Genomic DNA, 53,994 nt, shown 5'->3' with positions numbered 1-53,994 from the left:
CGTGGGGGATCGTGCGCTCGATGAGCGCGAGCCCGACGATCGCGTAGGCGACGTGGAACCAGCACGCGATCGCGATCCCGGTGCTGACCGCCAAGCCCGCCTGCCGGCCGTACAGGCAGCTGTTGCGCGACACCATGGCGAAATCGGCGCCGGGGCTCAGCACGGCCAGCCAGACGACGGGAACGATCAGGGCGGCCTGTTCCATGGCGGATTCCTCAAGGCTCGCGAACCCAGGCGCGCGTCGTCGCCGACGCGCCGGTGCGCGGTGTCGCGGGTGTCGGAATGAGACCGCGGCCTTCGGATCGCTGCGGTCCAGCGCATGGAAGCACAGGCGGGCGGACGAAAAAATCGAGTTGCTCTCACCGCGAAGCGTGAGGAAAACTCACTTTATGGATGCGCCGGACCCCATTCGCGAACGCCTGCCGCAGCTCGGCGCGCTGCGGGTGTTCGAATCGGCCGCCCGGCACGGGAGCCTGACCCGGGCCGCGGATGAGCTTCACGTCACCCACGGCGCCGTCAGCAAGCAGATCAAGAACCTCGAAGCGGATCTCGGCGAGGCGCTGTTCGTCCGTAGGAACCGGGGCGTGTTCCTGACGGAGCGGGGCCGTGCCCTGGCCGCCCGGCTCCGGAGCATCTTCGGCGATCTGGAAGACGCCCTCGCCGAGTTCCGCACCCAGGGCTCCGAGCAGCCGCTGGTCGTGTCCTGCGAGCCGACCCTGTGCCTGAAATTCCTGATCCCGAGCCTCGGCGCGTTCCAGCACGCCACCGGGATCGAGGTGCGGGTGCTGGCGGCCGGCGGGCGTATCGATGTCCGGCGCGACCCTGTCGACCTCGCCATCCGCCGGAACGATTTTCCGATCGACAGCACGCTCCATGCCCGGGTGCTCTGCGACGAGGCGATGGGGCCGGTCTGCGCGCCCGAGGCGCTCGCCCGGTTCGAGGCGGAGACGGGCCGATTCCCACTTCCGGCGCTCCACACCCGCAGCCGACCCGATGCCTGGGCGGCCTGGAAACGCCTGAACCGCCCGGCGATCACCTGCACCTCGGACAGGACCTACGAGCATTTCTACCTGGCGATCGAGGCGACCCTGGCCGGGCAGGGCGTCGCCCTGGCATCGATCCACATGGTCGAGCGGGATGTGGCGGCCGGGCGCCTGTGCAGTCCTCACGGCTTCTGGCCGGACGGCACGCAATACGTCGCCCTCTCGGCACAGCCGATCGACCGGGACGAGCGGGCGAGCCGCTTCGTGGACTGGCTCTCGGCGCGCATGAACGCGACGCTTGCGGCGGCGGTACCGGCGGCCGTCGAGACCCGGGCCAGGGACGCGCAGCCGGCAAAGGGGCGCGCAATCCACGGGACGCGGTGAGAATCGGCGGAACTTACGCTGCGCCAGAGCCTTAGAGCGGCGCCACCCTCGTTCGCGGCCCTCCGTCCGAAAGTCCTGACCCGATGCGCACTCCGCTCCTCGCCTCGGCCCTCCTGCTGGCCGGCCTCGCAGCCGCCGCGGCGCAGACTGCCAGCCCGCCGCCGAATGCCCCCGCGGCGCCGGCCCCCGGCCAGCCGGCCACCATGGCCGACAACCTGCGCCCGACCTTCGTAGCCCAGACGCCCGATGACATGGTCGCCAGCAAGCTGATCGGTGCCAGCGTCACCAACGCGGCCAACGACACGATCGGGCAGATCGCCGATTTCGTCCTCGACCAGAAGGGCAGCGTGAAGGCCTGGATCATCGGCGTCGGCGGCTTCCTGGGGATCGGCTCCAAATACGTGGCCGTCGACCCGTCGGTGCTGAAGCTCGACCGGACCGACGACAAGACGCTCCAGGCCCGCATCGACACGACCAAGGATCAGCTCAAGGCCGCGCCGGAATACATCTACCTCGGCAAGGAGCCGCCGAAGGGCGCCGCGTCCGCCCCGCCCGCCGGCGAGCCAGCCGCCAAGCCCTGATTCCCGACCGGGGACAGGCCGGCGACATAGAGCATCATCCCGACAGGCGGCCGCCGGCTTTCGAAAAAAGAAAAGGCTCATCAATGGCCTGGGGCGTCATCCCGGGCCGGATGCTTTGGGCGACGCTCCAGCGCCGACTTGCCTTCGTGCGCGGTTCCATGCTGTGCCAGCCGCTGCACGGAGGTCGGAGTCCGAGAAGATGCGCCGCGCCCTGATCCCACTCCTCGCCTTCTGCCTCGGCCTCGTCGGCCTGACCGGGGCGGCGGTGTTCGCGTTCATGCCGGACCGGGCGCCGGTGGGCGTGCCGGGGGTCGGCGGCCCGTTCACGCTGGTCGACCAGGACGGGCGGACCGTCACCGAGCGCGATTTCGCCGGGGCGCCGCATCTGGTGTTCTTCGGCTTCACCCATTGCCCGGACGTGTGCCCGACGACGCTGCAGCAGGTCTCGGACGTGCTCGCGGCCCTCGGGCCCAAGGCCGCGCGCATGCGGGTCGCCTTCGTCACCGTGGATCCCGAGCGCGACGACCCGGCGAGCCTGAAGACCTATCTGTCGAGCTTCGATCCGCGCATCACCGGCCTCACCGGCAGCCCCGAGCAGGTCGTCGCCACCGAGAAAGCGTACCGGGCCTATGCCCGCAAGGTGCCCGGCAAGGACGGGGACTACACCATGGAGCACACCGCGATCGTCTACGTGATGGACGCGCAGAACCGCTTCCTGGGCGCCCTGGATGTCTCGCGCCCGGCCGAGGAGACCGCGGCCCAGTTGGCGAAGAAGATCTGAGACGCAGCTCGAAGGGGCCTACAACGTCATCCCGGCATGGAAGCGGTCGGGGGAGAGCGGCAGCAGGAACTGCACGCCGAAGCCGCCCTCGAAGTAGCGGACCAGGCGCCCCGGCGTATTGCCCACCGTCACGGCCGCTCCGAGGGGCAGCGTCGCCGAACTGGAGATGGCCACGCCCGACATCGAGATGTCGATCAGCCGGGCCTGGATTTCCCGCCCGCTCTCGACCCGCAGGGTCACCGCCGTCTGGGTCGGCACCAGACGCTCGTGGGAGCGTCCTTCGGGCAGGCCCAGGATCTCGCGGTTGGCGAGCCAGGTCAGCTGGGACGCGATCTTGTCGCGCTTGCGCGGCGTGGCGTTGAGCTGGACCGCGAAGCCACCCTCGCTGTGGCGCGCGATGACGCCCTCGATCCGCCCGATATGCTCCAGGTAGAGCACCACGCGCTCGCCGACCGCGCCCACCACCGCGCAGGTCAGGCGGACGCCGCCCGGCGACATGTCCACGGTCTGGCAGGGATATTCCCGGCGGTCGGCCAGCATGTAGCGGCCGAGTACGGCGACCCGGACGCGCTGGTGACGGCGCTGGTCGGCGGCGTTGCGCCCGCAGCTGACCGCGCGGCTCACATCCGTTCCAGCGGTGGCGTCGACCGCGATCATTCCGAAATGGGCTCCGCGCCGCGACAATCGTTTTCGCAAGCTAGAGCCGGACTGTTACGAAAGCCTTTTTCCCGCTTCAGCAATATCCGCCGCGGCGTAGATTTTTCTTTCGTGTTTGGTCGTCTAGACCCGATTGGACGGTGAATGCATCTATTGGTGTCGATAACACGTGATATTGCCCTACAAAATTTTGGTTGAATATTTCGAATTCAGATTTCGTCTCCCGGTTTCAGGCCCGCCCGCCGGCATGGACGAGAAGGTGCCCCCGGCGCACCGGGCCGGGGAAGCCGGCGGGCCCCCGGATCGCCGGCCGCGCCGGCGGGGCGGCCTCCATCCTGCGGCCGGGCAGGATGCGCAGGGAGGTGGTCTCCGCCTGCACCAGCGGGCGCAGGCCGATCCAATGCGGCGTGCTCCCGAGGCTCAGGGTCCCGAGCGCCCGCACCTGCATGCGCCCGCGATGGCGCAGGGGCAGGAGCAGCAATTCGAGATCCACCGCCTCGCCGGCGGAGTTCTGGCCGCGCAGGCCCGCAACCACGCCCAGAGTGTCGCTCGCCACGATGTCGACGATGCGCCACGGGTCGGGCGCCTCCGAGCCCCACAGGCTGGCGAAGGTCGCGCCCTTCAGCTCCCGGCCGTAGAGGGCGCAGACCCGGGTGCCGGCGAGCCGGACCGTGGCCGAGCGCTCGGCCATGTCGAGCTCTAGGATCAGGCTGTCGGCCAGCAGATGCCGGATCTCGCCCGGCTCGATCTCGGCGCGCTCGGGCGCGGCGCGCTCACCGCGCAGGCGCTCCCAATAGGCATGGAGCATGCGGCTCGTGGGATGTTTCATCGGAGTCCCGGATCGATACGCCTGTTGTCCGTCCCCGGATCGGTTTGGCACATCCGCGGGGGACGGGCCGGAGATCCGGGGCGATCTCGGGCTCAGAGCGCATACGCCGTGCCGCCCGGCGCGGGACGTTTTTGGGATCGAGATTGGCGCGGGTCCGGGTGCCCGGAGCGGTCCTGCCGGTGCCGGGCTCGGAGCGATGTTCAGACACCCTCACAGAGCGGCGGCACCCAAACACCACCTGAAAAAGCTTCAATACGCCGCCGGGACTTGCCCGATCCCCCTTGGCCCCGACATGGTGCCGAGATGGATGCCTCCCCCGAATTCCCGCGCCAGAGCCGCGTGCCCGTGTTCAACATGCCGGGGGTGGTGACGCTCTCGATCGGATTGCTGATGGCGATCCAGGCGGTGCGCGAGTTCCTGCTGCCGGACACCCTCGACATTCAGGTCGTCCTCGACCTCGCCCTGGTGCCGGCCCGCTGGACATTGTGGTTCGATCCCGGGAAGGCCGCCGACGTGATCCAGGCGGCGGCCGGACTCGGCGACCCGGACATGGAGGCCGCCCGCGAGGCGTTCGCCCGATACATCGCCTCAGAGCACGCGCTGCAGCCCTGGACGTTCGGGACCTACGCACTGCTGCACGGCTCCTGGATGCACGTGATCTTCAACAGCGTGTGGCTCGCCGCCTTCGGGTCGCCGGTGGCCCGGCGTTGCGGCGCCTGGCGCTACGGCCTGATCGCGCTGGCCGGGACGGTGGCCGGCGGCGCGCTGCACGTGCTGATCGACCCGTTGAGCGCGGGGCCGCTGGTCGGCGCCTCCGCGGGGATCTCGGCCCTGATGGCGGCGGCCGCGCGGTTCGTGTTCCAGCCGCCCGCCTCCGGCTACACCGGCCCGGCCTGGCAAGTGCCGCCGCACCGCCCCGCCGAGACGATTCCGGAACTTCTGCGCAACCGGACCGCGGTGGCCTTCCTGGCGATCTGGCTCGCGACCAACCTGCTGTTCGGTTTCGTGAGCGTGCCGCTGGTGGGCGAGAACGCCGCCATTGCCTGGGACGCGCATCTCGGGGGTTTCATCGCGGGCTTCCTGTTGTTCCCGCTCCTGGATCGGCGCGAGACGGTGCGGAGCTAGCACCTTGCCAACGCGGCGGTTCGGTCACACACTCGCCATAATGTGAACGAGCCGGGGCCTACCCGGACGACAGCGTAACGAAGGCGCCGCGGCTGACGGCGCACGCACCGCGTCACAGGGAGAGAGCCATGACCGTCGCACGCATCCTCGCCGAGAAGGGCAGCTCCGTCGTCACCGTGAGCCCCGACAAGACCCTCGAGGAGGTGATCCAGATCCTGGCCGAGAAGCGGATCGGCGCGCTCGTGGTCGCCCATCCCGACGGGTCGGTGGCCGGGATCATCTCCGAGCGCGACATCATGCGGGCGCTGGCCCGCCACGGCGGCGCGACCTTCGACGCGCCGGTCTCGGACCACATGACCACCCAGGTCACGACCTGCGGCCGCAGCAGCACCATCGAGGAGGTGATGGGCCTGATGACCGAAGGGCGCTTCCGCCACGTCCCGGTCTGCGAGGACGGCCGCCTCATCGGCCTGATCTCGATCGGCGACGTGGTGGCGCGCCGCATCGCCACCGTGGTGGCCGAGCATCAGGCCCTGCGCGACTACATCACCATGGCGTAGGCCCTGCGCCGGCCGTGTGTCCGGCCGGCGCGCGCGCCCTCACGCCTTCGCGGGGTCGAGGGTGACTTGCCACAGGTCGGTATCGGCCGCGTCCTTGAGGGTCACGGTCATCTGCTCGGTGGCGCCGTCCACCGCGACGTGGCCGAAGAACTGGTAGCCGGCGGCCGGGGACAGGTTCACCTGGCCCTTGTCGGGCGCCTTCACGTAGCGCAGCTGCGGGCCGAACGTGTTGTCGAGTGCGTTGGGCCCGAAGGTGCCCGCATGCAGCGGGCCCGAGACGAACTCCCAGAACGGGTCGAAATCCTGGAACTGCGCCTTGTTGGGGTCGTAGTAGTGGGCGGCCGTGTAGTGCACGTCCGCCGTCAGCCAGACCGTGTTGCGGATCTTGGCCTGCTTGATGAAGCGCAGCAGGTCGGCGATCTCCAGCTCGCGCCCGAGGGGCGGCCCATCGCCCTGCGCCACCGCCTCCGAGCCGAAGTCGCGGTCGACGTCGTAGGTCACCACGAGGCCGAGGGGCATGTCGGCGGCGATCACCTTCCAGGTCGCGCGCGATTCGGTGAGCGCCCGCTTCAGCCAGGCGATCTGCTGCGGCCCGAGGAAATACGCGTCGGGGCCATATTCTTTCTGCCGGTTCTCGCCGTTCGGCCCCCGGTAGGAGCGCATGTCGAGCATGAACACGTCGACCAGGGGGCCGTAGGCGATCTTACGGTAGACCCGGCCGGGCTCGGCCGGCTCGAAGCGCATCGGCATGTATTCGTGAAACGCCCGGGCCGCGCGCAGCTGCAGCGCGAGCACGTTCGGGTCGGCGTATTTCTTCTTCAGGTGCTCGGCCCGGGTGAGCGGCTCGCCCGGCCACCAGTTGTTGGTGACCTCGTGGTCGTCCCATTGGGCCAGGATCGGCACGGCGGCGTTCATCGCCAGCACGTTCCGGTCGGTGAGGTTGTACTTGTGGCGACCGCGGAACTCGGTGAGCGACTCGGCCGGCTTCGAGACCTCCTCGGTGACGCGGTTGCGCCACAGGCTGCCATCCGGGAGCTTCACCTCGGCCTGGATCGGCCCGTCGGCATAGATCGTGTCGCCGGAATGGATGAAGAAGTCCGGCCGGTTCCTGAGGATCGCGGAATAGATCGTCATGCCGCCGCGGGCCTCGTCGATGCCCCAGCCCTGGCCGACCGTGTCGCCTGACCAGCAGAATGAGACCGAGCGCTTGTCCGCCGGCGCGGTGCGGAACCGCCCGACCTGCGCGGGCCCGACGATGGTCGGCGCGGCGACGTCCTGGAGCCGGACCCGGTAGAACACGTCCTGACCCGGTGGCAGCCCGGTCAGCGCCACTTTCACGGTGCCGTCGCTCTCGGGCAGGGCGTCGGCGAAGACGCCGCCGCGGATCTCGGAAAAGCTCTCGGTGGTCGCCCACTCGATGATCGCCCGGGCCGGCCGGTCCGAGCGCGCCCAGACCACCGCCGAATCGGTGCCGACATCGCCGGACTGGAGTCCGTGGCTGAGGAGCGGCCGGTCCGCGGCCCGGCTCAGGCTCGGACGGGCCAGGCCGGTGGCCATCCCGACGAGGCTGGCGCCTCCGGACAGGAGGATCTGGCGGCGGCTCGTGTACATTGGAAGCCCTCTAGGTCGATGAGGGCCCATCGCAACCGGCCGCGACAACCGCGTGACGATCCCGGCACGCAGCCGCTGGCGGCTACGTCTATGCCCGCGCGGCCGCGCCGTTCACGACGGCGCGGATCCGCGGCAGGGCCGCCCGGGCCGCCCGGTAGCCGATATCAATCCCCTCGGCGGCCTTGTGGAAATCGAACAGGCCGAAGCCGGCGACGTCCGGCCCGATGGCGATGTCCGGCGGGTCGCGCTCCAGCCGCGCCCGGGAGATCCGGTCCTGGGTGATGTTGAAGGCGCCGAGCACCACTCGGGCGATGCCCGGGACCGGGATCTCGGGCTCCTGCGGCTCGAAGCCGGGCAGGCGCTCGCGGATCACCTGGAGGAAGCTGCGGCGCGGGGCCGGGGTCGGCACCTCGTGCACCACCGGGCCGCCGGTATCGCCGTTGAGGTTCACGCAGATCACCAGATCGGCTCCCAGCGAACGGGCCAGTGCCACCGGCACCGGGTTGACCAGGGTCCCGTCCATCAGCACGCGCCCCTCGTGGGTCACCGGCGGGAACAGGCCGGGGATCGCGTAGGAGGCCCGCACCGCCTCGACGGTCGGGCCCTCGGTGAGGCTTACCTCCAGGCCGCTGCCGTACTCGGTGGCGACGCAGCCGAAGCGGATCGGCAGGCTCTCGATCCGGCGCGTGCCGAGATCGGCGAACAGACGCTGACGCAGGCGGTTGCCGGCGATCAGCCCGGAGCCCGGAAAGCGCGGATCGATCAGCCGGACTACCCGGCGCCGGGTGAGTTCCCGTGCGAAGCTCTCCAGCCGGTCGAGGCGCCCCGCGGCGTAGCAGGCGCCGACCACGGCGCCGATCGAGCAGCCCGCGACCACGGTGGGATGGATGCCGCCTTCCTCCAGGGCGCGGATCACCCCGATATGGGCCCAGCCCCGGGCCGAGCCGCCGCCCAGCGCCAGGCCGATCCGGGGACCCGCGCTCGGCAGGGGCCGGATCGGCTCGACGGTGCCGGGGAGAAAATACGGGACGGCCGGACACGCTTGCCATTGCAGGGCAAGGGACGCGCTCATGCCCCGGAGGCCTCCAGGGTGACGGCGCCATCCACCCCGCGGACGACGCGGCGGTAGAAGCAGGCCCGGCGGCCGGTGTGGCAGCAGCCGCCGTCGCCGCCGACCTCGACGCGGATCAGCAGCGCGTCCTGGTCGCAATCGACCCGCATCTCGACGACGCGCTGGATCTGCCCGCTGGTCGCGCCCTTGTGCCAGAGTTCCTGCCGGGATCGCGACCAGTACCAGGCCTCCCCGGTGGCGATGGTCCGCGCCAGCGATTCGGCGTTCATGTGGGCCAGCATCAGCACGCGCCCGTCATGGGCGTCGACCGCGATGCAGGCGACCAGCCCGTCCCGGTCGAAGCGCGGGGTCAGGCTCGTGCCTTCCTCGACCTCGGCCCGGGTGCCGGGGGGATCGAAAGCGCTATCGCTTGCGGTCATGGCGGCAGACGTAAGTCCGGTTGAGCTTGAGTCGAGGCTATCGGGTGCAGCCTGATCGATGAAAGTCGCGTGACGGTGCGGCCTGGTCGGGCCATCCCGCCTGCGGCTACTTCGTGCCGCCGCGCACTAGGGTGAGGAAGCGCACCTGCTCGCTGGCGTCGTCCTTGAACACGCCGCGGAACTGGCTGGTGATCGTCGAGACGCCGGCCTTCTGCACGCCGCGCATCGCCATGCAGAGATGCTCGGCCTCCACCATCACGGCGACGCCGCGGGGCTTGAGGATGCTCTCGATCACGTCGGCGACCTGGGCGGTCATGGTTTCCTGCGTCTGCAGGCGGCGCGCGAAGGTATCGACCACCCGGGCGAGCTTCGAGAGCCCGACCACGCCACGGGTCGGATAATAGGCGATGTGGGCGAGCCCCATGAACGGCACCATGTGGTGTTCGCAATGGGAGTAGAACGGGATGTCGCGCACCAGCACGATGTCCGAATAGCCCTCGACCTCCTCGAAGACGCGGGCCAGCAGGGCCTCGGCATCCATCTCGTAGCCGCCGAACAGCTGCCCGAAGGCCTTGGTGACCCGCGCCGGGGTGTCGCGCAGGCCCTCGCGGTTCGGGTCGTCGCCGGCCCAGCGCAGGAGGGTACGCACGGCGGCCTCGGCCTCGGCGCGGCTCGGGCGGCCGGTCTCGATGCCGTCGGGCACGCGGGTGGCGGAGGCGGGCTCCGGCGCGCGTTCGACCGCAGCGGGGCGGCCGTCATCGACCGGTCGGTTGTCGTTGCGCATACCTGTCAGACCTTGACCCGGATCCTGGCCGCCGGCTCCGTTCCGAGACACGTCATGTCCATCGACCGGATAGGACAGGGATTTAAGCGCGGCATCCATGGCATCTCCGGCCCGCGCCACACGGGACTTCATCGTGGTGCTGTCAGGCTTGGCATACATCGTCGGATCGCGTCGGGCTTGGAGGACAGATCCCGGGCCCGGAACGGTTTCGCGCCGGCGCCCCGGGGTGGAATAGCCTTGGAAACTACCTTGGCCGTGGGCGCGACCCTGGTCGATCGGCAGCCTCCTCGCGAAGCGACCGCTTGCGGCCTATATCATTGTTCGCACGGCAACACGCAATGCACACCCCGCGCGTCAGAATCCCGATGGGCCGAAGGTCCGATCGGATGACGTACCCGGCCGAGGATCCGATGCTCGACGACATCTACAACCGCCGCATCCTCGAACTGGCCGCCGATATCCCGCGGCTGGGACGCCTGGACCGGCCCGATGCCAGCGCCACCGCGCATTCCCGCCTGTGCGGCTCGACCGTGACGGTCGATCTCGTCCTCGGCGAGGACGGCCGGGTGGCCGATTTCGCCCAGGATGTCCGGGCCTGCGCGCTCGGGCAGGCCTCCTCGTCGCTGATGGGCCGGCACGTGATCGGCGCCACCGAGGCGGAGCTGCGCGGCGTCCGCGAGACCATGCGGGCGATGCTGAAGGAGAACGGTCCGGCCCCCGGCGGCGCCTGGGCGGAACTCGCGGTCCTGGAGCCGGTGCGGGACTTCAAGGCGCGCCACGCCTCGACGCTGCTGACCTTCGACGCGGTGGTCGACGCCCTCGACCAGATTGCTTCGAAGCGTCAGGCCGCCGCGTAGCCGCGATGGTCCGCCGTGCCGCGCATTGGGCGATCCGGACCTACCAGCTCACCCTGTCGGGCCTGATCGGCCGCCAATGCCGGCACTGGCCGAGCTGCTCGGAATACGCCGACCAGGCCATCACCCGGCACGGGCTCTGGCCGGGGGCCTGGATGGGCTTTTCGCGGATCTGCCGCTGCGGCCCGTTCGGCACGCACGGCATCGATCTGGTGCCGGACCGACTGCCGCCGGCCGCCGCCTGGTACCGCCCCTGGGCCTATGCCCGCTGGCGCGGCGTCGAGGCCCCCCCGTCGCCGTTTGCCTGCGTGGCGGTGGAGGCGGGAGAGGCGTCGGCCGAGCGCCGCCGGTTTCAGGACAGGGCCGGGTTACAAGATTGAAGAAAGATTTTCCAAAAACTACGACGCCTTCCCAAAGTCTTTCTCATGACGTCCGCGATGCAGGCGGCGGCCCCGTAAATCACCGGGTCATTCGGGGCTGCGCAGCCCCCCGATCAGACGAGCCCTGGCAACCGATCACGCCCATTCCGGTTGTCCCTCCAGACAGCCCGGCCCGACCACGGCTGAGCGCCCATCCAGAGTGTGCGAACCATGTCCACCGAGTTCAGAGGCAAGACGCATATCGACATCTTCGACCGGGTCATGCGCGAAGAGTGGGCGCAGCGCTTCGGCGTCAGCGAGGAGCGGCTGCGCAAGGCCGTGACCATGGTGGGGAGCCGGATCACCAGCGTCGCCGCCTATCTCGACAGGCCGGCCTCCTGATGAAGACGACGGCGTCGGAATCCGAACCCGACCTACGGTCGTCCCCGGAGCCCGTCGCTCCGGGGAGTGGTCCGCGTCCGCCCTCGAATCGGTCCGAGGACAGGACCGCGCCGGATGCGATCCCGTTCGAGGAGATCCGGGAGCGCGCCTACGAATTGTGGGAGCGCAACCACCGGCCCGAGGGATTCGAGATCGAGTTCTGGCTGCTGGCCGAGCGGGAATTGCGCAAGGAGCGCAACCGCAGGAAGGCCGACGAGGCCTAACGTCCCCCGGTCGCCGATCCCGAGACGCGTCAGGCCCTCGACGGCTGGCTCGGCCTTTGCAAGACCCTGCGGCATGCGGGTGTCGATCGGCGAGGGCAGGGCGGAATGAGGCCGAGATCCGTTTCACTCCGGCTTCGCCGTCCTGCGGGGCCGAAGCGCGCTCCCGGCTCCGGAACGAATGGGAGCCCGGCGTGGATCCTCTCGGTCTGACTCGCCGGAGCCTCGCCGAGTTCGGCCTCGGCGGGGCGGCTGCCGCAGCGAGCGCAGGCGGCACGCTGGCCCAGGCGGGGCCAGGCGGCGCCGGCGCTCCGCCCGGGGCCCTCGCCGTCACTCCGACCTCGCAGGCCGGGCTCGGTCCGCGGTTGACTCTGCACGCGATCGACAATGCCCACGGCACTCCGGGCGCAGGCCTCGTCTGCGACCTGTCGATCCGCGAGGCCGATGCCTACCGGCCGATCAAGACGGTCACCACACAGGCCAACGGCCGCCCGGCCGATCCGCTCCTGGTCGACGATGGGCTGCAGGTCGGCCGCTACGAGCTGCTGCTGCATGTCGGGGCGTATTTCGCGGCCCTCGGCGTTGCGCTCCCGAGCCCGAGCTTCCTGGACCTCGTGCCGATCCGCTTCCAGATCCGCGACCCGCGCCAGCGCTACCATCTGCCGGTGCTGTTCACGCCCTGGGGCTATTCCTACTATCGGGGCAGTTGAGCCCGAACCCATCCTCCGGGACCTCGCATCCATGGCCGGCATCTCGACCCATGTGCTCGACACCGATCGCGGCCGCCCCGCTGCGGGCGTGCGGATCGACTTTTCGATCCTGGAGGGCACGACGTGGCGGCTGGTGCGGAGCGTGGTCACCAACGCGGACGGGCGCACCGATGCGCCGATCCTGCCGGCGAGCGAGGCGAGGACCGGCCAATACGAGCTTGTCTTCCACGTCGGAGATTATTTCAGGCAGCGTCCGGGCACCGCCGAGGCCGACATCTTCATCGACGATCCGGTGGTCCGCTTCGCGATCTTCGACGCCCAGCAGCACTACCACGTGCCGATGCTGTGCGCGCCCGCCAGCTTCACCACCTATCGCGGCAGCTGAGGCCATGCCCGATCTCGCATCGGTCAACCGGATGGAGGCGGAGGGCTTCGTGGCACTGCTCGGCGGCGTGTTCGAGCACGCGCCCTGGGTTGCGGAGGCCGCCTGGCCGCACCGGCCTTTCGCCAGCGTGGGCGCCCTGCACGACGCGATGATGCAGGCGGTCCGCGCCGCGTCGGCCGAGCGGCGCCGCGCGTTCCTCAACAACCATCCCGACCTTGCCGGCCCGGAGGCCCGGGCCCGCAGCCTGACGACGGAGTCCGCGAGCGAGCAGGGCAGCGCCGGCCTCGACCGCATCACCGCGGAAGAGGCGGCCGCCTTCGACCGCTTGAATGCGGCCTACCGGGCGCGGTTCGGCTTCCCGTTCATCATCGCGGTGCGCGGGCGCGGCCGGGCCGAGATCCTGGCCGTGTTCGAGGAACGCCTCGCCCGGGACCCGACGCTCGAAGAAGCAACCGCCCTGGAAGAGGTCGCTCGGATCACCCGCATGCGCCTGGACGGGCTGGTCGGACCGTAAACCCGAGCGTTAGGCTCCGGCCGCCGCCTTGGCCTCGACCAGGGCCGCCTCGAAGCTGGTAAACGCCGTGGTCGCCTCGTCCCAGGCCTGGGCGCGGATGTGCCGGGCCAGGGAAGCGGCGAGATCCCGAGCCTGCGTCAGGGCCGATTCCACGGCGGCCGGACGGCTCGGATCGGCCGGGATGCCGACCGGCGGCGTGTCGGCCGAGCGCATCCCCACCAGGGTCGCCGCCATGGCGCGGCGCCAGGCGGCACAATCGGCCGGGATGCGGGCGAGCCGCATCGCCGCGTCGTCCCCGGCCTGCCGGTCGAGAAGGGTGCGGCCCAGATCCTCGATCCGGTCGAGCTGGCCCAGCGCGTCGCCGATCTCCCGGCGGCCCTTGTCGGTGCCTTCCGCGATCCGGCCGACGCTCCGGGCGATCTCGCCGGTGGCCTGGATCTGCTGGCCCATGATCTCGGAGGCCTCGCGCATCTGCGCCGCCACCGTGGCGACGGCGCCGCTCTCCGCCTCGACCCGGACATTGGCCCGCACCATCGCGGCGGCGCCGGTCTCGACGGCGCTGCGGCTGCGCGTCACCGCCGCCTGCATCGCCGCCATTTCCTCGCGAAGACCGCCGAGCCGGGCGCGGATCTCGTCGGTCGCCTTCGCGGTCTGCGCGGAGAGCATCTTCACTTCCGCGGCAACAACCGCGAAGCCTCGGCCGGCCTCGCCGGCCCGCGCGGCCTCGATGGTCGCGTTGAGCGCGAGCAGATTGGTCTGGGCCGAGATCGCCGCGATGGTCCCGGCCATCTCCTCGATCCGCAGGGCGGCCGCCGAGAAGCTGTCGAGACGGCTGCCGATCTCCTCGGTGCCCTGCTCGATCCCGCGCATGCCGTCGCTGGCGCGTTGCAGGTCGTCGACGCAGGTGGCGATGCCGGCGCGGGCGGTCTCGGCGGTCTCGGCGGCCGAGGAGGAGCGGGCCGCGATCTCGCTGGTGCTGGCGGCGAGTTCCTCGCTGGCGGCGGCGATCAGCCGGGCCTGTTCGGCGGTGCCGGAGGCGTCGTGCGTCATCCAGCCGATCGAGGTGCCGGCATCGGAGGCCGCGGCCGACAGGCGCGCCAGGAGCGTCATCAATTCGCGATCGGGGGCGGCGGCTTGCTGGACCGCGGCCACGGGTGTTGCGACGGGCGAGGCGGTCTGAGCATCGGCCGTCGCCGCGGACCCGGCCGGGTCCTGGGCCGGGCGCTTGCGGCGCAAACTCAACATGCGGAGGCTCCTGCGAACGTCGATTCGGGGGCCATATTCGCACGGAACCTTCAACCGAAGATGAAGGATAACCATCCCTTATTGGAATTGGACAAAGGCATCCGTTTCCCGGCTGCCCGCCGTCGCCTCCGGACGATTTCGTCCGGGGGCGACGGCGCATCTCACTCGCCGGTGAGGGCGGCCTTGGTGCGGGACCACCAGCCGGCGCGCTTGGGCCGGTCGGGATCGCTGGGCTGGGTCAGCACCACCGCCACGGGTTCGCGCGGCGGTGCGGCCTCCGTCGGCGCCGCCTCGGGCGGGGCCTCTACGGCTTGTGCCTCGGCCCGCTCCCTGGGCTCCGGCGCGGCCGCGACCGGCAGGTCGACGGCGACCTCGTCATGGACGGGGGACGGCGCGGCCTCGACCGCCTCGGCCACCGCCTCCGCACTCACCGGCTCCTCGGCCGACAGGGCGACCGCATCGGAATCCGTCTCGGCGGACCCGTCCGAGTCGCCGCCCTCGCGGATGCGGCCCTCGGCGCGGCCGCGACCGCCCCGGCGGCCGCGGCGGCGGCGGCGGGTGCCATCCTCCTCGGTCCGGGCGGCCTCGTCCGGGCCGGCGACGGCCTCGCCGGGCTCACCGCCCTCGGAGGCCACAGCCGCGATCGGGGTCTCGCCGGCCGCGTCGGATTCGGGCTCGTCCTCGGTGCCGCGCTCCTCGTCCTGATCGTCCTCGTCCTGACGCTCGCCCTCGGTCTGGCCTTCTTCGGCCTGGCCCTCCTCGGACCGACCATCCTGGCGGCCGCCGCGCCGGCGGCGCCGACGGCGGCGGCGGCGGCCGTCGCCCTCGTCGCGCGTGCCGTCTTCGCGGGCGCCTTCGTCACGCGATCCGTCCTCGCGCGCCTCGGCCCGGCCCTCCTCGGACTCGCCCTCGGCATCCGCCTCGGCCTCGTCGGTCTCCTCGACGTCGTCCTCGTCCTCGAACTCCATGGACGGCGAGATCGCCTGCGCACGCACGCCGGTGACCGGGCCTTCCGCGCGCTGGGCCGGCTCGCCACGGTCGAGCTGGAACGCGGTGGTCACTGCCAGCCGCTCGTCGGCCGCGATCGTGATCGTGACGCCGAAGCGGATTTCCAGCTCGCGCAGGTGCCCGCGCTTCTGGTTGAGGATGTAGAGCGCCACCTCGGTCCGGGTGCGCAAGATCAGGTTGTGGGACGCTGACTTGAGCAGCGCCTCCTCGATGGAGCGCAGGATGTGGAGCGCCACCGAGGCGGTGGCCCGTACGTAGCCCGAGCCGCCGCAATGCACGCACGGGATCGAGGACGATTCGAGCACGCCGGTGCGGATGCGCTGGCGGCTCATCTCCATCAGGCCGAAGGGCGAGATCCGGCCGACCTGGATGCGAGCGCGGTCGTTCTTCAGGCAGTCGTTGAGCTTCTTCTCGACCGCGCGGTTGTTGCGCTTCTCCTCCATGTCGATGAAGTCGATGACGATCAGGCCCGCGAGGTCGCGCAGGCGCAGCTGGCGGGCGACCTCCTCGGCCGCCTCCAAGTTCGTCCGCAGGGCGGTGTCCTCGATGTCGTGCTCGCGGGTCGAGCGGCCCGAGTTCACGTCGATCGAGACCAGCGCCTCGGTCGGGTTGATCACCAGGTAGCCGCCGGATTTCAGAGAGACGTGGGTCGAGAACATCGCGTCGAGCTGCTGCTCGACGCCGAAGCGGGCGAAGATCGGCGTCGAATCGCGATAGGGCTTCACGACCTTGGACTGGCCGGGCATCAGCATCCGCATGAAGTCCTTGGCCTCGGCATACGCCTCCTCGCCGGAGACCAGAACCTCGTCCAGGTCCTTGTTGTACAGGTCGCGGATGGCGCGCTTGATCAGCGAGCCTTCCTCGTAGACCAGGGCCGGGGCCATCGAGGTCAGGGTCAATTCGCGGACCGACTCCCAGAGCCGCATCAGGTACTCGAAGTCCCGGGCGATCTCGGGCTTGGAGCGCGAGGCGCCGGCAGTGCGCAGGATCACGCCCATGCCGTCCGGCACCTCCAGATCGGCCACGACCTCCTTGAGGCGCTTGCGGTCGGCCGCCGAGGTGATCTTCCGGGAGATGCCGCCGCCGCGGCCGGTGTTGGGCATCAGGACCGAGTAGCGGCCGGCGAGCGACAGGTAGGTGGTGAGCGCCGCGCCCTTGGTGCCGCGCTCTTCCTTGACGACCTGCACCAGGATGATCTGGCGGCGCTTGATCACCTCCTGGATCTTGTAGTGGCGGCGATAGTGGCGGGGCCGCTCCGGGATCTCCGCCAGCGCGTCGCCGTTGCCGCCGACCTGGGCGATCCGGGGCTCGGCATCGGGATCGTCGGAATCCTCATCCGACTCCTCGTCGGACTCGTCCTCGTCATCCTCGTCCGAATCGTCTTCGTCCTCGTCGTCCTCGGAGTCCTCGTCCTCCAGATCAGCCTCGTCGTCGGCCTCTCCGATCGCGGACCCGCTCCGGCCGGACGACGCCTCAGCGGCATCCTCGGCGATCGTCTCGGCAGGCGCGTCGGCGACGGTCAGGGCCTCGGCCACCGCGACCACGGCCTCGACAGCCTCGTCGCGGTCAGCCGACGGCTGCTCGGGCTGCGCCTCGGCCCCAGCCGTGGGCTCGGTCGCCGGCACGGCCTCGGCAGCCTGCGCGGGGATGTCCCCGGCAGCGGTTTCGGAGGCAATGGCCTCCCGTACGGCTTCCGGGTTCTCGGCGAGGGTGTCGGGCTGCCCGGCCTGGGCGGCCGGGGTCTCGTGCCCCTCGGCGTGATTCTCGGCCTGCGCAGTCTCGACGTCCGAAGACCCGGCGGCCTGCGGCAGCTCCGAATCCTGCTGGGCCTCGTGATCCTGCGATGTCTCGGGCGCGTCCTCGGCGCTCACCGTATCGTCGGTGCGGGAGCGGGCCTCGGCGCGGCGGCCGCGGGACCGGCGGGGCGACCGGCGACGGCGCTCCTCGCGCTCGCGGTGCTCCTCGGCGTCGCGGGCCTCGTCCTCGAGCAGCGCCTGCCGATCGGCGAGCGGGATCTGGTAATAGTCGGGGTGGATCTCGTTGAAGGCGAGGAAGCCGTGGCGGTTGCCGCCGTACTCGACGAACGCCGCCTGCAGCGACGGCTCCACCCGGGTGACCTTGGCGAGATAGATGTTGCCGCGCAGCTGGCGCCGGTTGGCGGCCTCGAAGTCGAACTCCTCGACCCTAGACCCATGGACCGTGACGACCCGGGTCTCCTCCGGGTGCATCGCGTCGATCAGCATTTTGTTGGCCATGTCGGACTCTCGGCATGGCGGCCGACGTCGTTCTCCGTGCCCGTGGTCCCGGCGGCGCCTCGCCCGACCTGCTTGTGGCCTGGCATGGAGCCGGCCTCGTCACCGAGGCGGCTGGGTTCGAGGGGAAATTGCCGTCAACCGCCGTTCGGCGCCCTGGGCGCCTGGGGTTGAACTTGGCCGGTAGGCGGAACGGGCCGGTGCGACGCAGGTCCTGCGCCTCCGGGGCACGCGCAGCGCCATGCTGAGCCGTGCGTCCGTTCATCCTGGTTCCGACCTCGCGAAACAATCTCGGCCGGGTGAGACCGGCCGTGAATTCCTGGATGCGGCGGAACAGCTCCACCGCGTCGTGCGACACCTGCCCGATCGGGAAAACACCCGTCGTCGCCAGGCGGGCAAAAAAGCCAGCCGCGACGCCGCGTCCGTTTTCTCGAAGGAATTCGGCCGCGTCCGCAAGCCGTTACGACGGCCGGCGGGACCGGAGAAGGGTCAGTATCATTACAGACGGCCGCGGGGATTTGGCAAGGGTCAAGCGCGGGACGATGTCACGGTATCGTCATGGCGCGAGGGTGGGCGCTCCGGCGCTGGCGGGAAATTTTTTGCGCGATGATCCGAGCTTTAGCTGCGTTTTACGGGCAGCGAATCCCTCGCCCCGCTTGCGGGGAGAGGGCCGCGACGACCTCGTCGTCGGCGCGGCGAGGCGGCAGCCGAGGGTGAGGGGGCGGCTCAGGACGAGCCTCATCCGCTCAAGCCCCCTCACCGCCGCTCCGGCTACGCCTGCGCTTCCCGCACGGACGACGGGGTCCGTGCGGGCCTCTCCCCGCGTGCGGGGAGAGGGGAACCCGCGCTTCATCTGGAAGCGCGTGAATCTGATAGCCCGCAGAAGGGAATGGTAGGCGCCCGTATCCGGCCGCAGCCCTATTCCGCCGCCTCCAACCGCGGCGCGACGCCATGGAGCGCCGCCGGCTTCGGGCCGCCGGTGGCCCAGTCGAGCAGCTCCACCGTGTGCACGATCGGGATGCCGGTGCCCTTCCCGATCTGCGTGGCGCAGCCGATATTGCCGGTGGCGATCACGTCGGGGCGGATGCGCTCGATATTGGCGACCTTGCGGGCGCGCAGCTTCGCGGCGAGCTCGGGCTGCAGGATGTTGTAGGTCCCGGCCGAGCCGCAGCAGATATGACCCTCCGGCACGTCCTTCACGGTGAAGCCGGCGCGCTTGAGCAGGGTCTTCGGCTCGGTCCGGATGCCCTGGCCGTGCTGCATCGAGCAGGCCGAGTGGTAGGCCACCACGAGGTCGCTTTCCACGGTCGCGGCCAGCTCAAGCTGGGCCACGTATTCGGTCACGTCCTTCGCGAGACTCGAGACCCGCTGCGCCTTCTCGGCATAGGCCGGGTCGTCGCGGAACAGGAAGCCGTAATCCTTGATCGTCGTGCCGCAGCCCGAGGCGGTGACCAGGATCGCGTCGAGGCCCTTGGCGATCTCCGCGTCCCAGGCGTCGATCGCCTGCTTGGCCAGGGCGTGGGACGAGGCCTCCTTGCCCATGTGGTGGGTCAGCGCCCCGCAGCAGCCTTCCTCGGCATGGACCACCTCGATCCCATGCCGGTTGAGCAGCCGGATCGCCGCCGCGTTGAAATCCGGCCGCAGGACGCTTTGGGCGCAGCCGCGCAGCAGGGCGACGCGCTTGGTCGCGGCCCCGCCTTCCGGCGCGAAGCGGCCGGCCCGGTTGGTCGGCTCGCTGCCGGGCAAGCGGGCCGGGGCGAGGTCGAGCATCGCGGCCAGCCGGTTGCCCACCCGGGGCAGCCGCGCCACGAGCCCGCGGAACGGCGCGCCGAGCTTGGCGGCGATCAGCGCCAGCCGGAACCGGTTGGGATAGGGCAGGACCTGCGCCAGCAGGGCGCGCAGGAGCCGGTCACCCGCGGGGCGCGTAAAAGTCGTCTCGATATGCGCCCGGGCGTGGTCGACGAGGTGCATGTAATGCACCCCCGACGGGCAGGTGGTCATGCAGGACAGGCAGGAGAGGCAGCGGTCGATGTGCTTGACCACCTCCTGCGAGGCCGGCTTGCCGCCCTCCAGCATGTCCTTGATCAGGTAGATCCGCCCGCGCGGGGAATCGAGCTCGTCGCCGAGCAGCAGGTAGGTTGGGCAGGTCGCGGTGCAGAAGCCGCAATGCACGCAGGTCCGCAGGATTTTTTCGGATGCCGCCATGGCGGGATCGGCGAGCTGGGCGAGGTTGAAATTGGTCTGCACGATGCCTTCCTGCTGCTCTCCTCTCCGGGCGGGGAGGGACCGATCTACACCCCCGCGTACATCCGGCCCGGGTTCAGCACCCCGGCGGGATCGTGCGCCGTCTTGATCCCGGCGGTGATCCGCATCAGCGGTTCCGCCAGGGGCTGGAACACCGGCACCGCCGCCCGCACGGGATCGGGGGCGCGCACCAGCGTCGCGTGGCCGCCCTGGTCCCGCAGGGCGGCGCGCACGATGGCGGCCCCAGCATCCCCCGCGGACTCGGTGGCGAGCCAGATCAGGCCGCCGCCCCAATCGTAGAACCAGCGGGCCTCGCGCTGGGCCGCGATCGCCGCCACCAGGGCCGGCCCGTGGGTGGGGGCGGTCGAGATCCGCCAGAGGGCCGGGTCGCGGGGCTCGGCCAGGGGGGCGGCATCGCGCACCGCCTGCCATAGGGCGGTGCCGGCCTCGCCCTCGAGAACCTCGGGCGTTCCGAAGCGCTTGAGCAGGCGGCGCAACTCGCCGGTGCGGTAGTCGATCGAGTCCGAAAACCCTTCGAGCCGCATCAGCGTCCGGGCCTCGGGGGCATCGATCCCCGCGGGCAGATGCGCCGCGCCGGTGAGCTCGAAGGGCGAGCCGAGGGCCGCCGCCAGGGCCGCGATGGCGCGGGCGTCGTCGAGGCCGGAGAACACCAGGGTGGCGACCCGCTCGCAGGCCGGCAGCACCTTGAAGGTAACCTCGGTCAGCAGCCCGAGGGTGCCGTGGGCGCCGGCCATCAGCTTCACCAGGTCGAGACCGGTGACGTTCTTCATCACCCGGCCGCCCGACTTGATCGCCTCGCCGCGCCCGTTGACGAAGCGCACGCCGATCAGGCTGTCCCGGGCCGCCCCGGCATTGATCCGGCGGGGGCCGGCATTGTTGGTCGCCGCCACGGCGCCGAGCGTCGGCTCGCCTTCGGTGCCGTAGACCTTGCGAAAATCCATCGGCTCGAACGGCAGCATCTGGCCCCGGGAGGCGAGCAACGCCTCGACCTCGGCGAGCGGCGTGCCGGCGCGCGCCGCCACCACCATCTCGGCGGGCTCGTAGAGCGTCACGCCGGTGAGCTTATGAGCGGAGAGCGTCGCATTGTCCTGCGCGGGCCGCCCGAGCCCCGACGCGGTGCCGCCGCCGGCCAGACGCAGGCGTTCGCCGCGCCCGGCTGCTGCCCGCACGATCTCCTCGGCCTCCGCCTCGGTGCCGGGCTCGTAGCCGCCCATCGTCTCCGCCCCGGTTCTTTTTGGACTTGTTCCAGAACCGGTTTCGCCGGAACCGGCGGCGGATTCAAGCGGAGGCGGCGTCGCGGGGTTGCAGGTCCGCGAAAGTTGAAAAGCCGGAGGCGGCTACTCCGCCGCGATGGTCCGGTTCGGGCGCAGGCGCGCGGCGACCTGCCGGCGCAGGCCGGCGATGTCGAAGATCCAGACCAGCGCCCCGTAGAGCGCCGCCCCGGCCGGGACCAGCACCGCCAGGGCGGCGGCGGGCGGCAGGTGCCGGAACGGCGCCAGCGCGAGGCCCATCGCCCCGCCGGCGAGGGTCGCGGCGCCGATCTGGCCCCAGGGCAGCAGGATCCGCTCGGGGCCGGTCAGCGCCCGCCAGCCGAGCCAGAGCGCGGCGGCGGCGAGACCCAGGGTCTGGGCCAGGGCGACGCCCATCCCGCCCATCAGCTCGGGCAGGAGCAGCAGGCCGGCGCCGTTGACCGCGAGCCCGACCAGCGCGGCGGCGATCACCGGAAAGGTCCGGCGGCGGATCTGGAAGACCGGGTTGAGGGCGTAGAACATCATCGACAGGCAGAACAGGCCGGGCATCAGCGCGACGCTGTAGCTCTCGAACGGGCCGCGATAGGCCTCGGGCACGACCAGCCCCTGGAGCGCCGGCAGGACCGCCCAGAAACCGACCGCGCAGGGCGCCAGCAGGGCGAACACCGTGCCTGCATTCTCGGCGACCTGCGCCTCGGCGGCCGCGCGGCCGAGCTGCTCCTCGGCCTGGACGGCGAACTGGAACAGCAGCAGGTCCAGCGCGGTGCCGAGCGTCATCAGCGAGCGCGAGGTGACGTCGGCGGCCAGCGCAAAATAGCCGGCCTCGGCGAAACCGGCATGGCCGGCGATCGCGCCCCGGTTCACGAAGGCGAGGCACTGGTAGGCAGTGTTGGCCGCGATCAGCGGCAGGCCGTAGCGGGCGAAGATGCCCCAGGTCGGGCCGAGGCGCGGCCGCTCGAACGGCATCCTGGGATCGCGCAGCGGGTGGCGCAGCAGGAAGACCGCGGCGAGCTGGCTGAGCCCCGCCGCCGCCAGCACCCAGGCCGGCTGCGGCAGCCACCACGCGGCCGCGGCCATCAGCACGAAGGCCAGGACGTTCTTGACCGCCACGAGCCCGAGATAGAGTTTTCCGTCGAACCGGGCCCGGGCCAGGGCCGCGTGGTAATCGAACACCCCGATGCCGAGGGCGGCGAGCCCCGTGCCGCACAGGACCGCCTCGCGTCCGGCCGCCCCGCCGCCGAAGCCGAACGCCCCGCAGAGAGAAGCCGCGGCGAGCAGCAACAGGCCGATGCGCAGATAGGCCCGGTCGAGCCCGTGGCGGATCCAGGGCTCGTCCACGCGCACGCGTCCTGAATAGAACCGCGTCGCCGAGAGCCGCAGCCACTCGAACAGCACCGTGTTCAGCACGATCGCCCCGGTGGTCGCCAGCGCGAACCGGCCGAAATCGGCCGGCCCGAGCAACTGGGCGATCAGCAGTCCGAGGACGAAGTTCAGCCCCGCATTGATCACGAAGGCGGCGATCACGGCCATGGACGGCGCCTCATGCGCGGCGAGGTTTTTTCGGGCTGCCCCAGGGATGTAGGCAGGGACCCGTAAGACTCTCCTAACAGGGCGGGAACAGGGCGAGGGCCGAAGAGCCCCTACAACCCGCGCTCGTAGCGCCAGGCCTCCATCCCGTCCTCATAATAGGCGGGCTGCACGGCGAAGCGGGTGTAGCCCCGGCGCTCGTACAGGCGGATGCCGGCCCCGTTATCGGCGCGGACTTCGAGGCGCAGGCGGTCGCAGCCATGGGCGCGGGCCTGGGCCTCCGCGGCGTCGAGGAGCTTGCCGCCGAGCCCGAGGCCGCCGCGGTTGGGCGCCACCGCGATCGAGGCGAGGCGGGCGATCCGGCTGCCGCGGCGGCGCTCCAGCACAGCCGCGCCGACGAGCACCGGCTCCCGGTCCCCGTCCGGCCCCGCGATCAGGGCTGCCAGCACATCCATGCTGGGGGACAGGATCGCGTGGCGGATCGCCCGGCGCTCGGCCCGGTCGGTGGCGAAGGCGGCGTGCTCCAGGGCGACCAGGGCGTCGAGATCGGCGAGGCCGGCCGTGCGGATCACCGGCTCCGGAAGCCCGTCTGCGCGCGGGTCGCGCACGGGCACGCCGACGGGGGCGTTCACGGGGGCGCTCACGCCCGGGCCGTCGCGCCGGCGCCCAGGCCGGTTCGGCGCAGGCGGTCATATAAAGACAAGGACCCGGGCGCGATGGCGACGCGATCGGGCTCGGCTCTCGATCTGTTCGGCCCGGCCATCGCACGCTCGTCTAAAGGACATCGCTCCGGCGGTCAGATGCCCGCTTCCGGTCCGCTTGGGAAGCCCGTGCGAGCCTGCCGCGCGATCGGAATGCGTCGTTTATGCAACGGCCGGGAGGCAGGGACGATCGCGTGGGGAAATGCGGGTCGATCGGCCCCCGATCCCCTTGTTGTCGGGGGCCGTTCTGCGTATATGCGCCCTGCCCAATTTCGCACGTGCCTGTGGCCGCGTGCCGGTTGGTGGGCATCCGGTCAACTGCCGGACAGCCGCCAGGGGTCTTAAAGGATCGATGGTCGCAAGGGTGGATCCCTACGGCCGGCATCCAGGTGGCAACACCGGACCCCGACAACAACCGGCAGCCGGAGGCGAAACCGGCGAACCCCGCTCTCCACGGGGGACGCAGCTTAAAGCAACGACGAACGGGCTTTTTTGGTCTCGTCGGCCCTCCAAAGGCCGGCACCGAAGAGGCTTGTTTCTCTTTGCCCGGCGTGCGGTGGGGTCCTCCCTTCCAATCCACGGCAGCTTCCGGGTGCTCTGCGCCCGCATGGATCGACGCGTCTCCAAAGCGCGTGGGTCCGCGCGACGCATCGCCCCCTGACGCCGGCGGCCCGTTGGGCCGTCACATCGACAGCGCGCCCGCAGGACGGGCGCTCGCGAACCCGTGCCGGGAGACGACCATGACCGATCGCATCCGTGATTTCCTGCGCGTGCGCCGTGACCTCGGTCAGGACGAGGGACCCGTGATGGTCCTCGACCTCGACGTCGTGCGCGACAACTACACCGCCTTCGCGCGCTCCCTGCCGGACACCCGCGTGTTCTACGCAGTGAAGGCCAACCCGGCCCCCGAGGTGCTGCGCCTGCTCGCCGAGATGGGCTCCTGCTTCGACACCGCCTCGGTGGCCGAGATGGAGATGGCGTTGGCCGCCGGCGCGACCCCGGACCGGATCTCCTTCGGCAACACCATCAAGAAGGAGCGCTGCATCCGCCGCGCGCTGAAGCTCGGCATCCGCCTGTTCGCGGTGGATTGCCAGGCCGAGGTCGACAAGATCGCCCGGGCCGCCGAGGCCGTGGAGATCGCGGCCTCCGATGTGCGGGTGTTCTGCCGCATCCTGTGCGACGGCGCCGGTGCCGACTGGCCGCTGTCGCGCAAGTTCGGCTGCGTGCCCGAGATGGCCACCGACGTGCTCGAGCATGCCCACCGGCAGGGGCTCGAGGCCTACGGCATCTCGTTCCATGTCGGATCGCAGCAGGGCAACACCGAGGCCTGGGACGGGGCGCTGGGTTCCGCGGCGGCGATCTTCCGTGAATGCGCCGAGCGCGGCATCTTCCTGTCGATGGTCAACCTCGGCGGCGGCTTCCCGACCAAGTACCTCAAGGCGGTGCCGGGCGTGGAGAGCTACGGCGAGGCGATCTTCCGCGGCCTGACCAAGCATTTCGGCAACCGGATCCCGGAGACGATCATCGAGCCGGGCCGCGGCATGGTCGGCAATGCCGGCCTGATCGAGGCCGAGGTCGTGCTGGTGTCGAAGAAGTCCGCTGATGCCGACGAGGTGCGCTGGGTCTATCTCGACATCGGCAAGTTCGGCGGCCTGGCCGAGACCATGGACGAGTCGATCCGCTACCCGATCCGCACCACCCGCGACGGGGACCGGACCGAGCCCTGCGTCATCGCCGGGCCGACCTGCGACTCGGTGGACGTGCTCTACGAGCGGCAGCTCTACCCGCTGCCGGTCTCGCTCTCGATCGGCGACAAGGTCCTGATCGAGGGCACGGGCGCCTACACCACGACCTACGCGGCGGTGGCCTTCAACGGCTTCCCGCCCCTTCAGCAGATCGTCATCTGATTCTTTTCGGACTGTTCCGGCGGCCCCTGGCCGCCGGGCATCGATCCCCAAACGTGCAGGGATGGGGCGCCCTCGGCCCGCCATCCAAGAACGCTTCTCCCGCTTGTCGGCCCGGGGAGGGCACCGCCATGATCGAGATCCGCGCGGAGCGCATCCAGGACGTCCCGGCGCGCGAGCGCCTGCTCAACGCGTGCTTTGCCGGCAACCGACGCGCCAAGACGTCGGAGCGCCTGCGCGAGGGGCGTCTGCCCGCGCGCGGCCTCGCCTTCGCGGCGACCCGGCGCGGCCGCCTCGTCGGCACATTGCGGCTGTGGCACGTCGAGGCCGGGCTCGCCCGCCCGGCGCTGCTGCTGGGACCGCTCGCGGTCGATCCGGAGATCCAGGGCCAGGGGCTCGGCTCGGTGATGATGCAGGCCGCCCTCGGGCGGGCCGAGTCGCTGGGCCACGGCGCCGTGCTGCTGGTCGGCGATGCGCCGTACTACGTCCGGTTCGGCTTCGATCCTGTGCTGGCGGAGGGTCTCACTTTGCCGGGCCCGTTCGAGCGCGCCCGTTTCCTCGGCCTGGAGCTGCGCCCGGGGGCACTCTGGGGTGCCGAGGGGATGGTCCGGGCCACCGGCGTCCTCGCTCCGATCGAGACCGTGTCGGACGAGGCCGCGGTCGCGCGACGACGCGCCGCCTGATCCGTCACGTCAGGACCGGTCCCGGTAAGCGCGGGGCCGGTCTCAGTGAAGCGTCTCGCCGTTCTCGATCGTCGCCGGGGCAGGCGTGACCGCCATCTTCTGAGCGATCTCCTGGCCAACCCGGAACAGGGCCTCGCGCAGGGGCGCCAGCGCCGACTTGCCGCCATCCACCTCGATCAGGCCGTGCGCGATCAGCAGATGGTCGGCGACGAGGTCGAGGGTCGAGACCGGGGCCGTCGAAGAGCGCGGCGGCGGCGGCACGAAGCGGCCGAGGCCGCCCTGCGCCTCGGTCTCGCTCCCGCCGGGGGCCAGTTCGGTGATCGAGCCGAGAAAGCCCAGGAAGGTGTGATTCGGAGGCCCGTAGGACGGCACCGCGCCGGCCGCCGCCCAGATGGAGCCACCCCCGTCGCGGGCCAGGCGAAACCGCACGACGAACTCCGCCTGGGCCTGCGCCGCCTCCTTGATGACCGCCCGCAGCACCGCGCCGTCCTCGGTGTTGAGCCGCTCGAACCAGCCCTGCCCGACGGCCTTGCGGCTGTCCTGCCCGGTGAGGCCGTGCCATTCGGAGCTGACATAGGTCAGGGCACCGGCGGCGTCGGTCATGAAGATCATCGGAGGGCCTCCGGTTGCGGACGGCAGCTCGATCGGCACAAGTCGCGAATCGGGAGCACCGGGTGCATCGGCAATCACGCTCGGAGGCGGCTCGTTCCGGGTCTTGCAGGCTGCGAGTGAGAATGCCGCGGATAAATCCGTCGCCGCAGCAACCCGGTGCCGCATGCCGGCGATGCGCCCGGCGGAGGCGGCGTCCACCGTCCTGGCCGCCATCGTGCATTGCGCCTAGCGGCCGCGATCCCGCATAGACGGAGCGCCGGCTTCCCCAGAAGGCTTTTCGACCGATGCAGATCGCTACGCCCTATCTGATGTTCCTGGGCGACGTGCCCGACACGCTGGCGGCCAAGACCGCCTACGGCATCAAGGACTGGCGCCCGGACTGGTGCGTCGGCCAGATGCGGTTGCCCGGTTGCGCCGCCGATCTCGGCATCCCCGACATGACCCTGCCCGAGGCCCTGGCCAAGGGCTGCCGGACCCTGGTGATCGGAGTCGTCAACGCCGGCGGCGTCCTGCCGGACCATTGGGTGAAGGAGATCGTGGGGGCGATCGAGGCCGGGCTCGACGTGGCGAGCGGCCTGCACGTCAAGCTCGGCGCGGTCCCGGCCATCGCCGAGGCCGCCGCCCGGCGCGGCCGCCAGCTCCACGACGTTCGCCACACCGACGAGCGCTTCCCCACCGGCAAGGGCACCAAGCGCGCGGGCCGGCGCCTGCTCACCGTCGGCACCGACTGCTCGGTCGGCAAGAAGTACACCGTGCTGGCCCTGGAGCGCGGCATGCGCGAGCGCGGCCTCGACGCCGATTTCTGCGCCACCGGCCAGACCGGCGTGTTCATCTCGGGCAAGGGCGTCGCCATCGACGCCGTGGTGGCCGACTTCATCTCCGGCGCGGTCGAGTCGATCTCGCCCGAGGCCGCGCCGAATCACTGGGACCTGATCGAGGGCCAGGGCTCGCTGTTCCACCCGTCCTTCGCGGGCGTCAGCCTCGGCCTGCTGCACGGCGCCCAGGCCGACGCCTTCGTGGTCTGCCACGAGCCCACCCGCAGCACCATGCGCGGCGTGAAGCACCCGCTCCCGACCCTCCAGCAGGTGATCGACCTCACGGTGCAGCTCGGCAGCCTGACCAACCCGGCGATCCGCCCGGTGGGCATCTCCGTGAACACACAGGCGCTCGGCGAGAGCGAGGCGAAGACGCTTCTCGAAAAGCTCGCCGCGGAGCACGGCCTGCCCGCCACCGACCCGGTGCGCTTCGGCGTCGCCGGGCTGGTCGACCGGATCGTTTCCGACTTCCCGGAGGTCTGACATGGCCCGCCGCCTGACCCTTTCGGTGGAGCGCTTCCCGATCGCTGGGGCGTTCACGATCTCCCGCGGCAGCCGCACCGAGATCGCCTTGGTGGTGGCGACCATCACGGACGCGAATGGGGTCGGACGCGGCGAATGCGTGCCCTATCCGCGCTACGGCGAGAGCGTCGAGAGCGTCGTCGCCCTGATCGAGGCGCAGGCGGATGCGATCGGCGCCGGGATCGGGCGGGACGAACTCACGGCGCGGATGAAGGCCGGCGCGGCCCGCAACGCCCTGGATTGCGCCCTGTTCGACCTCGATGCCAAGCTTCAGGGCCGCCGCGCCTGGGAGATTGCCGGCCTGCCCGCGCCGCAGCCGGCGGTGACCGCCTACACGCTCAGCCTCGGCACCCCGGAGAGCATGGGCGAGGCCGCCCGCACGGCGGCCCACCGGCCGCTGCTCAAGGTCAAGCTCGGCGGGGAAGGCGACCCCGAGCGCATCGCCGCCGTGCGGGCCGGCGCGCCCGGTTCCCGGCTGATCGTCGACGCCAACGAGGCGTGGCGGCCCGAGACGCTGGAAGCCAACCTCGCAGCCTGCCTGGAGGCCGGCGTCGCGCTGATCGAGCAGCCGCTTCCGGCCGATGCCGACGCCCTGCTCGCCGAGATCTCGCACCCGGTCCCGGTCTGCGCCGACGAGAGCCTGCACGACCGCGCCGGCCTCGACGCGCTCGCCGGTCGCTACGACGCGATCAACATCAAGCTCGACAAGACCGGCGGCCTCACCGAGGCGGTGCTGCTGGCTCGTGAGGCCCGGGCGCGCGGCCTGTCCGTGATGGTCGGTTGCATGCTCGGCACCTCGCTCGGCATGGCGCCCGCCACGCTGTTGGCGTCCCAGGCCGATTTCGTCGACCTCGACGGCCCGCTGCTGCTCGCCCGCGACCGCGACCCGCCGCTGCGATACGATGGCAGCATCGTGCACCCGCCGGAGGCGGATCTGTGGGGGTAGGCGGAACGACCTGAACGCTCGCTGCCGAAGGGAATTTCGGTTCGGTGAAAGTGAGCAGGTTCAATCGAGGACTGAGGGGCGAGCTCGATTGCGACGCGATCGGGAGCGGCTCTCGTGGTCCAGATCGAGCGCTTGGGACCCATCCGTAAGGTCCGCGACGGGTGGGTCTGCGACGGTCCGCTTCCGCCGCGCGATAACGGCAGAAGCGGACGTTCGACGAAACACGCGTACGGGGCGGCATACACCGTTCGCAGTGGATTCGTCAGGCCGCCGTGGGATCAGCGTTCCTGAGCTGGGTCTGGGTAGCGACCTCGACGAAATAGCCGCCCTTAGCCTTGAAGTAGAACGTCCAGGCGCCGTGGTAATCGCGAGGCTCTGGCACGTCCCAGCCGTCGACCTTCAGGCGCGCGTTCAGCGCATCGACCTGATCCCGACTGTCTTGGATGAAACCGATGTGATGGACATCACTATCCTCGGGGTAGGCGAAGTTGCCCCGCTTTTTCGCGAAGTCATTCAGGACCAGCAGCATGCCGTCGTCGTCGTGCATGACCGCAAGTGCCTTCCCACGCATCACCGACGTGCGCAGCCCGAAATAGGTCTCGAACATCGCTACGTCAGCAGGGACGTCGATGCTCGTCAGATTGATGTGGTTGAGCTTCATCGGACAGACCTTTCCTGTTCATCGGAAAGGACGCGCTGGTAGTCGGCCGCTGATGGCGGCCGCCATGTACGAGCGCTAAGCCACCCGGACTACCGACCGGGCTGTGACTTCTACACGTCCATGGCTGAGGTAAGCAGCGCGCGGTTGCCTGTCAACGACCACGCCCGTCCGGCGGTCTGGAACGATCGTGCTCGTCCGTTCCAGAGGGGCACGCAAAGCGGCTCGGGCAACCGACATCGGTCGCAAGCAGCCTCTCGCGACCGGCACCAAGGGTTGGATTTCGACCACCAGATCGGTTTGAATCGCGTGATTGCGAGTTCGCCTCGGCTTCAGCGGACCATATTGGCCAGATCAAGACGGGTGCACCTCGGATCCGTGTCGATGATATCGCTGATCGGCGAGCTGAAAAACTACTCTGCAAGCTCCAGAAAATGCCGCCCCTGCCGGTCGTCGATCTCGATGATCCAGAGATCGGAATCGAACCGGATTTCCTTCGTCAGCCGCTCCTCGACATCGAGTGGCGTGCCACCCGTGACCAGCGCGGTGAAGCGGCGATCGCCGCTGTCCTCGGCCTCGAACAGGGCCTGGGGGGCGGGGCCGTAGAGGTCGGCGGTGCCGTCGAGGCGGTCGACCTTCACGAAGATCGCCCCGGCCTCCGGAGAGCCGCGCCGTCGCTGCACCGCCGGGATGCCCTCGACCCCGAGGCGGCGCAGATGGGCGGAAACCCAGAAATCGGAGCGCAGGCGCATGCGTGTCGGGCCTCCCGGAAGCGGGACGCTGCCGGTCTCGATCGCCTACAGCATCGTGCCGGATATCGGAACCGGTACGATGCTGTAGGTCCCTGATGCCGCATCATCTTTTTCCGAAAGCCGGCGGCCGCCTTTCGGGATGATGCTCTAACCCTGGCCGGCGCGGGACACCAACGCGCGCAGGGTCCGGCCGGCGGCCTCGCCGGTCACCGGCAGCTTGGCACCGCGCTCGAATTTTTCGATCGCCGCCCGTGTGCCTGGCCCCATGGCGCCGTCGGGCTTGACCGGATAGCCGAGCTTCGACAGCGCCTTCTGCGCCTTGAGCACCGGATCCGCGTTCGTCTCGGGCTTCGCCGTCTTCGACGTGTCCTTGGAGGCTTCTTTCGGCGCCGGCTTGGCGGCGGTCCGGGCCGGCATGGCCCGGGGCGTCACCGAGGCCGTGGTCTCGTCGGAGCGGATCAGCTCGGCGATCGGGTCCCGGGATGCCTGCTTGGCGGGGGCGGCGGCCCGCTCGGGCGCTGCCGGCTCCTTGACGACATCCCGGATCGCCTCCTTCGGGGCCGCCTCGCGCGGGGCGGGGGCCTTCTGCGCCGCGACCTTGGGCAGGATCGGCGCCGGATGGCGGCCGGACTGGTGCCCCAGCGCGTTGAAGCAGATGAAGCCCGCCGCGCCCACGGCCACGACGCTGCTTAGCACCGTGCCGGGGCTGTTCCGGCACGACGCACCCGTGGCCTTCATCGCCCCCACGAGGACGCCGCGCCAATCGCTCGGGGCGGCGGCGCGGCGTGGCGTCGGACGACGGGCGGAGCGTGCCTCGCCCGGGACGGTGATCTCGCGGTAGCCTGACATCGTGTCTCCTTCTCGCGGATCGATGGCTCAGCCGGCGCGGCGCAGGGCCGGCTCCGGGGCGGTGCCGGGTTCCGCGTCGAACAGGCCGAGCGGCAGGCGCACCACCGACCGGCGCGGGGGGGGCGCACCACGCACGGCGGTGCGGATCGGGGCGGGGCCGGCGGCGGCCGCCGGATCCCGGCAGACGAAGGGCAGCGTCACGGTCACGGCCGTCCCGGCCTGGGGGGCGCTCTCGATCAGCATGGCGCCGCCATGCAGGCCGACGAGGCCCTGCACCACCGAGAGGCCGAGACCGGTCCCCTCGTGCTGGCGCTTGTAGCCGCCGCTCCCGGCCTGGAAGAACGGCGTGCCGAGCTTCGGCAGGTCGCCCTCGCCGACGCCGACGCCGGTATCGGCGACGACGATGTCCAGCCCGTCCGGGCCCGGACGCAGGGACAGGTCGACCCGGCCGCCCCGCGGGGTGAACTTCACGGCGTTCGAGATCAGGTTGATCAAGACCTGACGGCACGCGCTCGGATCGGCCGTGATCTCGATCGGGCCCGGCACGGCGGCCGTCAGGGTGATCCCGGCCGTCTCCGCCTTGAGGCGCATCAGGTCGCAGCAGGACCGGACCAGGGCAGCGGCGTCGAAGGTCTCCGGCGCGTAGTCGAAATTGCCGCTCTGGATCCGGCTCATGTCGAGCAGGGTGTTGACGACGCCGAGCAGGTGGTGGCCGGACGAGCCGATGATCCCGGCATAGTCCCGGGCCTGGTCCGGGCTGAGGCTGATCGCGCCTTCTCCGGCCAGCACCTCGGAGAAGCCGATGATCGCGTTGAGCGGCGTGCGCAGCTCGTGGGTGACGTTGGCCAGGAACCGTCCCTTGATCGCGTCGGCCCGTTCGGCTTCGGCGCGGGCGCGTTCCAGCTCCTCCGCGTGGCGGTGATGCTCGGTCATGTCGCGGGTCACCGCCACGACGGTCATGGCACTGTCGTGCGGGCCGTGCGCGATCCGGTGGGCGCGCATCTCGGCATGGATCAGGGTGGCGCCATCCAGGCGGCCGGCTGCGGGCTCGACATGCAGCCGCAGCGGCAGGGTGGCGGGCTGTCCGGTCGCCGCGACATCGCTCACCGCCTTGAGGAAGGCCGGCCGGTCGGCGACGTGGACCCGCTCCAGCAGGCCGTGGCCGCGCAGCCGCGCCGCATCGCTGCCGACCAGGCGGCTCGCCGAGACCGAGGCCTCCAGCACGCGGCCGTTGCGGTCGTGCCAGGTGACGAGGTCGTCGATGGCCGAGAGCAGCAGGCGGTCACGGGCCTCGTTGTCGCGGAGCCGTTCCCGCCAGGCGCCCTCGTTGCGCATGTGCTCCAGGGCCTGGGCGGCGACGTGGCCGATCGCCGTGATCGCGAAGACCGGCAGGGCGACGCTGGCGGAGATGTCCATCACCGGGACGGTGCCGGCCCAGGTGCCGAGGGAGACGACGCCCAGGACGCCGAGCACGGCAAGGAAGGCGGCGGCAGCCGTGGCGCGCATCGAGCCGGAGACCAGGGCTTCCAGGGGGATCGCCACCAGCCAGACCGCGGCCGGGGAGGCGGCACCGCCGGTGAGGCCCGCGAGGCAGACCACCAGTCCGGTCAGGCCCGCCGACGAGACCGCGTGCGCCACCCAGAGGGATCCGGTGCGGGCGAGCAGCACCGCGGCCAGCACCGGCAGCAGCAGGCTGGCGATCGCCAGCACCTCGATGCCCGACGGGACGCCGCGCCAGACCAGATAGGGCGGCAGCGCCGCCATCATCACCACGCCGGTGGCCAGCCGCGACACCAGGAAGCGCTCGTGCCGGAACCGGACGCTCGCGTCGTCCGCCACGGATTCGTGGACGAGACCCGCGAGGCGGTCGTCGAGCAGAGAAGTCAGGGCTTTTTTAATAGGCAAGGCTCACACGCGCCGCGGTGAATGCCAATCGACATTTCCCGCGCCTCCGGCTCGACTTCAAAACGACTACCGGACAGTCGCAGGGGCGGCTTAAACGAGTGTTGCGGGACTTGGCCGAATGCGCGGGATGCTTTCCGTAAGGTAACCAGCCACCCCGGAACGCGCTTCGTTCACCATGGCGCGCGAAAACCCGACGCGGTTGAGGCGGAGTTCACGAAACCCGGCGAATCTTCGCGGTCGAGATCTGCGAAGGAGCCCGTCCGATGACCTTCCTGCTGCGCGCCGCGCTGGTGATCGGCGCGCTCTCGTACCTGGCGCTTCTGCGCAACGCTGCGGATCCGGCGGCGGAGACCCGCAAGCTCACGGGATCGGTGGCCGCGGGCGCCAAGGCGACGCTGCCGGCCGCCCTCGACGCGGTTCCGCCCGAGACCCGCGACCGGGCCGTGCGCGCCGTGCTGGCCCGGGGCCTGATGGCGGAGCTGAGCCGCCTCGCCGGCGTGGACGAGCCCGCCTCGAACGACACGCTGGAAGCCGCCGACCGGCAGCCCGCCTGGCATGGTCCGGCGGAGCCGCGCTGATCCCACGCGAAACATCGGGTTTCCAAAGGGCGAGCCTTTTGGTGGGTTGTCAGGGCGAAGCCCTGATGAAGAAGGGCTCCGCCCTTCACCCGCAAAAGGGCTGAGCCCTTTTGAATCCCTGCCTTCCGTGCCTCAGCCGGCCTCGCCGCCGGTCGCCCGGATAGTGCGCATCGGCAGGGGCGGGCGCTGGACGCCGGCGCGCTCGGGGCCCTGGCGCAGCTTGGCCTCCGGTCCGTGCAGCGGCTGGTGGGCCTCGCTCCGGCCCCGCTCGGGCAGGGGGGTATCGAGGATCGCCGCGATCAGGTCGCGGGAGGCCGGCCGGCTCACGGTGCGGAACAGGCGGACCAGGCCGGCCACCCGTTCGGCTGAGCGCGCCACGCCCTGGTTCAGCGTGAGGAAGATGTAGACCGCCTCCTCCTCGTGCAGGCCGGCGGCGCGCAGGCCGAGCGTCAGCAGGTCGTAGCGTGCCCCCGGATCGGCGACCACGGTGAGGAAATCATGGGCGACGCCGAGGCCGTCGGCCAGGGCCGCGATGAAGGTCGGGACATCCTGTGACGCCGAGAGGCCGGTCAGGGTCTCGCCGAGGCCGCGAGGCGGGGGCGGGCAGGGGCGCAGGGCGGCGGTCGCCTCGACGGTCCGGCCGATCACCTCGCGGCGGATCGGGTCGGCATGCAGGTAGAGGGGCACGAGGTCGGCGGCCGAGACATCGGGGCGGGCCAGCAGCAGGCGCGCCAGTTCGGCGACGCTGCGGCCGCGGCTCACGAGCCGGGCGAGCGCCGCCCCGCGCAGGGTAATGCCGACATTGGCGGCGAGCGCCAGGTCGATCTCCGGGCGACCTTCGCGGGAAAGCTCATCGACCGCCTCGCGGCTCAGCCCGACCCGGGTGGCGATGCGGGCGGCGATGTCGGAGCCGTCGGCCAGCGCGGCCTCGATCAGGCGATGGCTCAGAACCGGGGCGAGCGTCACCACCGTGTCGCGGACGGCGCCGCCCCGCATGGCGAGTGCCTCCAGGACGGCGGGCGGCGTCTCAGGGAAGGGGGCGAGCTTGCTGGCGACGACCTGGGCGGTCTCGTCGTCCACCCGGGGGATCAGCCCGCAGGCCAGGGATTCGAAAATCTCGATCTCGGCTCGATCCCGGCCGGGTGCCCGAACGAACAGATCGGTCTGCACCCGGAGGATCACCGGCTTGAGATCGAGATTCTCGATCCGTGCCAGTTCGAGGAGCCCGGACAGGTCCGGCGGAGCGTCGACGGATGGGGGCATGAGGATCGGTTTACGCAAGACTGCAGTAAGCTGACGCTAACCGCATCGACGTGAATCGACCTTTAAGCCGCCCTCCCCGGGACCGTGCCGTCCTGCATCATCCCGGGATTCCGCGGCGTCCCGTTCAGTGCGTTAGCCAGAGGGCGAGGGTCAGCACCACCGCGATCGCCGCGATGGCGCCCGCGAAGGCCGGCGTGATCCACGGCGTGCGCTGCTGCATGATCCCGGCCGCCGCCTTCTCCGAAGGCGCCCGCTCGTTCTGCCGCGCGAGGCGGACTTCCTGCGAGGTCGGCGGCGCTCCTCCGGCCTCCTCGCAGGTGCCTAGCGGCGCGGCCCCGACATCCACATGCGGGACCTTGTCGCCGGTCCGCCCGCTGTCGATGTCGCCCTTGAGCTGCGCCGAGGTCGGGTTGTCGGAATCCGGCGGCGGATCGGCCTGCAGGTTCCCCGGGGAGGGTGGGGTCTCGGATCGCAGCATCGGTTGAACTCCAGTATCTCCGGGTCAACGTCCGATATGTGCTGCCGGCTGTGCCCATGGTGTCGCGGATCTCAAGTCTCCGCGGATCCCCGCTTGAGCAACGGGCGCGCGAGGATCTGCCCGTCGTCCGTAAAGCCCGCCGCGACGGCGAAGGCGTGCAGCGCCTCCTGTCCGGTCCCGATGTTCAGGACCAGCCGCTCGCACCCGGCCTGCCGGGCCGCCCGCGCGGCCGCCTTCAGCAGCACTCGGCCGATGCCCCGGCGCCGGGACTCTGCCGCCACCACCAGGGTCGTGATCAGGCCCGTCGCCCTCGACGCCTCGAGGGTGCGGATGGGAGCGAGCGCGATCAGCCCGCTCGGCGGACCCCATTCCACCGCCACGAGTGCCGTGCCGCCGCTGCCCTGGAGCGCGTCGAGCCGGGCCGCGAGATCCGCCGCGCCGACCGCGAGGCCCGCCGCGCCCAGCAGCTCCGCGAGACCCGGCGCGTCGGGACCCGCGGCGGCGCGGATCTCCAGCCCGTAGCGATTGCCCAATCCCCGCTCCCGTACCCTGCTGCCGGGCGTTCAACGCAGGTCCGCGCAAATCGATCGCGCCCGGGCGATCGGCGTCAGACCCGCCGCCAGCCCGGCTGCGACGGGTCGACCAACGCATAATTCACCGGCGCCACCCCGCAGATCGCGATCACGGCCGGCTCGCCGCCGTCGCGGACCACGCCGTCATAATGCGGCGTGCCCGCCACCCGGCGCACGAAGCTCCCGGCCTTCACGGGCACGCAGGCCGCAGGGTCGAAATCCGGCCCGCTGTTGCACCACCACGTGCCGGACAGGATCATGCAGAACCGGTCCGTCGTATAGGTGTGCGGCGCGCTCATGTAGCCCGGCCACCAGCGGATCAAAGTATAGTAGAGGCCGGTGCCGTTGATGTCCCCGGTGAGCGCGCAACGGTCGGCGCTGCGCTCGGGATAGCCCTTCGTCGGCATCCACGGGAGCGCGTCCGGCGCCAGGATGATGGTCTGCTCGGGGTTGAGCGGGCTGGCCTGCGTGGTCTCGGCCAGCAGAAGCGGCAGGGCTCCGAACAGCGAAGCCGCCAGCAGGTCGCGGCGGCTCGCCTCCGCGCCGGGTCGCGTATCCGTCATCGCGCGTTCCATCCCTCGGGTCGGCGGCTCGTGGTGTCCGCTCTCGCGGCGTCACCGTCCCACCTTTCCGCCGGGGCCTGAAGGCCTGCGGCTTTCCGGTCGGGCCGTGCTGTCACGGAGCCGGCGGCATCGGGCGCGGAACGCGTGCGGCGCTGAAGGCTTTGCTCGGCAATCGCGAAGTCGACGGGAGTGCGCAGCATGACGAGCCGGGTGCCGGACCGGACCGAGGACGGGCAGGGCGGTGATGCGCCGGCGGATGACGGGCGGTCGACAGCGCCCGGTCGTCAGCCCGAGGCCGACAAGCCTGAGAAGAGCGAGGCCGAAAAAGTGGATACGGAGCGTGCCGCCGGGGACGTGGCCGACGATCTCGCCGATTTCGCCTGATCGGTCTCGTCGGCGCTGCGCGGGGCCTGTCGCTCGAGCGAGCTCCGGATGTGAAGAGGGTTCGGGCGGCACGCTCGAGCCTGTGCCGCCCGGAACCATCGGCCGGATCGAGGCCCCGGTATGGGGGCGCTCAAGATCAGACCGCTTGCGTGATCAGGCCGTTTCCTTGGCCTTGCGCGGACGGGTCGCCTTCTTCGGCTTCTCGGCCGGCTCCTCCTCGGGCTCCGGCGCCGGGGCGGCGGCCGACTTGCGGCGCTGCTGGCCGAGGCCGAGGCTGCGGGCGAGTTCGGAGCGTTGGGCCGAGTAGCTGGCCGCCGTCGAGGGATAGTCGCGCGGCAGGCCGAAGCGCTCGCGATACTGCTCGATAGTCAGGCCGTTGCGCGACAGGTGGCGCTTCAGCGTCTTGTACGGCTTTCCATCGATGAACGAGACCAGCGCGTCCGGGGTCACCGACTTGCGGATCTGGGCCGGCGTCGGCTTGTCGGCCGTCTCGGTGACGGCAGCCGCGGGCGCGGAGAGCTTGGCCAGAGCCGCGTGAACGCCGGCCAGGAGCGCGGGCAATTCGCTGATCGGGACGGAATTGTTCGAGACATACGCGGACACGATGTCCGACGCCTGCTCGATAAAGGTCTGCTGCTGATCTGTGGCGATGTCGTCCATCGATGACTCCCTTTATCCGACGGTGGGGCACGGTTCTATCGTCTGTGCAACAAAATCAAGTCGTCGTCGAGATTTTCTTTGCACAATGCGTCGGCCATGAACACGCATATTACTCAAACCCTCGGTGCAGCTGCAATCGTTGCCCGAGCAAACCGACAGCGGCGCGCCGCACTTGAACGGGATCGGGTCCTTGCGGACCGCCTCTGTTACGCCTTTGGCCACCGCCAATCCGGCTGCTTCGTCTGCGAAAAGCCGTGGCCGGTCTCGCAACGGACCGGAAACACGTCGCGTCAGGCGGGATCCGCCGCGCGGGATTGTATACTGCTCGCACGACGACGCTGTCAGCAGGACGAGATCTGGGGAAATCGGCGTGGACCAACCATCAGAGCAGGGCACGATCTTCGGAGCCCACATCCCGTTCGTGAACCATTGCGGGATCGAGGCCCTGGACGTGCGGGAGGGCCGCACCCGGCTGCGCCTCGCCCTGCGGCCGGAACACGCCAACAATCTCGGGATCGCGCATGGCGGCGTGATCTGCACCCTGCTCGATGTCGCCCTCGGCACGGCCGCCCGCCTCAAGGCCGGGCGGCCGGTGGTGACCCTCGACATGCAGACCCGGTTCCTCGCCCCGGGCCGCGGGACCCTGATCGCCGAGGGCCGCATCACCCGGGCCGGGCGCTCGGTGATCTTCTGCGAGGCCGAGATCCGCGACGCGGACGGCGCGCTGGTCGCGAGCGCCACCGGTCTGCTCAAGCCCGTGCACGAGAGCGCCCTGGGCTGACGGCGCGGGCTCCAGTCCCGCGAATGCGAACGCCGAACCGAGGGAACTGTCCTACGCGGTCTTCAGGTGATCGAGTTCCGTCAGCCCGCTGCCGCCGTCGGCATAGGCGGCCTTGAAGCTCGCCCGCTCCTGCCAGCGCCGCCACAGGGCGTCGAGCTGCTCGAAGCGCTCGTCGAGCGGGGTGGCGCAGACCGGGAACTTCGAGAACGCGATCGCCGTGCAGAGCGTGATGTCGGCAAAGGTCGGCTCATCGCCGCCGAGCATCCACGAGCGGCCGTCCGCCAGGTGGCGGTCGACCAGCGCGGCGTGCCCCAGCGCCTCCTTGCGGCAATGCTCGCCCCATTGCGGGTTGTGCGTCAGCTCGAGCTTCGGCCCGAGCCCCTGGTTCAGCACGTGGAACATCGTGGTGATGCGGTAGAGGATGTGCACCCAGATCCGGTTGTCCCACATCGTGTCGAGCCCCTGGTCCAGGGGCGTGTCGCCGGTGATGCGCCGGCCCGGATGGGCCGCGTCGAGGTAGCGCACGATCGCAGCCGTCTCGGACAGCACGGTCCCGTCGGCGAGCAGGAGGGTCGGCGTCTCACCCCAGGGGTTCATCTTGAGATGGCGCCATTGCCGCTGCTCGCCCCCCGGGGCCATGTCGTAGATCACCTCGTCGAACAGGTGGGCGATGCCCTTCTCGTGCGCGAACAGGCGCAGGCGCTGCGGGTTCGGGAAAGCGGAGGGCGAGGTGAAGAGGCGGAGCGTGTCGGCCATGGGCTCGGGCTGTCCTGACGGTTCGAGGCGGCGCCGTACCGGCGCGGGATCGAATGATCTAGGGCGGCGATGCCGCGCCGGCTCGGGACTACGGCGCAGGGCGATGCGGCAAACCGAATTGATGCGCACCGATTGACGGCCCATCGGCACAGTGGGAAAGCCTACCGCATGACGATGCCGGACGACGCCCGCGCAGCCCTGACTGCCCCCCTGTCCGAGGCCGACGTGACGGCCATGAAATCCGAGGCCGCGGCGTGGTTCGCGTCCTTGCGCGACCGCATCGTCGCGGCCTTCGAGACCCTGGAGGCCGAGGCCGAGGGGCCGTTCCACCCGGATGCCCCAGCGGGGCCCGGGACCTTCGTGAAGACGCCCTGGGACCGCACCGACCATACCGGCCAACCCGGCGGCGGCGGCGTCATGGCGATGCTGAAGGGTCGGGTGTTCGAGAAGGCCGGGGTCCACATCTCCACCGTCCACGGCGAGTTCGCCCCGGAATTCCGCGCCCAGATGCCCGGGGCCGCCGAGGATCCGCGCTTCTTCGCCACCGGCATCTCGCTGATCGCCCATCCGTGGAACCCGCATGTGCCGACGGTGCACATGAACACCCGCTTCGTAGTGACCACTAAGGCGTGGTTCGGCGGCGGCGCCGACCTCACCCCGGTTCTGGTGCGGCGGCGCAACCAGGACGATCCCGACAGCCGCCACTTCCACGCCTGCCTCGAACGCGCCTGCGCGGCCCACGGCGTCGACCATGCCCGCTACAAGGCGTGGTGCGACGAATACTTCCACCTCAAGCACCGCAACGAGCCCCGCGGCATCGGCGGTATTTTTTATGATTATCGCTGGACCGGCGATGCGCAGGCGGACTTGGCCTTCACGCGCGAGGTCGGCGGCGCCTTCCTGGAAGCGTATCCAAAGATCGTCCGCGACAATGTCGGGACCGCCTGGACCGAGGCCGACCGCGAAGAGCAGCAGGTCCGGCGCGGGCGCTACGTCGAGTTCAACCTGCTCTACGACCGCGGTACGATCTTCGGGCTGAAGACCGGCGGCAACGTCGCCTCGATCCTGTCGTCCCTGCCGCCGACCGTGCGCTGGCCATGACGGAATCGCTGTGAGTGCGGGATTGCCCGCCGCCTACGCTCCGCAGCAGGATGCGGCGCTGAAGGCCATCGCCGCCTGGCGGCGGGACGGCGGGAGCCAGGTGTTCCGGCTGTTCGGCTATGCCGGCACCGGCAAGACCACGCTCGCCCGCCGGATCGCCGAGGATGTCGACGGCACGGTTGTGTACGGCGCCTTCACCGGCAAGGCCGCCTCGGTGATGCGCCAGAAGGGCTGCCACGACGCCGCGACGATCCACTCGCTGATCTACCGCACCAAGGAGGCGGAGGAGGGCGGCCCGACCTTCACGCTGAACCGGTCCGGCGCGGCCGCCAAGGCCGACCTGATCATCATCGACGAATGCTCGATGGTCGATTCCGACCTCGGCAACGACCTTCTGTCCTTCGAGCGCCCGGTGCTGGTGCTGGGCGACCCGGCGCAGCTGCCGCCGGTGCGGGGTGGCGGCTTCTTCACCGAGGCCGAGCCCGACGTGATGCTCACCGACGTCCACCGCCAGGCCAAGGACGACCCGATCGTCCGCATGGCCATGACCGTGCGCGAGGGCGGCCGGCTGGAGATCGGCACCTACGGCCAGAGCCGGATCGTCTCCCGGCGCACGCTGGACCCGGCCGAGGTGCTCGAATGCGATCAGGTCCTGGTCGGCCTCAACAAGACCCGCCGCCTCTACAACAACCGGCTCCGGGAGCTCGCCGGCCACACCGATCCGATGCCGGCGGTGGGCGAGAAGCTTGTCTGCCTGCGCAACGACCGGGTGAAGGGCCTGCTCAACGGCTCGACCTGGACGGTCCAGGCCCTGCGCGCGCCGCCGCGCCCGGACCTGATCCGCCTCGACGTGGTGCCCGAGGACGACCCGGCGCTCCGCCGCCGGGCCACCGACATCAAGGTGCTGCGGGCGATGATCACGGGGAGCGACGAGGAGATCCCGCTGTTCCTGCGCCGGGAGACCGACGAGTTCACCTACGGCTACGCGCTGACGGTGCACAAGGCGCAGGGCTCGCAATGGGATCGGGTGACCCTGTTCGACGAATCCTACGCCTTCCGCGAGCACCGCGCCCGCTGGCTCTACACCGGCCTCACCCGGGCCGCGCAGGCGATCACGATCGTGGTCTGATCGGCACCCGCGCATCAACATCGCTTGTGAAGCCCGACCGCGCGTGCTAGGCACCGCCCGTCTCATCGAGGCGCCTCGCGGAGAGGTGGCAGAGCGGTTGAATGCACCGCACTCGAAATGCGATTTCGGCCATCCCGCCACCTCCCAGCCGATCCGACAACGTCCTGCCTTGCATAGGCATTTTCGGGTCCTCGCCTAGTTCTCATCCCGTTCCATCCTGGCCTGTGCTACCGAGTTTGGTAGCAAAAGCGGTAGCGGATGGACGCTGTCTGTTCCGGTAGCTGGGCCACCCGCACGGAATGCGCGAGTGACTATCTGGGTCTACCTTGCCTATCGCCGTGAAACGGTCGGCGACAGGGTTTAGGTCAGAGATGTCGGAGTGCTGCCCGGGACGCGCGAGGCGGCGCGTGAGAGCGCCCACAACTTGGTCCGGAAGCGTACCCAGAACTAATGGTTGACCTCTGGGTTGTCGGTCCGAGCCTGCCCCTACGGTGGAACACCACGATCGGGCGGCAGCCCTTCGCAGAAAGCGACCGTAGATCATGTTCGACCTCGCCTTCACCGTCGCCTACTCGGCCGGTGCGTTCATGGCCGTTGGGGTGATCCTGCGAGGGCTTGCAGCCTAACCCTAAGCCCAGCTTAGCCTTCGCCAGCTTGGCGAACCCTCGGCCGACCGAGTCGCCAAGTTGGCGACTTGAACCGACCCAGATCCGCGTTCGTCGTAGTTGCCGATGCAGATGCCAGCCTAGCGCCTGCACCCGATGGAGGGGGTGGCGATCCACCACCCCCTACCGGCACAGCACCGGCATCGGCGGGATCGCCGGCACGCCGCTGACCGTTCGAGGCATCGGACCGCTGCCGATGGCCATGAGCGTCCGCAGGCTCCGGGTGGCGTAGTAGTTCGCCCGGCGCATGTCGTGGGTGGCACGGCGGACCCGCCTCGTGTGCCACCACACCAACGCGATGATGAACGGGCTGATCAGGCGCATAGCGTGCCCTCCCTCAGGCCCCGGGCCATCGCGGCAGCGAACCGCGCCTCGATCTCGGCTCGGTCGGCTAGAGCCCGCGCCACGATCTCGTCTTCCGAGAAAATCGCTTGATGCAGCCGCTGGACGATGGCCTGGACACGCTCCGCCTGCCGGATCATGCCGGTCAAGGCCTCGCTGTCCCGGGTAAGCGGCGGAACTGGCGCCGCTTTTCGCGGCCGTCGGAACCGCTTGCCGGCAGGTGGTACCACCGCGAGGTAGGACGGTAAGGGGCGAGTGCTCATAATCCGCCCTCCCGCCAATCGCAGCCTACGGCGCTGAGCACCAAGGCCGCCCGCGTCGAGGGTGCCTGCACCGGTAGGTCTGCCTTGCCCGCCGCGTCCTCATGCCAGCGGTAGGCCGCGCCGTGCAGCTCGTACCACTGGCGGTCCATCGTGCCATGAAGCTCGATCTGCGCCCGATAGTGCTCGAACGCGATCCAGTTCGCGTACTCGCGCATCAACCGCTCGGTGACAGGCGCGGCTACGGCGGTTGGCGCCCCGATGAGCGTCACGCCGCCGCCGATCAGGGGAAGCGAAACAAGGCCGCGGAGGAACCCGCGGCGACCGTTGAGGGACGTCATAATCCGACCCCCGAGTTCATCGTCGGGAACGACTTTGCCCACATGTCCTCGGCTTCTACCGAGGTCAGCGGACAGCCCACGGTCGAGAGTACCAACGGCGCCCGCAACTGCGCTTCCAAACCGAAGCGATCCATGTCGAAGTCGCGGGGGAAGTGGTAGCTCGATCCCGGGTTCACGCAGGGGATGAAAGTCCCCTCGCGCATGCCGACCGAACTTTGGATGGCCCGCTGCTCATAATGCAGCCACGCCATGTAGGTGGCGATCATTCCTGGCGTGACGGGCTTGGCAACCGCGGACGGTGCGCCGATGAGGGCCACACTGCCGCCGACCAGCGGGAGCGTGGTGAGGCCGCGCAGGAAGCCGCGGCGGTTGGCGGGACCGCTCATAAGCAGCCCCCGTAGCCCGAGAAGCCCTGATCACCGATCGCGTCGTAGTCGGCGATGCCGTTGTCGTCGGTCAGGCCCTCGGCGTCATGACCGTCTTCCAGATCCGGATCGGGGCTGAGCGCATCAAGTAGAGCCAGATCCGCCTCAATCCGGTCGGCGATCCGGCGGCGCAGCTCGCGGACGCGCTGGGGGTCGGCATCGGCGAAGAAGCTCGCCAGCCCGATCTGGATGTCGGCGATGGCCAGGTCGGCCGGATCGGCGTCGCGGCAGGCTCGGATGGCCTGAGAGACGGGGCCCAGCTGCCGGCCGAGCCCCTCACCTAATAAGGGCCGAGGGTTGCCGGACTGGGGTAATAAGGGCGTGCGTGTGCTATGGGCGTGGATAGCCATTCGCGTCACTCCAGGACGTGTGCGGTTAGGGCCTTCCAGGAGGGTGCAAGCTCTTGGTCGGCCCGTTCTTATCTGCTATCATCAATCCCGATGTCAATAGCCGATAGCAGAAAACCGCGGGGACGCCCGCCCACCGGTATCGGCAAGGCCATTGGCCTGCGGCTGTATCCGGAACTCGACGCCTCGTTGGAGGCCTGGATTGCCGACCAGCCCGATCCGAAGCCCTCTCGTCCGGAAGCGATCCGATATGCCCTCACAGACTGGCTCACCGGCCAGGGCTACGTGCGGCACCGTGAGGATCCTGAGGGGGCAAATTAACAGAAAATTAGTCGAAATTGACTGCATAGATCTAATGGAGCACCTCGTTGCAGTTGCCTTTTAGGTATTTAGATAGCGTCGCCTTTATTTTCTGTCGTGCTCCAGAAGGTTTGCGCCCAATAGGAACTGGTTTCTTTATTGAATTGGTTGATGCCTATGATGGCGCGGCCATCATGTCGAATTATTTTGTCACAGCGCGTCATGTAATTGAGAATGCGACCAGCAAATTGGGCGCCCAAAGCATTGTTATCCGCGTGAACGAGTTGCGAGACGGCGTGAAAGAAGTGGAGCTGCCTGTAAGCGAATTTTTTCAAAGTCTGAGAGAAGGCTCAGCAGACGTAACGATTGCAAGATATTCGACACCGAGCGCACTATCCGGAATTGCACCAGTAGCGCTTTGGAAAGAACCAATATTTGCTGATATGAATATCGGCATAGGCTCAAAAACACTCACTGTTGGCCTGTTTCATCGAATAATAAACAAAAATCGGAACGTTCCCATAGTTCGAACTGGTTCAATCGCCGCAATGCCATTTGAGCCTATAGATACTGGCTATGGTGATGCGACAATGTATATTATTGAAGCAAGATCAATAGGAGGTTTAAGTGGAGCGCCGGTTTTTGTTGAGATACCGGGCTGGGAAAAGCCAAAAACATTTACTGGTGTGACCGAGAATTATTTCGGCGGCGTTCCGGGAAGGACGCCCGGATTGGCGTTTGAAACAAAAATAGAAATGACAAGCACTTACAAGCTTATTGGTCTTACGCATGGTCACTGGGACGCACGATTGTCAGCTCAACCTAGTGGGCGGTATGAAGTTTCCCGAGAAGACCTTGAGAGGATTAATGAGGGTCTTTCGCTTGTAACTCCTGTGGCACGAGTGCGGGAGCTGCTAGAAGAAGATCACATGAGAGAAGAACTTGAAACTTATGCAAAAAAATATCTTGAGACATTTAAAAACCGCGGGAAATAAGACAATTTCGATCACACAGAATAGCGCTGATGAGATCCTAGTTTAAGTGCCGGCACCGTCAAGCGCCGGCACTACCCTGAACTACGCGGCCTGCCGCTGACCCTCAAAGATCAGCTTCAGCGCCCGCGCGGCGCGCCCATAGGAGCTTGAGGCCCGCCGCCCGGCCTCGTAGCCGTCGCCGTACCGCTTCACAAAAGCCCAGACCTCCGAACCATCGATACCGGGCAGGCAATCGGTGCAGTTCCAAAGCAGACCGCAGAGCACGCTCAGCGGCACAGGCTGTTCGCGCACCTCAGCCACGGGCTCCGGCATGCCGGGCCGCCAGGAGCGGAGATCTTCCACCGCCGCGATGAAAGCGTCCCGGAGATCGCCGGGTGCGTGGCCACCGGCGGCGGGCTTATAGCGGGACGAAATAAGGATGGGCTTCTTCGACATGGTAAGGGCTCCAACAACAGACACACGTGGATCGTGGGCTGCCGATATGCCTCTCCGGAAAACCGGGAGGCCCTTACCGCGAACAGGAGTGCCCGGAGCTATCTTCGGCTGAAACCGGGGCCTGCCGACCTCAGCGCGGATATGGCCGCGCGTCACAGATCGCACTCGATCTGAGCGAGCGAAACTCGCCAGACCGCAGAAGCAACTTAGCTTGGTTGATAGCCGTGACAAGCCCAATCTCGACAACGCCATCCCGGCGGCTATCCTGCCGGGCCGCGCTGAGCTGAAGTCCACAACGCGAAACGGCCGGGGTGATGGCCCGGCCGCTGCGTCGACAATGTCGCAAAAGACTACCGCAGCAGCTGCAGGATGCCCTGCTGAGCAGTGTTGGCCAGCGATAGGGCCGAGATGCCCAGCGATTGACGAGTGGACAGGGCCTGCGAATTTGCGGCTTCCGCGTTGAGGTCGGCGGCTGTAAGGTTCGAAGAGCCGGTGTCGAGGACGTTGACTATGTTCTTCGTGAAATCCTGGCGGTTCTGCACTACTGACAGGTTAGAGCCGAACGTAGAGGCATCGGTACGTAACTGGCTCGATGCAGTCGTGAGCTTATTCAGAGTCGTGTTGACGTCGGCGTTGAGCAGGAAGTTGCCCTGACCAATCGTCGATGTATTGTTCGATGTACTGGTGATCGACGTCAGACCGAGGCCGCTCGATGTTTCATCGGTCGCAGTAACTTGAAGGTTCGAGTTGCCCTTCGGGTTAAAGTTGATAGTCAGGTTATTGTTGGTGCTCTTGCCGTTGATCAGGTTCGTGCCGTTGTAGCTTGAGTCGCCTGCCAGCTGATCGATCTGGGTCAGCAAGCTGTTGTACTGCGAAGCCAGCGTGGCCCGGGCCGACACGCCCGACACGCTCAGATCCGAGCTCTGACTCGCCATTGTGGTCAGCGTGGTCGTTCCGTAGCTGGGACCGGAATTCGCCGTGCCGGCCGAAAAACCGAGCGCCGTCTGACTGGCCGTGTCCTTGAACTCAAGATCCGAGGAAGCATTCATCACGATCTTAGTGCCGTCGGTGCTCTTCGTGAAGCTACCGGCGCCAACAGCTGTATTGAGCTTGGTGAGGGTCTGATCGATTGTATCGCCAGTCGCTAGTGAAACGGTGGTGGCGGCGCCATTGATATAAAGGTTTAGGGTAGCGGCGCCAGTTGGGGCAACATAGGTGCTTGAGGCAGTACCCGTGGTGGTGATCTGAGTAGACAGCGCTTGGTTGGCGACCGACTTGGCCTGATCAACCAATTTCTGGATTGAGGTAATGCCCTGGTTGGCGGCCTGGATCGACTGGATACCGTTGGAGATACCATCAAGTAGATTGCCGAGATCACCGGAGCGCTGACTGAGCGACTGGGCCGTGAAGAAGTTCACCGGGTTGTCGAGGGCCGAGGAAACCTTCAGGCCGGTGGAAAGCCGGTTCTGAGTGGTCGCGGTCAGCGCAGCCGTATCCTGCAACGACAGCAGGTTCTGACGGGTAGCCGCGGTAAGCGTGACACTGGAAGACATTGGTTACGCATCCATCATTGAGCGTGCACCGCTTTTTTGCACGACAAGATGAACAAAATCTTATTGCGCCCGTGAGCAGAGAAACCATTCGCTCCGTGAGGCAGCGATTTCAATCTCTGTCTCTACGCGCTCGTCACTTGATCGCTGCCAGAACGGCAGGGCTGCAGGCCTCATTCCGCCTTCGCCATCTGCCGCCCGTGGTTCTGGACGATGTCGCGGAAGAGGCTGCCGGTGGCTGAGGTCGTGACCTTCGCGTCCGGGCCAGCCTTCTGCACGTTGACGGTGACGGAGCCGTTGTTCTCGACCTTGGGTCCGGCCACGACACCGGCACGGCCGGCTGAGGCATCGAGACGGCCCTCGCCCTGCTGCATCGCCTCGAATGCCTTCCGTGCCTTCTCCCGGGCCGCCCAGCCGGCGCCGTCGGCCTGGCCACCACGCAGGCGGTTGGCTTCCTCCATCGTCACGCCAGGCGCGTCCTTCATGCTGTTGGGCTTGAGAACGCGCGGCGCGCCGTTCGGTAGGAGATCGCTGTCTCCTGCGAGGCTCGGCAACCGACCTGCCGTCGCACCAGCCTGGTCGCGACGCAGGCGGTCGAGGAACGGCTTGCGGAGCTGATAGGCGAGCGCGTGCTTCTGCGGGTTCTCGTACTTTGAGATGACCTCCTTAAGGGTGTCCTCATCGGTGGGTGCCGCCATCATCGCGCGATAGGCACGGTTGTGGCTGACGGCCCCCGGGAGGCCCAACATCTCCATGCGGTGGTACTGCTGCTGGACACCGACGTCCGTCCACGGTTTGCCCTGGGACTCGGCGTACCTCTTCAACAACGGGAAGCGGGGGTTGCCTTTGGCGTCGCTCCACTGGGCAGTGCCGTGGGCGTGGCCGCTATCGCCAACGATGCCGGGGTCCAGGTTCAATCCCGACTCGCCCTGCATGCCGGCGATCATGGCCTGCGCCTTACCCTTCGGCATACCGAGGCCACCCTCAGCGATCGGGCGCTGCAGGTAGTCCATCCACGAGGCTATGCGAGAACGGCCGGCATCCGTGAGGCGTCCTCGAGCCGCCCGCCGGCCGTCGTTGCCGGTGTAGTCGCCAGACGGCTCAGTAGCGCCACCACCACCGATGCTGGGAAGGCGAGGCGTGCCACCGCCGAGGCCGTTGAAGCGCCCAGCCCCAGGACCAGCAGGGCCAGCCTCGCCGTGATAGCCCGGACCGGATCCGCCGCCGGGCAGGTTCGCACCGCGACCGAGCCCAGGCAGCCGCCCAGAGCCACCACCGCCCGTGTAGGCCGCCGACTGGATCCGAGCACCACCGAACAGCCCGTCGCCGTCAGCGGACGATTTCTGAGCCGTAGCACCCTGCTGTGCCTTCATCTGCTCGGACAAGCCGTCAATCGATCGACGCAGCTTCTCCGTCGACTCCCTATAGTCGCGGTCGCGCTCCTCAGGCGTGCGGGCCTTCAGGCGCGCCAACTCGGCCTCCGCAGCCGTGAGCTTCTGCTGCGCCGCCTCCGGGCTGTCGAGCAAACCCATCCGCTGCTGGGTCCGGCCAATCAGGTGCTGCGAGGCTTCGTTCGACACGTCCCGCAGCTTGCGCAGGCGGTCGACCTTCTCCTGGGCGTCGATCTCATCGTCACCGGCCAGGGGAGCGAGCCGGCGGGCGAGCGGGCCAGATCCACCATCAAGATGTCGGTACGCCTCGACATACCGACCTTCGTTGAAGCTCCGGATCGCTGCCGCAATCTCCTTCACGTCATCCATGAGGGGCTTCACCAGCGCGGTGGTCGAGAGCAGCACCTGCTTCGCCGAGTCGCCGGCCCCCTTCCAGTCGATGGCGTTCAACTCGCGAGAGACATCCTGCAGGCCAGTGCGTAGGCCCTTCAAGAAATCGCCGCGCTGGTCCTTGGCGATGCCGTCGACCCACTGGGTGAACTCGCTGGCGAACGGCAGCACCTCGCGAGCGATCGTCGTGCCGATCGTCTGCATCGAGGTGCGCAGGTCGGCGATGGCCTGTTCGAACTTCTCAGCCTGCAGGATGGCTTTCGGGTCGAGCGGGCCGAGCCGCTGCTTCTGTGCGTTCCACACGTCGGCCAGCTTGCCGAGGTGACCGTCAGCGATGCGCCCGAAGTCCGAGTTGCCGAATACGTGCTGGGCGAAGATCCCCCGCTCGACCGGGTTGCGGATTGTCTCCATGAAGGTGAGGCTCTTGCGGAGCTTCTCGCCCTCGTCGGTCGTGCCACGGATGTCCTGGGCGAAGTCCTGGAAGGCCTTCCGCCCGGCCGCGTCGGTGCCCTGCCGGTTGATCCACTGGTAGGTCTCACCGATGCCCCGGCTGAACTCGCGCATGTTGCCGGCGAACGTCTTGGTGCCGGCGGCTACCGCGTCCTGCTCCAGCCCGAACTTGCGGGCGACGGCACCGAAGGTCTGAAGGGTCCCAGCCGCTACCCCGGTCTCGCGCGAGAGCGCCCCGAGGCTCGACAGGTTGCTGGAAAGCTTGCTCAGCGACATCGCCACTCCGGCGACCGCCGCACCGGCCGTCAGACCTGTGACGCCCACGGTCGCCAATGCGGGGTTCAGGATCGTCGTCGCCGAGCGTGCCGTGGTCTGGATCGCGGACTCGGCCTTGCCCATACCCTTCGCCAAGGCCTCGCCGTGGCTGGCTCCCTGCCGGGAGACATCGAGAAGCTGCGCCCGCAGGCTCTTCAGCGGACCCGAAAACCGGTCCTCAACCTCCGCACGCATCCGCAAGGTTTCATCGGCCATGGCGGCCTCCTATCGTGTCTCGGGTTCGGTCAGGTGTAGAGGCCGGGCGGGGTGCCGCCGGAGACGCCTTGGCCGGCGTTGGATTGGGTCTGGCCGCCACCGTTGTAGGCCTCCGGCAAGACCAAGCTGATGTCGGTGGTGGTGCCCTGCGGGCCTTGGCTGGCGGTCACGGCCTGGATCGCCAGCAACATCCGGTCCTTGGTGAACAACATCGGCGAGTAGACCGACACGACATCGCCGATGTGCTCTAGCCAGAGGCTGTTCTGGTCCTTGAACCAGCCCTGGACCTTGATGTTGACGTTGATCTGGTTGGCGAGGTTGAAGCCGTTCTCGTGCTGGGCGCGCAGCCGCATGTCGGTCTGATCACCGGGATGCTCGGCGATGAAGTGGAACGGTGCGTGCTCGGTCACCGCCGAGTTCCTCACCGTCGCGGTCACGTCCCTGGAGGCATCCCCGAACGTCTGATCGTTGCCCGGCTGCTGGCCGATGGACTGGATCTCGGAGAACGCGTCCTGATAATCGAACACCGCGTTGGCCGCGAGGATGTTGCGGCCTTCCTCCAGCTCGGCGATGGCCCCGGACTTGGCCTTCAGCCTGTAGCCGACGATATCCGCGCCCTGGCCAGGCAACAGGTAGATGTTCCGGAACCGACACAGGCGCTCGATGAAGGCGAACACGCTCTCGCCGGCCAGCACGTTGACCTTCGGGAAGGCCTTGTCGGCGTCGGTCGTGTCGCCCTTCAGGCTGAACTTCACGCCGTAGGGCTTGAGCACGGCGTTTGCGATCTGGCTCAGCGAGTAGCCCATGAATTCGCCTTGGTTGTGATCGACCGTCGCGCGGGCGATCACCTGCGAGCGGGTCGTGCCCGTGATCTGCAGGCCGTGCTCCTTGGCATCGTAGGCCGGCTGCCGGCCGGTGATACGCCCCTCGGAGACGGCCTGGCGCCCGCCCAGAAGCACTTCGCAAGCATCACCGATCCCGAGCTTGAGGTCGGCAAAGTTCGGGGCGGCCTCGGCCGGGGCAGCTGCCGTGAAGGCGAACTTCGGGAACAGGTCGACGCCGGACCGGGTGACCGACACCGTCTGCCAGTTGAGGTAGTTCTTGCCCTTTACCTTGATAGAGGCGACTTCCTGCGGCTTGGGCATGTCAGGCAGCCTCTCGACCAGCGCCGTCGCCGGCCAGACGCTGCACGTCATGCTCGACCGACAGCTCCTCCAGGATGGCCACCAGTTCGTCGTAGAGCAGCGCCCGGATCGGCTCGGCCTCCCGCTGCATCACCAGCCGCGGAGCGACCCGGGAGGCCAGTCCCAGGATCTTGTTGCGCACCCGGGACAGACCACCGGTCATGATCGCGATGGCGTCGTCGATCAGCACCACCCTGCCGGTCGCGATGTCGTTCTTGATCTCGGCCGAGATAGCGAGCGCTCGATCCTTCCGGGCTCGCTCTTGGGCCGGGTCGAGGTTGCCAACCGGGATTTCAGGCGTGGCCTTGAGATGCGCGATGTAGGCGCGCACCACTGGGATCAGCGGATAGCGTCCGCGCTCCTCCTTGGGCAGCACGTCCTCTGCCACGAGCTGCTGAACGCGACGGGTCGTCATGTCGAGCACGTGTGCGATCGTCGTCACCGGCACCATCAGCGCGGCGTCGGCGGCGGCATCAACGGTGGCAGATTTCGCTTTCAACGGCCGATTTCCTCGAAGCTACGATGTCAAACTCAATTTGAGACTGCGAAGCGAAACGCGCTGTAAAAGTTGATACCTGCGGAGTTATCGAACTCGCGCGGACCCTCGGGCCTGACCACCCCGAACAGGGACCCAGGGACTCGCATGACCGGACACCCTCCAACGGGGAGTGCCAGCTGGGTCCCGCCGCCGCCCCTGGAAGTGAGGGACGGCTGCTCACCGCATCCCTGCCGATCGCCATGCCCTGCCACGGGCCTCAGCCTCCTTGGCCGTCTCGTGCAGAAGGTCGGACCGGATCGGCGCCTGCTCCACGTTGCCGATGCCATGAGCGTCACCGTGATCGACAGGCGTGGTCTCGATGACCGGCACGTCGGGCTGCGCGGTGGTGTCGGGCTTGGTGGTGGCCATCAGGGTCTCCGGCTGGGGCTGGGAAGGAGACCGCAGCGGGGTGACCCCACCGCCGCGATCTCCCGGGATCCCTGCTTGGTCAGGGGTTGCAGTCGTGCCGGCCTTGGCATCCCTCTCCATGGCCATGGGTTCGAGGGACAGGCTGGCTTGTCGCTGTTGGGCTGACTGCATCGCCCTCAATGGCGCGGGTGAAGGAGGCCCTCTCGGGTCTGGCCCACGCAATCTCGTTCAGGCGACGCGACGCCAAACTGACTGGTCGTGAGCGCGGTGCTCGGCGCCAACGGCATGCTGGCGGGCACGGGCATCGTAGCTACGACCGTCGCGTGTGACCTTGATCTTGGCGCCGGCAAACTCAGGCGGCACGTCAACGACATGGCGCACGGCGCTTTGGCCGACGCTCTCACGCGTCTGAGTGGCCGCGGCCTCGTCCCGGCGGTTCTGGGCCGACCAGGCGGCCATGCGCTCGGCCTGAGTGAGCTTACGCTCGGGAGTCGTCGGTTCGGGCTTGTTGAGCACGCGGCGCCAGAAGGCGACGTTCTCGGCGGTTTCCTGTCGGGTGATGGTCATGCTCAGCGTCCCGTGTTGAGGCTGATGGGGAAAGGAGTGACGACCCAGATTGGAGTGGCGTCACGGCCCAGGCCGGGCAGCTTCACGCGGCTGGCAATGGAGGCGTGAGGCTGATCAGACCGGCCTTCCCAACTGCAGCGGGGCTCGCCGGGCGGCACCGGCTCGGCGCCGTCGGGCAAGGCGTAGTTGGCGGCCTCGATCAGCGCGGCCCGCTCGCGGATCTTCTCCAGCAGGGGCACTAAGCGCTGCGCCTCAGTCACATACTGGTCGGCCAACGTCGCGACCTCTGCGGAGGCCTTCATGGCCTTGCGGTGCAGTTCCTTGCGGCGTTTCTGCTCGGCCTCGTGCGTGGCCTGGGCGTTAATCTCAGCGATCACCGCGGCGGCGTGCTGAACCTCCAGCTGGTCGAGCCGGATCTTGGTGACCGCGATGCGGTGATCGAGGTTGGCCACGTCGTCGGCGCTGCCCTTCAGCAGCACGCCGGAACGACTGGCCTCCAGAGCATCGCGCTCGGCCTGGGCGGCATCGCGTTCGGCAAGGATCTGCGCGGCAGTCCGCGGCGCGGGCGGTGTCGGGTACAGCACGACCTTGCTGGGCTCGAGGCCGACCACCGGGGCGAGGGCGCGGTCGTGACGATCGTGGCGGACGTTGACTGTCGGGAGCGCGTTCATGCCGGCCATCCTCACGCTGCCTGACGGAGAGCGGGAGCGGCCGGAGGCGTGCGGGGACCGTCGTCGGGACTGAGCCGGACACCGTGACGGGCCAGGTGTGCGCGGACGCCCTGGCGCACGTATTCTGAAACGGTCTGGCCGCGCTGGCGGGCAGTAACCTCTACAGCTCGGGCGAGATCTGTCTCGACCTTCAGCCGGAGCAATGCGTCTCTTCGAAGTGGATTAGTCATCGTAAGTGCCACCGCGTTGCAGTTGCGTGGCTCTTACAGTGCTATCTTGAAGACCTGTCTGCAACAACGGCGATCATACCAGCCAATGCCAGGTGCGTGTCCGTCGTTATGTTCTGTTGTTTAGTGTTATGTTTTGTTGCGGCTTGGCTGAGTTATTCTGTCGCACATTTTTTACAGAGTTGCTTCATCAACCGCCCCATTTGGATGGCGCCCGATCGCGTTCTGGCTGACGACTAGGTTGGTCCGGCCTTCTCTTGATCAGGCGCGTGATGATGCAGACCGATGCCAACCAACTCACTTCTAGAACGCAGACCTTGAGGACGATGTCAGCCAAGACATCACCGAACATGTACCCATTGATGGAGCCAGCCACTCCTGCGGCTAGCGCTATGGCTGTCACGATCGGAACCAGCAGATGCCAGCTTAATAGCACTCCGCACGCAGCCCCTAGCAGGGCGATCAATAGATATCCCATACGCTACCACCAACTCCCGCTTAATCCCCCTAAAGCGAGGAAGAGCCAGGATGGTACAACGGTAGCGTGCATAAGGCGATGCAGAATTTGTTGCGACAAAAAGAACAAT

At 68.9% G+C, this 53,994-nt stretch carries 60 protein-coding genes (1 of these 60 only partly in view); 23 read left to right on the top strand and 37 right to left on the bottom strand.

The window, feature by feature from the left end; all coding sequences use genetic code 11:
* On the bottom strand, window positions 1–205 hold the 5' portion of the coding sequence (locus MKL09_RS07390) for a LysE family translocator (protein WP_244019228.1). It extends 422 nt beyond the left edge of the window; the window shows 205 of its 627 coding nt (coding positions 1–205); the start codon lies at window positions 203–205; its stop codon lies off the left edge, out of view.
* A gap of 184 nt (window positions 206–389) precedes the next feature.
* Between MKL09_RS07390 and MKL09_RS07385 the strand changes: the two genes are divergently transcribed.
* The 3 genes from MKL09_RS07385 to MKL09_RS07375 all read left to right on the top strand — a co-directional run bounded on the left by MKL09_RS07385 (window position 390) and on the right by MKL09_RS07375 (window position 2,729).
* Complete coding sequence (locus MKL09_RS07385) at window positions 390–1,367, top strand: LysR family transcriptional regulator (protein ID WP_244019227.1); 978 nt, start codon at window positions 390–392, stop codon at window positions 1,365–1,367.
* 83 nt (window positions 1,368–1,450) lie between these two features.
* Window positions 1,451–1,948: a PRC-barrel domain-containing protein gene (locus tag MKL09_RS07380; protein ID WP_244019225.1), complete on the top strand. Its 498-nt coding sequence runs from the start codon at window positions 1,451–1,453 to the stop codon at window positions 1,946–1,948.
* Window positions 1,949–2,147: 199 nt separating this feature from the next.
* The gene (locus MKL09_RS07375; protein WP_244019224.1) at window positions 2,148–2,729 is read left to right on the top strand and encodes an SCO family protein; all 582 of its coding nucleotides are present in this window, start codon (window positions 2,148–2,150) and stop codon (window positions 2,727–2,729) included.
* Window positions 2,730–2,747: 18 nt separating this feature from the next.
* On the opposite strand, the gene MKL09_RS07370 is transcribed toward MKL09_RS07375, so the two are convergent.
* The gene (locus MKL09_RS07370; protein WP_244019223.1) at window positions 2,748–3,386 is read right to left on the bottom strand and encodes a PilZ domain-containing protein; all 639 of its coding nucleotides are present in this window, start codon (window positions 3,384–3,386) and stop codon (window positions 2,748–2,750) included.
* A gap of 229 nt (window positions 3,387–3,615) precedes the next feature.
* Entirely contained in the window at window positions 3,616–4,215 is a 600-nt protein-coding gene (locus MKL09_RS07365) for a PAS domain-containing protein (protein WP_244019222.1), read from the bottom strand.
* Between the two features lie 303 nt (window positions 4,216–4,518).
* Here MKL09_RS07365 and MKL09_RS07360 point away from each other — a divergent pair, with 303 nt between their 5' ends.
* A complete protein-coding gene (locus tag MKL09_RS07360; RefSeq protein WP_244019221.1) occupies window positions 4,519–5,340 on the top strand; it encodes a rhomboid family intramembrane serine protease in 822 nt (273 codons plus the stop codon).
* Window positions 5,341–5,468: 128 nt separating this feature from the next.
* Window positions 5,469–5,900, top strand: coding sequence for a CBS domain-containing protein (locus MKL09_RS07355; protein WP_244019220.1), 432 nt, complete (start codon window positions 5,469–5,471; stop codon window positions 5,898–5,900).
* A 39-nt stretch (window positions 5,901–5,939) separates the two neighbouring features.
* On the opposite strand, the gene MKL09_RS07350 is transcribed toward MKL09_RS07355, so the two are convergent.
* From MKL09_RS07350 to folE, 4 genes are all read right to left on the bottom strand, one after another.
* Window positions 5,940–7,511: an alkaline phosphatase D family protein gene (locus MKL09_RS07350; protein ID WP_244019219.1), complete on the bottom strand. Its 1,572-nt coding sequence runs from the start codon at window positions 7,509–7,511 to the stop codon at window positions 5,940–5,942.
* 88 nt (window positions 7,512–7,599) lie between these two features.
* Entirely contained in the window at window positions 7,600–8,583 is a 984-nt protein-coding gene (locus MKL09_RS07345; protein ID WP_244019218.1) for a patatin-like phospholipase family protein, read from the bottom strand.
* Window positions 8,580–9,002, bottom strand: a complete 423-nt coding sequence (gene hisI / locus MKL09_RS07340; protein WP_244019217.1) for a phosphoribosyl-AMP cyclohydrolase — start codon at window positions 9,000–9,002, stop codon at window positions 8,580–8,582. The genes MKL09_RS07345 and hisI overlap by 4 nt, the downstream gene beginning before the upstream one ends.
* Window positions 9,003–9,108: 106 nt before the next feature.
* A complete protein-coding gene (gene folE, locus MKL09_RS07335; protein ID WP_244019215.1) occupies window positions 9,109–9,945 on the bottom strand; it encodes a GTP cyclohydrolase I FolE in 837 nt (278 codons plus the stop codon).
* Between the two features lie 251 nt (window positions 9,946–10,196).
* Here folE and MKL09_RS07330 point away from each other — a divergent pair, with 251 nt between their 5' ends.
* From MKL09_RS07330 to uraD, 7 genes are all read left to right on the top strand, one after another.
* Window positions 10,197–10,643: an iron-sulfur cluster assembly scaffold protein gene (locus tag MKL09_RS07330; protein ID WP_244019321.1), complete on the top strand. Its 447-nt coding sequence runs from the start codon at window positions 10,197–10,199 to the stop codon at window positions 10,641–10,643.
* A gap of 5 nt (window positions 10,644–10,648) precedes the next feature.
* Window positions 10,649–11,020, top strand: a complete 372-nt coding sequence (yidD, locus tag MKL09_RS07325) for a membrane protein insertion efficiency factor YidD (RefSeq protein ID WP_244019213.1) — start codon at window positions 10,649–10,651, stop codon at window positions 11,018–11,020.
* Between the two features lie 210 nt (window positions 11,021–11,230).
* Entirely contained in the window at window positions 11,231–11,401 is a 171-nt protein-coding gene (locus MKL09_RS07320; protein ID WP_244019211.1) for a DUF3606 domain-containing protein, read from the top strand.
* The gene (locus tag MKL09_RS31940; RefSeq protein ID WP_279605724.1) at window positions 11,401–11,664 is read left to right on the top strand and encodes a DUF2934 domain-containing protein; all 264 of its coding nucleotides are present in this window, start codon (window positions 11,401–11,403) and stop codon (window positions 11,662–11,664) included. Before MKL09_RS07320 ends, MKL09_RS31940 begins: the two co-directional genes overlap by 1 nt.
* A gap of 191 nt (window positions 11,665–11,855) precedes the next feature.
* The gene (uraH, locus tag MKL09_RS07310; protein WP_244019209.1) at window positions 11,856–12,371 is read left to right on the top strand and encodes a hydroxyisourate hydrolase; all 516 of its coding nucleotides are present in this window, start codon (window positions 11,856–11,858) and stop codon (window positions 12,369–12,371) included.
* A 31-nt stretch (window positions 12,372–12,402) separates the two neighbouring features.
* Window positions 12,403–12,756, top strand: coding sequence for a hydroxyisourate hydrolase (gene uraH / locus MKL09_RS07305; protein ID WP_244019207.1), 354 nt, complete (start codon window positions 12,403–12,405; stop codon window positions 12,754–12,756).
* Between the two features lie 4 nt (window positions 12,757–12,760).
* Window positions 12,761–13,270 (top strand): 2-oxo-4-hydroxy-4-carboxy-5-ureidoimidazoline decarboxylase, encoded by a 510-nt coding sequence (uraD, locus tag MKL09_RS07300; protein WP_244019205.1) that lies wholly within the window; start codon window positions 12,761–12,763, stop codon window positions 13,268–13,270.
* A gap of 9 nt (window positions 13,271–13,279) precedes the next feature.
* Here uraD and MKL09_RS07295 read toward each other — a convergent pair whose 3' ends face one another.
* Both MKL09_RS07295 and MKL09_RS07290 read right to left on the bottom strand, forming a co-directional pair.
* The gene (locus MKL09_RS07295) at window positions 13,280–14,515 is read right to left on the bottom strand and encodes a methyl-accepting chemotaxis protein (RefSeq protein ID WP_244019203.1); all 1,236 of its coding nucleotides are present in this window, start codon (window positions 14,513–14,515) and stop codon (window positions 13,280–13,282) included.
* A 161-nt stretch (window positions 14,516–14,676) separates the two neighbouring features.
* Window positions 14,677–17,778 (bottom strand): ribonuclease E/G, encoded by a 3,102-nt coding sequence (locus tag MKL09_RS07290; RefSeq protein ID WP_244019202.1) that lies wholly within the window; start codon window positions 17,776–17,778, stop codon window positions 14,677–14,679.
* A gap of 238 nt (window positions 17,779–18,016) precedes the next feature.
* Here MKL09_RS07290 and MKL09_RS07285 point away from each other — a divergent pair, with 238 nt between their 5' ends.
* Entirely contained in the window at window positions 18,017–18,385 is a 369-nt protein-coding gene (locus MKL09_RS07285) for a hypothetical protein (RefSeq protein WP_244019201.1), read from the top strand.
* Between the two features lie 308 nt (window positions 18,386–18,693).
* On the opposite strand, the gene glcF is transcribed toward MKL09_RS07285, so the two are convergent.
* The 4 genes from glcF to MKL09_RS07265 form a co-directional block, all read right to left on the bottom strand.
* Entirely contained in the window at window positions 18,694–20,022 is a 1,329-nt protein-coding gene (gene glcF, locus MKL09_RS07280; RefSeq protein WP_244019200.1) for a glycolate oxidase subunit GlcF, read from the bottom strand.
* 44 nt (window positions 20,023–20,066) lie between these two features.
* A complete protein-coding gene (locus tag MKL09_RS07275; RefSeq protein ID WP_244019199.1) occupies window positions 20,067–21,254 on the bottom strand; it encodes an FAD-binding protein in 1,188 nt (395 codons plus the stop codon).
* 123 nt (window positions 21,255–21,377) lie between these two features.
* On the bottom strand, window positions 21,378–22,820 hold the full coding sequence (locus MKL09_RS07270) for a lipopolysaccharide biosynthesis protein (protein ID WP_244019198.1): 1,443 nt from the start codon (window positions 22,818–22,820) through the stop codon (window positions 21,378–21,380).
* A gap of 110 nt (window positions 22,821–22,930) precedes the next feature.
* Window positions 22,931–23,425 carry a GNAT family N-acetyltransferase gene (locus MKL09_RS07265; RefSeq protein WP_244019318.1) on the bottom strand — a complete coding sequence of 165 codons (495 nt, stop codon included), beginning with the start codon at window positions 23,423–23,425 and terminating at the stop codon, window positions 22,931–22,933.
* A gap of 833 nt (window positions 23,426–24,258) precedes the next feature.
* Between MKL09_RS07265 and MKL09_RS07260 the strand changes: the two genes are divergently transcribed.
* Both MKL09_RS07260 and MKL09_RS07255 read left to right on the top strand, forming a co-directional pair.
* Complete coding sequence (locus tag MKL09_RS07260; RefSeq protein ID WP_244019197.1) at window positions 24,259–25,425, top strand: type III PLP-dependent enzyme; 1,167 nt, start codon at window positions 24,259–24,261, stop codon at window positions 25,423–25,425.
* 128 nt (window positions 25,426–25,553) lie between these two features.
* Window positions 25,554–26,105 (top strand): GNAT family N-acetyltransferase, encoded by a 552-nt coding sequence (locus tag MKL09_RS07255; protein WP_244019195.1) that lies wholly within the window; start codon window positions 25,554–25,556, stop codon window positions 26,103–26,105.
* 42 nt (window positions 26,106–26,147) lie between these two features.
* On the opposite strand, the gene MKL09_RS07250 is transcribed toward MKL09_RS07255, so the two are convergent.
* The gene (locus MKL09_RS07250; RefSeq protein ID WP_244019194.1) at window positions 26,148–26,717 is read right to left on the bottom strand and encodes a PAS domain-containing protein; all 570 of its coding nucleotides are present in this window, start codon (window positions 26,715–26,717) and stop codon (window positions 26,148–26,150) included.
* Window positions 26,718–27,001: 284 nt separating this feature from the next.
* On the opposite strand from MKL09_RS07250, the gene dgcN reads away from it, so the two are divergent.
* Complete coding sequence (dgcN, locus tag MKL09_RS07245) at window positions 27,002–28,015, top strand: N-acetyltransferase DgcN (protein WP_244019193.1); 1,014 nt, start codon at window positions 27,002–27,004, stop codon at window positions 28,013–28,015.
* A gap of 1 nt (window position 28,016) precedes the next feature.
* The gene (dgcA, locus tag MKL09_RS07240; RefSeq protein ID WP_244019192.1) at window positions 28,017–29,000 is read left to right on the top strand and encodes an N-acetyl-D-Glu racemase DgcA; all 984 of its coding nucleotides are present in this window, start codon (window positions 28,017–28,019) and stop codon (window positions 28,998–29,000) included.
* Window positions 29,001–29,262: 262 nt separating this feature from the next.
* Here dgcA and MKL09_RS07235 read toward each other — a convergent pair whose 3' ends face one another.
* The 4 genes from MKL09_RS07235 to MKL09_RS07220 all read right to left on the bottom strand — a co-directional run bounded on the left by MKL09_RS07235 (window position 29,263) and on the right by MKL09_RS07220 (window position 33,164).
* Window positions 29,263–29,661 (bottom strand): VOC family protein, encoded by a 399-nt coding sequence (locus MKL09_RS07235; RefSeq protein ID WP_244019191.1) that lies wholly within the window; start codon window positions 29,659–29,661, stop codon window positions 29,263–29,265.
* Between the two features lie 410 nt (window positions 29,662–30,071).
* Window positions 30,072–30,410, bottom strand: coding sequence for a DUF1491 family protein (locus MKL09_RS07230; RefSeq protein WP_244019190.1), 339 nt, complete (start codon window positions 30,408–30,410; stop codon window positions 30,072–30,074).
* Window positions 30,411–30,557: 147 nt separating this feature from the next.
* Window positions 30,558–31,259 carry a peptidoglycan-binding domain-containing protein gene (locus tag MKL09_RS07225; RefSeq protein ID WP_244019189.1) on the bottom strand — a complete coding sequence of 234 codons (702 nt, stop codon included), beginning with the start codon at window positions 31,257–31,259 and terminating at the stop codon, window positions 30,558–30,560.
* A gap of 27 nt (window positions 31,260–31,286) precedes the next feature.
* Window positions 31,287–33,164: a PAS domain-containing sensor histidine kinase gene (locus MKL09_RS07220; protein ID WP_244019188.1), complete on the bottom strand. Its 1,878-nt coding sequence runs from the start codon at window positions 33,162–33,164 to the stop codon at window positions 31,287–31,289.
* A 263-nt stretch (window positions 33,165–33,427) separates the two neighbouring features.
* Between MKL09_RS07220 and MKL09_RS07215 the strand changes: the two genes are divergently transcribed.
* The gene (locus tag MKL09_RS07215; protein WP_244019187.1) at window positions 33,428–33,742 is read left to right on the top strand and encodes a hypothetical protein; all 315 of its coding nucleotides are present in this window, start codon (window positions 33,428–33,430) and stop codon (window positions 33,740–33,742) included.
* A 132-nt stretch (window positions 33,743–33,874) separates the two neighbouring features.
* Here MKL09_RS07215 and MKL09_RS07210 read toward each other — a convergent pair whose 3' ends face one another.
* The 4 genes from MKL09_RS07210 to MKL09_RS07195 all read right to left on the bottom strand — a co-directional run bounded on the left by MKL09_RS07210 (window position 33,875) and on the right by MKL09_RS07195 (window position 36,618).
* Window positions 33,875–35,005, bottom strand: coding sequence for a DUF2336 domain-containing protein (locus MKL09_RS07210; protein ID WP_244019185.1), 1,131 nt, complete (start codon window positions 35,003–35,005; stop codon window positions 33,875–33,877).
* 124 nt (window positions 35,006–35,129) lie between these two features.
* A complete protein-coding gene (locus MKL09_RS07205; protein ID WP_244019184.1) occupies window positions 35,130–35,483 on the bottom strand; it encodes a hypothetical protein in 354 nt (117 codons plus the stop codon).
* A 71-nt stretch (window positions 35,484–35,554) separates the two neighbouring features.
* Window positions 35,555–36,016, bottom strand: coding sequence for a GNAT family N-acetyltransferase (locus tag MKL09_RS07200; RefSeq protein ID WP_244019183.1), 462 nt, complete (start codon window positions 36,014–36,016; stop codon window positions 35,555–35,557).
* 74 nt (window positions 36,017–36,090) lie between these two features.
* Window positions 36,091–36,618, bottom strand: a complete 528-nt coding sequence (locus tag MKL09_RS07195) for a hypothetical protein (RefSeq protein ID WP_244019182.1) — start codon at window positions 36,616–36,618, stop codon at window positions 36,091–36,093.
* Window positions 36,619–36,816: 198 nt separating this feature from the next.
* On the opposite strand from MKL09_RS07195, the gene MKL09_RS07190 reads away from it, so the two are divergent.
* Window positions 36,817–37,002, top strand: a complete 186-nt coding sequence (locus MKL09_RS07190; RefSeq protein WP_244019181.1) for a hypothetical protein — start codon at window positions 36,817–36,819, stop codon at window positions 37,000–37,002.
* 153 nt (window positions 37,003–37,155) lie between these two features.
* On the opposite strand, the gene MKL09_RS07185 is transcribed toward MKL09_RS07190, so the two are convergent.
* A complete protein-coding gene (locus tag MKL09_RS07185) occupies window positions 37,156–37,662 on the bottom strand; it encodes a MucR family transcriptional regulator (RefSeq protein ID WP_243950450.1) in 507 nt (168 codons plus the stop codon).
* A gap of 370 nt (window positions 37,663–38,032) precedes the next feature.
* Here MKL09_RS07185 and MKL09_RS07180 point away from each other — a divergent pair, with 370 nt between their 5' ends.
* Window positions 38,033–38,443, top strand: coding sequence for a PaaI family thioesterase (locus tag MKL09_RS07180; protein WP_244019180.1), 411 nt, complete (start codon window positions 38,033–38,035; stop codon window positions 38,441–38,443).
* A 51-nt stretch (window positions 38,444–38,494) separates the two neighbouring features.
* Here the strand turns inward: MKL09_RS07180 and MKL09_RS07175 are convergent, their stop codons facing one another.
* On the bottom strand, window positions 38,495–39,199 hold the full coding sequence (locus tag MKL09_RS07175) for a glutathione S-transferase family protein (RefSeq protein ID WP_244019179.1): 705 nt from the start codon (window positions 39,197–39,199) through the stop codon (window positions 38,495–38,497).
* Window positions 39,200–39,367: 168 nt separating this feature from the next.
* On the opposite strand from MKL09_RS07175, the gene hemF reads away from it, so the two are divergent.
* Both hemF and MKL09_RS07165 read left to right on the top strand, forming a co-directional pair.
* Window positions 39,368–40,300 carry an oxygen-dependent coproporphyrinogen oxidase gene (gene hemF, locus MKL09_RS07170; protein ID WP_244019178.1) on the top strand — a complete coding sequence of 311 codons (933 nt, stop codon included), beginning with the start codon at window positions 39,368–39,370 and terminating at the stop codon, window positions 40,298–40,300.
* A gap of 10 nt (window positions 40,301–40,310) precedes the next feature.
* Window positions 40,311–41,429, top strand: coding sequence for an ATP-dependent RecD-like DNA helicase (locus tag MKL09_RS07165; protein WP_244019176.1), 1,119 nt, complete (start codon window positions 40,311–40,313; stop codon window positions 41,427–41,429).
* Between the two features lie 788 nt (window positions 41,430–42,217).
* Here the strand turns inward: MKL09_RS07165 and MKL09_RS07160 are convergent.
* The 5 genes from MKL09_RS07160 to MKL09_RS07140 all read right to left on the bottom strand — a co-directional run bounded on the left by MKL09_RS07160 (window position 42,218) and on the right by MKL09_RS07140 (window position 43,812).
* Window positions 42,218–42,418 carry a hypothetical protein gene (locus MKL09_RS07160; RefSeq protein WP_244019175.1) on the bottom strand — a complete coding sequence of 67 codons (201 nt, stop codon included), beginning with the start codon at window positions 42,416–42,418 and terminating at the stop codon, window positions 42,218–42,220.
* Entirely contained in the window at window positions 42,409–42,585 is a 177-nt protein-coding gene (locus tag MKL09_RS07155; RefSeq protein ID WP_244019174.1) for a hypothetical protein, read from the bottom strand. Before MKL09_RS07155 ends, MKL09_RS07160 begins: the two co-directional genes overlap by 10 nt.
* Window positions 42,586–42,695: 110 nt before the next feature.
* Window positions 42,696–43,037 (bottom strand): hypothetical protein, encoded by a 342-nt coding sequence (locus tag MKL09_RS07150; protein WP_244019173.1) that lies wholly within the window; start codon window positions 43,035–43,037, stop codon window positions 42,696–42,698.
* Window positions 43,034–43,423, bottom strand: coding sequence for a hypothetical protein (locus MKL09_RS07145; RefSeq protein WP_244019172.1), 390 nt, complete (start codon window positions 43,421–43,423; stop codon window positions 43,034–43,036). The genes MKL09_RS07150 and MKL09_RS07145 overlap by 4 nt, the downstream gene beginning before the upstream one ends.
* On the bottom strand, window positions 43,420–43,812 hold the full coding sequence (locus tag MKL09_RS07140; protein ID WP_244019171.1) for a hypothetical protein: 393 nt from the start codon (window positions 43,810–43,812) through the stop codon (window positions 43,420–43,422). Before MKL09_RS07140 ends, MKL09_RS07145 begins: the two co-directional genes overlap by 4 nt.
* Window positions 43,813–44,177: 365 nt before the next feature.
* On the opposite strand from MKL09_RS07140, the gene MKL09_RS07135 reads away from it, so the two are divergent.
* Window positions 44,178–45,104 (top strand): hypothetical protein, encoded by a 927-nt coding sequence (locus MKL09_RS07135; protein ID WP_244019170.1) that lies wholly within the window; start codon window positions 44,178–44,180, stop codon window positions 45,102–45,104.
* An 81-nt stretch (window positions 45,105–45,185) separates the two neighbouring features.
* On the opposite strand, the gene MKL09_RS07130 is transcribed toward MKL09_RS07135, so the two are convergent.
* From MKL09_RS07130 to MKL09_RS07095, 8 genes are all read right to left on the bottom strand, one after another.
* The gene (locus MKL09_RS07130; RefSeq protein WP_244019169.1) at window positions 45,186–45,539 is read right to left on the bottom strand and encodes a hypothetical protein; all 354 of its coding nucleotides are present in this window, start codon (window positions 45,537–45,539) and stop codon (window positions 45,186–45,188) included.
* A 350-nt stretch (window positions 45,540–45,889) separates the two neighbouring features.
* Window positions 45,890–47,092 (bottom strand): flagellin, encoded by a 1,203-nt coding sequence (locus MKL09_RS07125; protein ID WP_244019168.1) that lies wholly within the window; start codon window positions 47,090–47,092, stop codon window positions 45,890–45,892.
* 170 nt (window positions 47,093–47,262) lie between these two features.
* On the bottom strand, window positions 47,263–49,851 hold the full coding sequence (locus tag MKL09_RS31935) for a phage tail tip lysozyme (RefSeq protein ID WP_279605723.1): 2,589 nt from the start codon (window positions 49,849–49,851) through the stop codon (window positions 47,263–47,265).
* A 29-nt stretch (window positions 49,852–49,880) separates the two neighbouring features.
* Complete coding sequence (locus MKL09_RS07115; RefSeq protein ID WP_244019166.1) at window positions 49,881–50,996, bottom strand: phage baseplate assembly protein; 1,116 nt, start codon at window positions 50,994–50,996, stop codon at window positions 49,881–49,883.
* Window position 50,997: 1 nt separating this feature from the next.
* Window positions 50,998–51,534: a hypothetical protein gene (locus tag MKL09_RS07110; RefSeq protein WP_244019164.1), complete on the bottom strand. Its 537-nt coding sequence runs from the start codon at window positions 51,532–51,534 to the stop codon at window positions 50,998–51,000.
* Window positions 51,535–51,750: 216 nt separating this feature from the next.
* A complete protein-coding gene (locus MKL09_RS07105) occupies window positions 51,751–51,942 on the bottom strand; it encodes a hypothetical protein (protein ID WP_244019162.1) in 192 nt (63 codons plus the stop codon).
* Window positions 51,943–52,170: 228 nt separating this feature from the next.
* On the bottom strand, window positions 52,171–52,509 hold the full coding sequence (locus MKL09_RS07100) for a hypothetical protein (protein WP_244019161.1): 339 nt from the start codon (window positions 52,507–52,509) through the stop codon (window positions 52,171–52,173).
* Window positions 52,510–52,511: 2 nt separating this feature from the next.
* Window positions 52,512–53,180 (bottom strand): hypothetical protein, encoded by a 669-nt coding sequence (locus MKL09_RS07095; RefSeq protein WP_244019159.1) that lies wholly within the window; start codon window positions 53,178–53,180, stop codon window positions 52,512–52,514.
* Between the last annotated feature and the right edge of the window lie 814 nt (window positions 53,181–53,994).

This window comes from Methylobacterium sp. J-048, from assembly GCF_022829515.1.
Lineage (GTDB): Bacteria > Pseudomonadota > Alphaproteobacteria > Rhizobiales > Beijerinckiaceae > Methylobacterium.
This window is presented reverse-complemented; position numbering and strand designations above follow the sequence as displayed.

Excerpts from the sequence above, each read along its gene's own strand:
- MKL09_RS07095 (WP_244019159.1), bottom strand. The coding sequence starts at position 53,180 with ATGAACGCGCTCCCGACAGTCAACGTCCGCCACGATCGTCACGACCGC.
- MKL09_RS07330 (WP_244019321.1), top strand. The coding sequence starts at position 10,197 with ATGCTCGACGACATCTACAACCGCCGCATCCTCGAACTGGCCGCCGAT.
- MKL09_RS07290 (WP_244019202.1), bottom strand. The coding sequence starts at position 17,778 with ATGGCCAACAAAATGCTGATCGACGCGATGCACCCGGAGGAGACCCGG.
- MKL09_RS07260 (WP_244019197.1), top strand. The coding sequence starts at position 24,259 with ATGACCGATCGCATCCGTGATTTCCTGCGCGTGCGCCGTGACCTCGGT.
- uraH (WP_244019207.1), top strand. The coding sequence starts at position 12,403 with ATGGCCGGCATCTCGACCCATGTGCTCGACACCGATCGCGGCCGCCCC.
- MKL09_RS07125 (WP_244019168.1), bottom strand. The coding sequence starts at position 47,092 with ATGTCTTCCAGTGTCACGCTTACCGCGGCTACCCGTCAGAACCTGCTG.
- MKL09_RS07385 (WP_244019227.1), top strand. The coding sequence starts at position 390 with ATGGATGCGCCGGACCCCATTCGCGAACGCCTGCCGCAGCTCGGCGCG.
- MKL09_RS31935 (WP_279605723.1), bottom strand. The coding sequence starts at position 49,851 with ATGGCCGATGAAACCTTGCGGATGCGTGCGGAGGTTGAGGACCGGTTT.
- MKL09_RS07140 (WP_244019171.1), bottom strand. The coding sequence starts at position 43,812 with ATGGCTATCCACGCCCATAGCACACGCACGCCCTTATTACCCCAGTCC.
- MKL09_RS07100 (WP_244019161.1), bottom strand. The coding sequence starts at position 52,509 with ATGACCATCACCCGACAGGAAACCGCCGAGAACGTCGCCTTCTGGCGC.
- dgcA (WP_244019192.1), top strand. The coding sequence starts at position 28,017 with ATGGCCCGCCGCCTGACCCTTTCGGTGGAGCGCTTCCCGATCGCTGGG.
- MKL09_RS07375 (WP_244019224.1), top strand. The coding sequence starts at position 2,148 with ATGCGCCGCGCCCTGATCCCACTCCTCGCCTTCTGCCTCGGCCTCGTC.
- MKL09_RS07380 (WP_244019225.1), top strand. The coding sequence starts at position 1,451 with ATGCGCACTCCGCTCCTCGCCTCGGCCCTCCTGCTGGCCGGCCTCGCA.
- dgcN (WP_244019193.1), top strand. The coding sequence starts at position 27,002 with ATGCAGATCGCTACGCCCTATCTGATGTTCCTGGGCGACGTGCCCGAC.
- MKL09_RS07185 (WP_243950450.1), bottom strand. The coding sequence starts at position 37,662 with ATGGACGACATCGCCACAGATCAGCAGCAGACCTTTATCGAGCAGGCG.
- MKL09_RS07250 (WP_244019194.1), bottom strand. The coding sequence starts at position 26,717 with ATGATCTTCATGACCGACGCCGCCGGTGCCCTGACCTATGTCAGCTCC.
- MKL09_RS07160 (WP_244019175.1), bottom strand. The coding sequence starts at position 42,418 with ATGCGCCTGATCAGCCCGTTCATCATCGCGTTGGTGTGGTGGCACACG.
- MKL09_RS07190 (WP_244019181.1), top strand. The coding sequence starts at position 36,817 with ATGACGAGCCGGGTGCCGGACCGGACCGAGGACGGGCAGGGCGGTGAT.
- MKL09_RS07255 (WP_244019195.1), top strand. The coding sequence starts at position 25,554 with ATGATCGAGATCCGCGCGGAGCGCATCCAGGACGTCCCGGCGCGCGAG.
- MKL09_RS07360 (WP_244019221.1), top strand. The coding sequence starts at position 4,519 with ATGGATGCCTCCCCCGAATTCCCGCGCCAGAGCCGCGTGCCCGTGTTC.
- MKL09_RS07270 (WP_244019198.1), bottom strand. The coding sequence starts at position 22,820 with ATGGCCGTGATCGCCGCCTTCGTGATCAATGCGGGGCTGAACTTCGTC.
- MKL09_RS07230 (WP_244019190.1), bottom strand. The coding sequence starts at position 30,410 with ATGCGCCTGCGCTCCGATTTCTGGGTTTCCGCCCATCTGCGCCGCCTC.
- hemF (WP_244019178.1), top strand. The coding sequence starts at position 39,368 with ATGACGATGCCGGACGACGCCCGCGCAGCCCTGACTGCCCCCCTGTCC.
- MKL09_RS07320 (WP_244019211.1), top strand. The coding sequence starts at position 11,231 with ATGTCCACCGAGTTCAGAGGCAAGACGCATATCGACATCTTCGACCGG.
- MKL09_RS07295 (WP_244019203.1), bottom strand. The coding sequence starts at position 14,515 with ATGTTGAGTTTGCGCCGCAAGCGCCCGGCCCAGGACCCGGCCGGGTCC.
- MKL09_RS07130 (WP_244019169.1), bottom strand. The coding sequence starts at position 45,539 with ATGTCGAAGAAGCCCATCCTTATTTCGTCCCGCTATAAGCCCGCCGCC.
- yidD (WP_244019213.1), top strand. The coding sequence starts at position 10,649 with ATGGTCCGCCGTGCCGCGCATTGGGCGATCCGGACCTACCAGCTCACC.
- MKL09_RS31940 (WP_279605724.1), top strand. The coding sequence starts at position 11,401 with ATGAAGACGACGGCGTCGGAATCCGAACCCGACCTACGGTCGTCCCCG.
- MKL09_RS07350 (WP_244019219.1), bottom strand. The coding sequence starts at position 7,511 with ATGTACACGAGCCGCCGCCAGATCCTCCTGTCCGGAGGCGCCAGCCTC.
- MKL09_RS07195 (WP_244019182.1), bottom strand. The coding sequence starts at position 36,618 with ATGACGGATACGCGACCCGGCGCGGAGGCGAGCCGCCGCGACCTGCTG.
- folE (WP_244019215.1), bottom strand. The coding sequence starts at position 9,945 with ATGTATGCCAAGCCTGACAGCACCACGATGAAGTCCCGTGTGGCGCGG.
- MKL09_RS07145 (WP_244019172.1), bottom strand. The coding sequence starts at position 43,423 with ATGAGCGGTCCCGCCAACCGCCGCGGCTTCCTGCGCGGCCTCACCACG.
- MKL09_RS07275 (WP_244019199.1), bottom strand. The coding sequence starts at position 21,254 with ATGGGCGGCTACGAGCCCGGCACCGAGGCGGAGGCCGAGGAGATCGTG.
- MKL09_RS07285 (WP_244019201.1), top strand. The coding sequence starts at position 18,017 with ATGCTGAGCCGTGCGTCCGTTCATCCTGGTTCCGACCTCGCGAAACAA.
- MKL09_RS07215 (WP_244019187.1), top strand. The coding sequence starts at position 33,428 with ATGACCTTCCTGCTGCGCGCCGCGCTGGTGATCGGCGCGCTCTCGTAC.
- MKL09_RS07150 (WP_244019173.1), bottom strand. The coding sequence starts at position 43,037 with ATGACGTCCCTCAACGGTCGCCGCGGGTTCCTCCGCGGCCTTGTTTCG.
- MKL09_RS07365 (WP_244019222.1), bottom strand. The coding sequence starts at position 4,215 with ATGAAACATCCCACGAGCCGCATGCTCCATGCCTATTGGGAGCGCCTG.
- MKL09_RS07205 (WP_244019184.1), bottom strand. The coding sequence starts at position 35,483 with ATGCTGCGATCCGAGACCCCACCCTCCCCGGGGAACCTGCAGGCCGAT.
- MKL09_RS07210 (WP_244019185.1), bottom strand. The coding sequence starts at position 35,005 with ATGCCCCCATCCGTCGACGCTCCGCCGGACCTGTCCGGGCTCCTCGAA.
- MKL09_RS07175 (WP_244019179.1), bottom strand. The coding sequence starts at position 39,199 with ATGGCCGACACGCTCCGCCTCTTCACCTCGCCCTCCGCTTTCCCGAAC.
- hisI (WP_244019217.1), bottom strand. The coding sequence starts at position 9,002 with ATGACCGCAAGCGATAGCGCTTTCGATCCCCCCGGCACCCGGGCCGAG.
- MKL09_RS07355 (WP_244019220.1), top strand. The coding sequence starts at position 5,469 with ATGACCGTCGCACGCATCCTCGCCGAGAAGGGCAGCTCCGTCGTCACC.
- MKL09_RS07370 (WP_244019223.1), bottom strand. The coding sequence starts at position 3,386 with ATGATCGCGGTCGACGCCACCGCTGGAACGGATGTGAGCCGCGCGGTC.
- MKL09_RS07225 (WP_244019189.1), bottom strand. The coding sequence starts at position 31,259 with ATGTCAGGCTACCGCGAGATCACCGTCCCGGGCGAGGCACGCTCCGCC.
- MKL09_RS07115 (WP_244019166.1), bottom strand. The coding sequence starts at position 50,996 with ATGCCCAAGCCGCAGGAAGTCGCCTCTATCAAGGTAAAGGGCAAGAAC.
- uraD (WP_244019205.1), top strand. The coding sequence starts at position 12,761 with ATGCCCGATCTCGCATCGGTCAACCGGATGGAGGCGGAGGGCTTCGTG.
- MKL09_RS07235 (WP_244019191.1), bottom strand. The coding sequence starts at position 29,661 with ATGAAGCTCAACCACATCAATCTGACGAGCATCGACGTCCCTGCTGAC.
- MKL09_RS07105 (WP_244019162.1), bottom strand. The coding sequence starts at position 51,942 with ATGGCCACCACCAAGCCCGACACCACCGCGCAGCCCGACGTGCCGGTC.
- MKL09_RS07345 (WP_244019218.1), bottom strand. The coding sequence starts at position 8,583 with ATGAGCGCGTCCCTTGCCCTGCAATGGCAAGCGTGTCCGGCCGTCCCG.